The following is a 57,671-nucleotide window of genomic DNA, read 5'->3' as shown; positions in this document are numbered from 1 at the left end:
CGCAAGAGCTTGACGTCTACTGAGAGATCGCTTGGCCTTCAATGGGAACTGCTGGGGAGGCCCCGCCGCGTGGGTATCGTGAAGTTGTGCCGCTATCGCGGGCACGGCAAGACACGGATTACCACTAGTAGGAGGAATCATGGGTCTCATCGATAACGCCAAAGACGCAGGCGAAGCAACCGCCAAGAAGGTCGGCGAATTCGTCGACGACACTAAAGAGCGAGTGAGTGACGCCGCCGACCAGGCTCAGGCTGATGCCGAAGTGTCGAAGGCAGAAGCCGAGCTCAAGCGCGCAGAAGCTGAGCGTGAAGCGACGAAAGCAAAGAACGAATACAAGGAAGACTTGCGCTAATTAGGTGCCACCCCAGTATCCCGGCCGCGCTGGCTGAGATACTGGGGTTATGAGCCTCTGGCGCACGATTCGACGGTTGACCTTCCAGAACAGAGCGCCGCTCCTCAATATCGCAGGCGACGCCGGAGAAGGTCCCGTAATTATTCTTCTCCACGGAATCGCTTCGTCGGCAGCAACGTTCGCCCACGTCGTGCCTCAACTTTCGGATCACTACCGCTGTATCTCGCTCGACCTCCTCGGCTTCGGAGATTCGCCAAGCCCGGAGAAAGCAACATTCACCATTGAAGAGCATGTTGGAGCGATAGCCGCGACCATACGGTCACTCAAGCTCGATGCGCCGTTCATCCTCGTAGGGCACTCCTTGGGCAGTTTGCTCGCAGCACGCTTTGCGGCAACCCACCCGCGGCAAGTGAGCCGGCTCGTTTTAGTGAGCCCGCCCATCTACGTGCCGCCAAGCCAAATCGGTGATCCCCTCGTGAGGGCGCGCGTAGGAGCCTACTTGCGGGCCTATGAATTTCTTCGCACCAACAAAGACTTCACTATGGCGACTGCCATAACACTGCGTCGACTTTTCCAGCTCGATGACGTGCTGGAGGTATCTGAACGCAACTGGCGCGCATTCGTTTTGAGCTTGCAGAACTGCATCGAGACACAAACCACGGTCAGTGATATTGCCTCTGTTCGCGTGCCCATCGACGTCGTGTACGGCTCCCTCGATCAATTCATCGCGCCAGGTACCATGCAAATAATTGGGCAAATGCGCCAGGTCACGATGCACAAGGTGGACGCTAATGATCACCTCGTGCGCAAGCGCCTCGCGCGACGCCTTGTCCAGGTAATCACCGCCGACCGTGAAATTTCTGCCGGAGTAGCGTAGGCGTCACGGGACGGAGCTTTTCATGGACGAAAAACTTGTTACCACGGTATGCATTGCGGGCGGCGGCCCGGCGGGAATAGTGGCAGGGCTTGTCTTAGCCCGCGCCGGAATCGACGTCGTTGTACTGGAGAAACATGCTGATTTCTTGCGCGACTTCCGCGGCGACACCGTGCATCCATCAACGCTCAACCTGCTCGATCAGCTTGGCTTGCGCGACGAAGCCAAAGCGATTGACCACAGCGAACTTTCGACTCTAGACGCTGTGATCGACGGCATCCGAGTTCGGGCTGTTGATTTCACGACGCTTCCTGCCCCGCACCGCTACGTAACGCTCATGCCGCAATGGGATCTGTTGAACATGCTCGTCGCAGAAGCCAACAAACAGCCCAGTTTTCGACTCGTGATGGAAGCAACTGCGCACGATGTGATCCGCGACGACGGACGCGTAGTTGGGGTCGCGGCTTCAACGCCAAACGGCACACTTCAGGTACGGGCCGCACTAACTATTGCCGCTGACGGGCGCGATTCCACCGTGCGCCAGGCGCTCGGTCTCGTGCCCACCGACTACGGCGTCCCCATTGATGTGTTGTGGTTTCGGGTGCCAAAACCCACCAAAGCTGTGCGCGATACTCTGGCCCAGATTCGCAACGGCAGCGCCCTCGTTACCATTCCGCGCCCCGACTACTTTCAGTGCGGTCTCCTCATTCGCAAAGGTACATTCCCGGAACTGCAAGCGAATGGCATTGCAGCCTTCCGCCGTAAAATCGGCAGCATCGCGCCCCGGCTCACCGATGTCACGGCAGCAATTAGCAGCTTTGCTGAAGTGAAACTGCTCTCTGTGCAGATCAATCGAATTCACGAATGGTCAGTGCCGGGTGCGCTCTGCATTGGCGATTCCGCCCACGCGATGTCGCCAGCTTTCGGCGTTGGTATCAACTATGCGATCCAAGATGCGGTCGCGCTGGCGAACATCCTTGTTCCCGTGTTGCGAAAGCACGGGGCGGATGCCGCAGCGATCGACTCCGTGTGTGCTGCCGTTCAGCGTCGCCGTAGCCTGCCAACCGCACTCATGCAGCGCATGCAACGGGTAGCTCACCGGCTGATCGACAGGGCGACGAGTCGTACCGTCATCCACAACCCACCATGGTTGCGGGAACGATTGGTGATCGCGGTCGTCCTGCCGCGCATCCGCCCCGTGCTTGCCCGAATTGTGGGTTACGGTTTTCGGCCGGAGCGTATCGCGCGCGGGGTGCTTTTACCCTCGGCGAAACAGCGACACTAGCGTTGCGCGCTAGTACGTTTCGAGCACGGTCGTTACAGCCCAGATGACACTCGCACCAATAAGGACGGCGAAGAGCAATAACCACACCACCGAAGGGATGCCGGTGCGCTTAAAGAGCAGATAGGCGTCTGACGTGCTCAGTTGGTCGCGCCGACGAGTGTGTACACCGATCACGGTGGCGAGGCCGCGCACGCTTCCGACAAGAAGCGCGATGGCGATCACGAGCAGAACGTAGCTTTGCTGTTCCGGGGTGGCCCACACCCAGAGAGCGGCGCTCGCCGCGGCCGAAACGGCGACAACGAGAAACCCGAAGAGATTGCGAATCACAAGCAAGGTGAGAACAAGGATGATGCCACCCACGAACAGCGCCATCGCTGTGTAGCCCTGAGTAACGCACCACAACTGGATGGCGCCGACGATTGCGGGGGCGGGATAGCCGAGCGACCCGCTGATCGACGATCCAAGTTTGCCGCGGCCGCTGCTGACTGCCTCTCCCGAATGATTCATCCGAATCTTCATTCCGTGCACAAATCGACCGGTGAGAATAGCGCCAACCGCGTGCCCGAGTTCGTGCACAAGGGTGGTGAAGAGCCCGAACCACTTCCAGATCGGTTGCGGAATGCTCAGCACCGCGGCTGAGGCCACGATGATGATCAGAACTGTCGGCGAGATCGCGACCGGTGTCGTGCGGGCAAGGGAAGCGAGAAGGTCATCCATTCCCGAATTCTCTCACTAGCGCGCGAATTATTTGGCCAGTGCGCACACTCTCACGCGGCGTGAGGGCCATCACCGTCATGCACGCCGCGCATCCGCGACGCTGCCTGCCGAGAGTACATCGAAGATTCGCTGCAGGATGCTTCCGTCATCGGAATCGACACCGAAACTATGGCCACCATTCTCACCACCCGCTACACCAGAACCACGCTGTTCTTGCTGGGCTTTCAGCAAAGTGGCCGAGCAGCCGCTGGTCGCGAGTTTTCTGCCGTGTGCAGAATTGTCGCGGGGGAGGCGTAGCGTTAGCCCATGGACATCCGCACTCTTGGCCGCACAGGCCGCTCTGTCTCCGTAATTGGCCTCGGCACCTGGCAGCTTGGTGCCGATTGGGGTGATGTAAGCGAAGCGGATGCTCGCGGCGTGCTCGACGCTGCCGTCGATGGCGGAGTCACCTTTTTTGACACCGCAGACGTTTACGGTGATGGGCGCAGCGAGTCCCTCATCGGTCGCTATCTCGCCGATCGCCCAGAACTCGACATCACCGTCGCGACCAAGATGGGGCGCCGCGCAGAGCAAGACCCCGCACACTTCACCCTCACTAACTTTCGCGAATGGACCGATCGCTCGCGACGCAACCTCGGCACCGACACGCTCGACCTTGTTCAGCTGCACTGCCCGCCAACCGCCGTTTTCAGCATGGATGCCGTCTTCGACGATCTGGATACTCTCGTCTCCGAAGGGGCAATTGCCGCCTACGGTGTGAGCGTCGAAACTACGGATGAAGCACTCGCCGCAATCGCCCGCCCGCACGTGGCGAGCGTGCAGATTATCCTCAACGCCTTCCGCCTCAAACCCCTCGATGCGGTATTGCCGGCCGCTGCTGCCGCCGGCGTAGGAATTATCGCCCGTGTGCCGCTGGCATCCGGTTTGCTGAGTGGTAAGTACCGCGCAGACACGACTTTCGCCGAGAACGATCACCGCACCTACAACCGCAACGGCGAAGCCTTCGATGTCGGCGAGACGTTCTCGGGTGTCGACTTCGAGACCGGTGTTGCCGCCGCTCAAGAGTTCGCAGCGTTGCTGGCGGCGGAGCCTGCCGTTGCCGAGTTCTCGACCCCTCAGGTTGCTCTGGCATGGGTTGCGCAGCAGCACGGCGTGAGTGCCGTGATCCCGGGAGCGCGCAACATTGCTCAGGCGCAGTCGAATGCCGCAGCCGGTGATGTTCAGGCGCTGAGCGATGGCTTCATGGCTGGCGTGCGAGACATTTACGATCGCCACTTTCGCGCGGCCGTTCATCCCCGCTGGTAGCGGCGCGCTAGCTACGCGCTAGCTACTGGCGCAGCGTACTGATTGGTTCGGTGTCGGGGATGGGGCTCGCGTCTTTGCCGCGCAGGTCGGGGTGCCATCCTCGCAAAATTGTGGGGACGAGCACGCCGAGAGCGGCGATGACGGTGGCTGCCCAGAATCCACCGATGGGCCCGTAGGCGTCGATCAGGAACCCGGCGACAGCGGAACCGAGGGCTGCACCAATCAATTGACCGGTGCCGACCCATCCGTAAGCCTCGGCGGTATCGCTGAACTTCACGCTTGCCGACACGATGGCAAAGATGACGGCGAAGGCCGGGGCGATGCCAATACCGGCGATGAGCAGCATGATGGCAAGCCACCAAAAGTTGAGGCTAAACATCGCCAAAGCCATGCCGACAAAAACGATGAACATGCGGCGAGCAAGAGCCCACGGCCCAATCGGGAGGTGGCCAAGGAAAAGGCCGCCGAAGAGCGAACCGATGGCCCAGATGCCGAGTACGAAACCGGCCTGGGGTCCGTCGTGTCCAAAGACTGAGACGACGGATGCTTCGACCGCTGCGGCAGCACCGACAAGAAGGAAGCCGGTGATTGTTGCCAACATCACGGGTGGTCGACGCAGCACGGTGCCGAAGGATCGTTTGCTGCGCGGGATGCGCACCTGACCGACTTCCGGGCTGGCGATGAACCACGCGCCGCCGCCGAGAAGGAAGGCTCCAGCAACGACAATCGCTGTGGTCGTGGAAATCTGAATGGCAAGGAAGGTGGCAATTACTGGTCCGGCTACCCAGATAATTTCTTGGGCAGAGGCATCCAAAGAGAACAGCGGGGTCAGCTGCTTCGAGTTCACCATTTTGGGGTAGATCGTGCGTACTGCTGGTTGCACCGGCGGGTTACTGAGTCCGGCGATGAGACCGACGACCATGAACATGCCGACGCTGAGCGGAACGAGCGCGATGGTGAAGATTGCGGCTGCCGAGATGATGAGAGTCAGGATGAGCACTTTGCGCATTCCCCAAATGCCCATCCAACGGCTGGTGAGGGGACCGGCGACGCCTTGGCCGATACTCGTTGCCGCGAGCACTAGGCCGGCAGCGCCATAAGAATTGTGAATCTGTTCAACGTGAAGCAGGATCGCCAAAGAGAGCATGCCGCCAGGCAGTCGGGCGGTTAGTTGGGCCGCGATGATCCTAGCGATGCCCGGAGTTTTCAACAGGTCGATGTAAGCATTCACAAGAACTCCAGCTTAGCTGTCGAAGTGGGCCATTTTTCGGTCATTAGAGGCCGGCTCTCCGCGGATATCTGGGGTGTCAGTGGTTATCCATAGGCTGTGGAAAACCCCGCGAAGTTATCCACACCTGTGGAGGACACGCCCACTACATCTAGGGTTGGCGACAGGTGGCACCCACGATATATAGTGGTGGAACCGCTTGGCCGGGGGTCGCGGTTTTCGAGGTTTTATGGGGATTTTAGGGAGTTTTTGTGGCAATTACAGTCGTCAAGCGCAACGGTCAGCGAGAGCCGTATGACGCCAACAAGATCAACCTCGCAATTGAAGATGCCGCCACCGGTCTCGACGACAACATCACGTGGGTAACCCAGATCGCCTCCGAGCTCGAACTGACGCTGTTTGATGGCATCACGACCCAGCAACTCGACGAAGCCGTCATTCAGGTTGCTCTCCAAAACGTTAAAGATGACCCGGCCTTCGACACCGTTGCAGCCCGTCTTCTCCTCAAGACGATCTACAAGCGCGTTCTCGGTGACTACACCGACGCCGCTGACCTCAAGCGTCTGCACAAAGAGCACTTCGGCCCCAACGTCATCCGTGGCGTAGAAGAGGGACTCCTCGACCCTCGCCTCACCAGCATGTTCGACTTGGATGCTCTCGCCGAGCACCTTGAGCCTGCTCACGATGAACTGCTCAAGTACATCGGTGTTGTTACGCTCAACAACCGCTACGGCATCAAGGGTCGCAATGGCGATGCGCTTGAGGTTCCGCAGTACTTCTGGATGCGCATCGCGATGGGTCTTTCGCTCAACGAAGCGAACCCCAACGAGGCTGCCCTCAAGTTCTACGAGAAAATGTCTAGCCTCGAGTACTTGGCTGCCGGCTCCACTCTCGTTAACGCGGGAACGATCTACCCGCAGCTCGCCAACTGCTTCGTCATGGAAATGCAAGACGACATGGAGCACATCGCTAAGACGACACGCGATGTCATGTGGCTCACTAAGGGCACCGGCGGAATTGGCCTTTCGGTCACCAAGCTTCGTGCTCAGGGTTCGCCCATCCGCTCGAACAACACCACCTCAACCGGTCCCATCCCGTTCATGCACACGATCGACTCGATCCTGCGTGCGGTAAGCCGCGGTGGCAAGAAGTTCGGTGCGCTGTGCTTCTACATGGAGAACTGGCACATGGACTTCCCGGAGTTCCTCGAACTCCGCAGCAACTCGGGTGACCCCTACCGCCGCACTCGCACGGCCAATACGGCAGTGTGGATCAGCGACGAGTTCATGAAGCGCGTTCAGAACGACGACTCTTGGTACCTCTTCGACCCGCTCGAAGTCACCGACCTCAACGAGCTTTACGGCAAGGCTTTCTCGAAGCGCTACAACGAATATGTCGCGATGGCTGACGCCGGCGAAATGCACATGTTCAAGAAGATCGGTGCTCGCGAGCAGTTCAAGTCGATCCTCATCTCGTTGCAGACCTCGAGCCACCCGTGGTTGACCTGGAAAGACACCATCAACAACCGTGCGCTCAACAACAACACGGGCACGATCCACCTCTCCAACCTGTGCACCGAGATCACGCTCCCGCAAGACGAAGACAACGTCTCCGTCTGCAACTTGGCATCGATCAACCTCTCGCGTCACCTCCTGCCTGAAGGCGGAGTTGACTTCGCGAAGATTGCTGAGAGCGCTCGACTGGCGGTACGCCAGCTCGACAACCTCATCGACATCACCCGCTCCAGTGTGAAAGAAGCAGACTTCTCGAACGAACAGAACCGCGCCGTCGGCCTTGGTGTCATGGGCTTCACCGACATCATCGAGAAGCTCGGCTACAGCTACGAGAGCGAAGAGGCCTACGACCTCATCGACGAAATCATGGAGCACGTCTCCTACGCTGCGATCGATGCCAGCACCGAACTCGCCAAGGAGCGCGGTTCGTACACGAACTTCGAAGGCAGCCGTTGGTCGGAAGGCCTCGTGCCGCTCGACTCCATCGCGCTCACCGAAGAAGACCGTGGCATGGAGATCAAGGTCAACCGCAAGACGCGCCTTGACTGGGATGCCATGCGTGAAAAGGTCAAGGGTGGAATGCGTAACGCAACGCTCATGGCGATCGCGCCAACCGCATCCATTGGCCTCGTTGCCGGCACGACGCCCGGCCTCGACCCGCAGTTCTCGCAAATCTTCAGCCGCTCGACGTCAAACGGCAAGTTCCTTGAAGTGAACCGCAACCTCGTGGAGACGCTTCAGGAGCACGGACTGTGGGAGAAGAACCGCGAAGCTATTCTGCGCAGCCAGGGTGACATCCAGAACGTTGCCGGCATCCCCGACGACATCAAGGCCGTATTCAAGACGAGCTTCCAGCTCTCGCCGTATGCGTTCCTTGAGGTTGCCGCTCGTGCCCAGAAGTGGATCGACCAGGCCATCAGCCGCAACATGTACCTCGAGACGCGTGACCTCGGCGACATGATGGACATCTACTTCGACGCGTGGTCTCGTGGCGTCAAGACCACTTACTACCTCCACATGAAGCCCCGCCACCAGGCAGAGCAGTCGACCGTCAAGGTCAACAAGTCCGAGGAGATCTCGTCGACTAAGGCTGCATCGTCTGAGGCCGGAGCAACCGCAGCATCATCAACTCCCGCACGCCGAGGCTTCGGCGGATTTGCAAAGAAGGCAGAAGCATAATGAACCGCGACAACATCACAGACGACTACTTCGTTCCCGTCGATCCCATGGACGACCTTCAGTGCGATAGCTGCCAGTAATGGGAATTCTAGGAACAGGCCTGCAAGATGGCCTCCTACTGAAGCCGATCAAGTACCAGTGGGCAATGGACCTGTACGACCAGGCCGTCGCCAACACGTGGTTCCCTAACGAGATTCAGTTGGGCGAAGACATCGCCGACTTCAAGAAGATGACTGATGAAGAGCGTCACGCAGTGACCTTCCTCATGAGTTACTTCAACCCGAATGAGTTGCTCGTCAACAAGGCGCTCGCTTTCGGTGTGTACCCGTATGTTTCTGCTGCAGAATGCTCGCTGTACTTGGCGAAGCAAATGTGGGAAGAAGCGAACCACTGCATGAGCTTCGAGTACGTTCTCGAGACCTTCCCCATCGACCGTGAAGCTGCCTACAACTCTCACGTCGACGTGCCATCCATGGCGCGCAAAGAAGAGTTTGAGATGAAGTACATCCGTCGTATGACGGAGCAGACCCTCGACATCAACACCATCGAAGGTAAGCAAGACTTCATTCGCAACCTCGTTGCGTACAACGTGGTCCTTGAGGGCATCTGGTTCTACTCGGGATTCATGGTCGCTCTGTCATTCCGTCAGCGCAACCTGCTGCGCAACTTCGGTTCGCTCATGGACTGGGTCGTTCGCGACGAGAGCCTGCACCTCAAATTCGGTATCAACCTGATTCTCACGGTGCTCGAAGAGAACCCCGAGATTCAGACCGAAGAGTTCGCTGACGAAATTCGCCAGATGATTCTGGATGCTGTGGAAATGGAAGAGGCCTACAACCACGACCTTCTCCCCGGTGGCATCCTCGGGCTCAACGCCAACTACATCAACCAGTACGTCAAGTACCTGGCTGACCGACGCCTCGAGGAGCTTGGTTTCGAAGCCCACTACAAGGTCACGAACCCGGCCAAGTGGATGGCAACCGCCAACGACACTCTTGAACTCGTGAACTTCTTTGAGTCGACCAACACCTCGTATGAGGCAAACGCGTCGGCAACCACCAAGGTCAAAGCGGAGTGAGCCTGACCGTTGAGTGGGTCGATTGGCTTGATCCACGAGCGGTTGAGCAGCGAGCGGCGATGGATGTCGAGACGACGGCGATGTATGCCGACCGTCAGGCAGAGCTCGATGATGCTGGTCGCGCTGCGGTACATGCAGCGTTGACGATTGCGCCGTCGGAGATTACTCATACGGCGCTGGTGCTCGATGGCGATTCGGTCATCGGGCACGCAGCCTTGCGCCCGTTTGGGTCATCCCTTGAGGTCAAGAAGGTTTTCGTCGACTCGAACCATCGTGGCAAGGGTGCTGCGCGCCGACTCATGAACGCGCTTGAGGGCGTAGCGCGAGAAGCTCAGGCGCGCTCTTTGGTGCTTCAAACTGGCCACGTTCAAGTGCCGGCTATGGCTCTCTACGAGAGCTTGGGATACCAACGGATTGACGCTTTTGGGCACTACGCTGCGATTCCTTTCGGTGTCTGCTACGAGAAGACCTTGTAGCCCGTTCAGGTTGTCCATCTAAGCTGCACTGGACGGGGGATACCGTTCATCAATCAAAACCGGAACAATTGCACTGTGAGATTTATTCGGCGGCGCCCGCGCCTTAACTTGGGCAAATTTAGGGCGCCCGAGCCCGTCGAAGAGGCCCCGATCGAGAGGGTCGTCGAAGAGGGTGTGCTGATCGCCCGCAATGCTGTGCGCATGGCGGTAAAAAACCGAATCATTGTGGATGCCGCACGAGACCACCTTGATTACGATGACGGCGCATTGGCCGGTCTGGTTCACGTCGAGTTCGACCAGCTTGCTGAGCAAGCAGAGCACCTCCTCCGAGGATCGCACTCTGACCGTAACCGCGCGGTTCAAACGGGGCTCGCTGAAGGACTGCGCCAAGCATCCATGGATGGCGAACTGATTTCGAGCATCATCGATGAAGCGCGGGAGCTTGCCTGGAGCGAAATCGGCACCGCAATCATTGCCAAACTTCGCGTTGCCTACTTGCCGATGGAAGACCCCTCCTATGACGCTCAACGCAAGCGTCGGCTTCGTGAGTTGCGAACCATTAACTTTGCTGAACTTGAGGCTGCGGCGCAGGGCGAGTACTAGCCCACACCGGCGTAAAGTGGACCAAAAGCAGCATTTCGACGTGTGCAGCACATATCCGTCACATTGATCGCAGCCTCGCAGTCACGCGGCGCGGGTGGGCGAAAAATTGCGTGCACCCGAAGGTAGGCTGCCTAGGTCGACGTTTCAACGAGGTGCGTCCTGCGGGATTCCAGCCTCGTCAACGGCGACCACATTCACTTGGATAAAGAGAAGGTTGGACCATGAGAATCAATTTCGCGCTGCCAGTATTGGTCGTTGCTACGGCCCTGATGCTGTCGGGTTGTGTTGACAACAGCACACCAAGCACCGATACGGGTGGGGGCAACCTTGACGTTGGCACTGATGCTGCTGCCATTGCTCTGCTCCCGGCCGACATCAAAGACGCCGGCGTTCTCGTCATCGGTATCGACCCGACCTACGCCCCCAACGAGTACAAAGACGACGCCGGTAACCCCATCGGGTGGGAAGTTGACCTCGGCAACGCCATGGCGGCCAAGCTCGGTCTCGAGACCCAATACCAGCCATCGAGCTTCGACAAGATCATCCCCAGCGTCACGGGCGGCAGCTATGACATCGGGCTTTCCTCGTTCACCGACAACGAAGAGCGCGAGAAGGTCGTCGACTTCGTCAACTACTACGAAGCCGGCATCCAGTGGGCACAGTTGATCGGTGTAGACGTTGATCCCGCTAACGCCTGTGGCCTCACGGTAGCTGTGCAGACTGCGACTTACGAAGAGACCGATGAGCTTCCCGCAAAGTCGCAAGAGTGCACGGATGCTGGCAAAGAGCCCATCGACATCCTCAAGTTCGACACGCAAGACGAAGCGACCAACGCTCTCGCTTTGGGCCGTGCAGACGCAATGAGCGCCGACTCGCCCATCACGCAGTACGCAGTGAGCCAGGTCGAAGACAAGATCGAACTCGCGGGCGACTCCTTTGATACCGCACCGTACGGCATCGCCGTGCAGAAGGATTCAGAACTCTCTGCAGCACTCCAGGCTGCACTCCAGTCGATGATCGACGACGGAACCTACAAGACGATCCTCGAAGACTGGGGCGTCTTCAGCGGTGCTGTCTCGTCGATCACCATCAACGCGGCAACTACCAGCTAGGTATTGGCTGTGTCAGATTCTGGCCGTTCGGCGACACCCGTAAGCGTGTCGCCGAACGGCGCTGACCAAGCAGAGGCGATCAAAGCGATTCGCCTTCGCCACCCGTGGCGCAATGTTGTTGCGGTCATCCTCGTTGCCATGCTGGTTCTCTTTATCGTTGATGCTTCGCAGCGCGAAGCGTATGGCTGGGAGAACTTCGGCAAATACATTTTCGACAAGAGAATCTCGCAGGCCGCCGGCTACACGATCCTGCTAACGGTGTACTCGATGATCATCGCGATCATTTTGGGCGTCACCCTCGCGGTTATGCGACTCTCGGACAACCCTGTTGTTAAGGGCATTGCGTGGTTGTACCTCTGGGTATTCCGCGGAACTCCTGTCTACGTGCAACTCGTGTTCTGGGGTCTCTTCGCGACGATCTACTCAACGATCGACGTGGGCATCCCCTTCACCGAGCCGTGGCTCTCGGTGGAAACCAACGATCTCATCAGCGTGTTCTGGCTTGCCGTGATTGGGCTCGCGCTCAATGAGTCCGCCTATATGGCCGAGATCGTGCGTGCCGGAATCCTTTCGGTCGATAAGGGACAAGACGAGGCAGCAACTGCCCTCGGAATGTCGTGGCTACAGACGATGACGCGCGTCGTCATCCCGCAGGCCATGCGCATCATCATCCCTCCGACCGGCAACGAAGTAATTTCGATGCTGAAGACCACCTCACTGGTCACCGCTATTCCGTTCAGTTTGGAACTCTACGGACGCTCGCGCGACATCTCCGTAGTGATCTTTGATCCGATCCCGCTATTGCTCGTAGCCTCGGCCTGGTACCTGCTGTTCACCTCGATCCTGATGGTGGGCCAGTACTTCTTGGAGAAGCGTTTCTCGCGCGGAGTCGGCCAAGCACGCCCCGAAAAAGCGGGGATCGAGACCGGAGTGATCACGCTCAAGACCGGAGTCATCGAGACCCCTGGTGCAGCATCCGACACGGACGATTCCAGTACCGATCCGACAGGAAAGGAGCACCAATGACGAACGCAGCCGTAAGCGACGTGCCTATGGTGCACGCCGACCGTGTGTCGAAGAGTTTCGGCTCTAACGAGGTGCTGAAGAGCATCTCGCTGTCAGTTCCGCAGGGCGAAGTTATGTGCCTTGTCGGGCCAAGCGGATCGGGCAAGTCGACATTTTTGCGCTGCATCAACCACCTTGAGCGCGTCGATGCTGGCCGACTCAGTGTCGATGGCGTTCTGGTCGGATACGAAGAGCGCGGCGACAAGCTCTATGAGCTCAAGCCCCGCGAAGCGGCCCGTCAGCGCCGCGATATCGGCATGGTGTTTCAGCGGTTCAATCTGTTTCCGCATATGACAGCCCTCGAAAACATCATTGAGGCGCCCATCCGCGTCAACAAGGTGAAGAAAGAAGCCGCAATCGCGCACGGCAGAGAACTGCTGGCTCAGGTTGGTCTTGCGGAGAAAGAGGATGCCTATCCGGCCCACCTCTCCGGTGGCCAGCAGCAGAGAGTGGCTATCGCCCGCGCTCTCGCTATGGAGCCCAAGCTCATGCTGTTCGATGAGCCGACCTCCGCACTCGACCCCGAACTGGTCGGTGAAGTGCTCGATGTCATGAAGGGTCTCGCCGATTCCGGAATGACCATGATTGTTGTCACGCACGAGATGGGGTTCGCGCGCGAAGTCGCTGATCAGCTCGTCTTCATGGACGGCGGCGTTGTGGTGGAGTCGGGTGACCCCGACGAAGTGCTCGGCAACCCCCAGCACCAACGCACGAAAGCGTTCCTCTCAAAGGTTCTCTAGCGCTGTAGCCGTTAGTCGATCCGGGTGTCGCCGCTAGCGCGGTTGCATCCGGATCGCACCATCAAGGCGAATCACTTCGCCATTGAGCATCGGGTTTTCGACGATGTGCTGCACGAGTGCGGCATATTCGTCGGGGCGCCCCAGGCGCGACGGATGCGGCACTTGAGCGCCGAGCGAATCTTGCGCCTCTTGCGGCAGCCCAGCCATCATCGGTGTCTCAAAGATGCCCGGGGCGATGGTCATGACGCGCACAAACGATGACGCAAACTCGCGGGCGAGGGGAAGAGTCATGCCGGCAACTCCGGCCTTCGATGCTGCATAGGCTGGTTGTCCAATCTGCCCATCAAACGCAGCGACGGATGCCGTATTCACGATCACTCCACGCTCGCCGTCAACCGGGTCGGTTTCGACCATCGCGGCTGCCGCCAAACGGATGACGTTGAAGGTGCCCGTGAGGTTGATGCCGATCACCATCTCGAACGTTTCTAGCGGGAGCACCCCATTGCGGCCGAGAGTCTTGCCCGGTGTCGCGACGCCGGCACAGTTCACGACAATGCGCAGCGGTCCCGTCGAACTCGCAAGGGCGACCGCGGCTTGGACGTCGGCCTCCGAGCGCACATCGGTTGGCGCAAACCGGAAGTCATTCTCGGCGGCAATCTCGACTCCACGGGAGCTGGGAAGGTCGGCGATGGTGACGTGGGCACCTTGGGCGGCGAGAGCGCGAGCGGTGGCGAGCCCGAGTCCACTCGCACCACCGGTAATGAGTGCTGCGGCATCTTGAATTTTCATGCAAGCCTTTCAATAATGGTGGCGTTTGCCATGCCGCCGCCTTCGCACATGACGTGGAGTCCGTAGCGGCCGCCGGTGTGGTCGAGATGATTGACGAGGGTACTGAGGAGGCGTGTGCCCGAGGACCCGAGGGCGTGGCCCAGGGCAATCGCGCCACCCCGGGGGTTTACGATCGCGGGGTCAACGGCAAATTCTCTAAGCCAGGCGAGGGGCACTGAGGCGAACGCTTCGTTGACCTCAATGCTGTCGAGTTGATCGAGACGGATGCCGCTGCGCTCTAACACGCGATGGGTCGCCGGAATGATCCCGGTGAGCATCTCGATGGGGTCGGAGCCGACCACCGCGAAGGAATGGAAACGGGCTCGAGGCTTCAGTCCGAACGCGGCTGCTCGTTCTTCGCTCATGATGAGCACAGCGGAGGCACCATCGGTGAGTGGTGAGGAATTGCCTGCCGTTACCCGCCACTGGATTTCGGGAAAGCGTGCCGCGATCGCGGCGTCGTAGAACGCAGGGGAGAGGCCGGAGAGCGTGTCAGCGGTAGTACCGGGCCGCACAGTTTCGTCGCGTGCTAAATCTCCGATCGGAAGAATTTCACTGCTGAAATCCGCAAGCGAAGCGCGGGAGTGCGAGTCAGCGGCGAAGAGGTCGAGGTCGTCACGATCAAGGCCCCAGCGTGCGGCGATCAGTTCGGCGGAGATTCCCTGATTGACGAGGCCGTCAGGGTACCGTGCGCGCAGTAGCGGACTCATCGTGCTCTGACTAAGTGTTGCCTGACCGATGGGGTGTGAACTCATCAGTTCAACACCGCAGGCAATCACAACATCGTTGATCCCGGCCATCACCGATTGAGCAGCGAAGTGTGCGGCTTGCTGGCTGGACCCGCACTGGCGGTCGATCGTGGTTGCCGGAACTGTCTCCGGAAATCCAGCAGCGAGAACAGCGTTGCGGGTCACATTCACGGCCTGTTGGCCCGACTGCGTCACACAGCCGCCCATCACATCATCGATAATTGCCGGGTCGAGATCGTGGCGGCTGAGTAGCCCGTTCAGCACCGTTGCGAGGAGATCGATGGGGTTCTCTTGAGAGAGGGCTCCGCCGGGTTTGCCTCGGCCCGAAGGCGTGCGAATCGCATCAACGATGACTGCCGTTGTCATGCCTCAACACTAATCGTGGGCTCGCCATCATGCGAGCCTTATGAGAGCCCCGTTTAGGCGGGTTCAACACCGAAGGCGCGAGCGAGCTTGTCGATCTTTTGAGCTCGACCCAGGCGGGGCAGGTCACTGCCATCACGGATGACGCGGCCACGAGCCTCGAAGTCTTCCAAGAATTCGCGAGCCCACGCCACATCTGAGCGAGTGGGGCTGATGACTTCGTTGATGATGGGCAATTGCTCGAGGTCGAGGCAGAGCTTGCCCGTCATGCCGAGGGCAACAGCCATGCTGCCCTGTTCGCGCAGCACCGGGTGGTTAGTGCCGACGGTTGGGCCGTCGATCGGGCCGGGCAGGTTGCCGACGCGGCTCGCAATGACGAGACGCGAGCGTGGGTAGGCCATCGCAAGGTCGTCGGAGCTCGTGCCGGTGTCGCGGCGATAGTCGCCACTGCCGAACGCTAGACGATAGGCGCCACGGGCGCGAGCAATCGATGCTGCTTCTTCAATGCCGAGTGCAGACTCGACGAGGGCGATCACCGGTGTGACTCCCTTGAGACGGTCAAAAGTTTCTGAGACGTGAGCTGCTGCCTCAGCCTTGGCGAGCATGACGCCGCGCAGGCCTGGAAGTCCGGCGAGAGCATCCACATCGTCTGACCAGAAGTCAGAAGTGCGGTCATTGATGCGGACCCAACCACTGCCACCATTGCTCAGCCACTCGACGACCGAGTCACGAGCTGACGACTTGAGGCGCGGGTCAACAGCGTCTTCGACATCGAGAATGATTTGGTCGGCGCGAGACTGCTCAGCGCGATCAAATTCTTCGGGACGAGTTGCTGCGACCAGAAGCCACGACCGAGCAATCTCGGCGGAAACATCGTGGGTGGTCGGGTGATCGTTGGTGCTTTCAGACACGCGTCAGCTGCTTTCTTTCATTAGAGAGGCGACGTTCTCGTGCCACTCGCAGCCTTAAGGGTACCCGGTGATGGCTGTGTGCCGTCGAATACTCGGGCGCTACGAAGCGAGTACTTTGGCGATTCGTTGCACGCTCACCGATTCCGCGGTGCCCAAGTGTTGGGCGAAGAGGCTCAAGCGCAACTCTTCGAGCATCCACCGAGCGCGCGCGATCTGTGGTTCGGGATACTGCTCCAGCGGCAGAGTGCCACCGGCATCCTTATAGCGACGGGTCGCCAGCTCGACTTCTGACATCCACCCGCGGTCTTTGCCGGGGTTCTCGGTGAGCTTTGTCACACGATGTTCGATGCCCTTGAGGTACACCGGCAGGCGGCGCAGCTGCGTGAGCCCTGTCGCGGAAACGAAGCCGGGGTAGACCAAGGCATCGAGCTGTTCGCGTGCATCGCCGAGAGGGGTCAGCAAGTGCATGCTTGTTGCGGCACGTATCGCCTTGTCGGCGAGCCGAACTCCCGAAACAATAGATGCCACGAGCGAGACGGTCGCAAAGAGCGAGTCGACCAGCCCTGCCGAAATTTCATTGCGCAGCGCCTCGAACTCGGTCTGTGAAAAGACTTCGCGGTCGCCCATGACGGAGTCAACGCAGGCGCGCAAGCAATCGTCGAAGAGGGCATTCGTTGACCGATACGGGCTCTGGGCGAGTACGAGTTTTTCGGTGCCCGTGAGATGTTCGTTGATATAGCCGAGTGGCGAGGGAATCGCCAGCAGCAGGAGGCGACGCACACCGCTCTGGTGGGCGATGGCCTGATCGTAGGGGGTCGACATGAGGCGAATGGAGACTGAGCCGCCGTCGTCCACTAGCGCGGGGTAGGCGCGAATGGTGTTGCCGCCGTGCTTGGTGTCGCGGGAGCGGTCAAGTTCGCCAAAGTCCCAACTCGTAATCCCGGAACGTTCGAGGGTGTTGGTGTTGGTGTGGGGTTCAGCGGAGCCGCGCGTAGCACCTTGGACCGCACGCGCGACGCTTTCGCGGGCAACTGGTTTGAGGCTTGCCTGCAGGCTGCGCAACGATTTGTTCGCGCCGACCTTTTTGCCGTTTTCGTCGATAACCGCAAAAGTGACACGGAGGTGCGCGGGTACGCGATCGAGATCGAAGTCGGAGGTCGACACGGTGGCATATGTGAGCCGCGCGATTTCTTTCGCCAAGAATTCGGTCAACGATGGTCCGCCCTCAAACGCTGCGGTTGCAGGATCGTCGGGGGCAGCTTCGAGCAGGCGGCGGGCCCAGTCGGCGGCCGGAACAACGTTACGACGGATGGGTTTCGGCAGCGATTTAATGAGCGCGGTGACGAGGTCGTCGCGCAGCCCAGGCACTTGCCAGTCGAAGCCGTCGGGGCGAAGGCCAGCGAGGAGTGGCAGCGGAACGGCAATAGTCACACCGTCGTCGTCAGTTCCTGGCTCAAAGCGGTAGGTGAGGCTCAGCGTCTGGTCGCCACGAACCCATGTCGTCGGGAACGCGGTGTCATCGACTTCGGCGTCATCCGCGTTCTCAAGGAGATCGTTCGTGGTGAGCGTGAGCAGGTCGGGAGAGTCGTGACGAGCTTTCTTCCACCAGCCCTCGAAGTCACGCACGGACGCGACGGTGGCGGGCACACGCTTGTCGTAGAACTCAAAAATAGTTTCGTCATCGTGAAGGATGTCTCGGCGACGGCTGCGCTCTTCGAGCTGTTCGAGGTCACGGCGCAGGGCACGGTTCGAGGCATCGAAGCCCCACACGCGCTTGTCGCGCTTTGTCAGGTCGTCTTCGCCCTCGACAAGGGCGTGGCGAATGAAGAGTTCGCGGGCGGCAGGAAGATCCACCCGGGAGAACTGGATGCGGCGGCGAGCGGCCAGCGTGACGCCATAGAGCGTCACGCGCTCGAACGCGACTGCTGCACCCTGCTTCTTCTCCCAGTGCGGTTCCGAATAGCTGCGCTTCACGAGATCGCCCGCGAGCTTCTCCGCCCACACCGGATCGATCGACGCATTCATGCGCGCGAAGAGCCTGCTCGTTTCCACGAGCTCGGCGCTCATGATTGCATTGGGCTGTTTCTTGGCGAGGGCTGAGCCGGGAAAGATGACGAAGCGGGTTTGACGTGCGCCAATGTAGTCGCGCTTCGCGACATCCTTGAGCCCAATGTGGCTGAGCAAGCCAGCCAGTAGTGAGCGATGGATGCCGTCGGGGTTCGAGTGTGCGTCACCGATCACGAGGCCGAGCGGTTTGGCCATGCGGCTCAACTGGCGGTACACGTCGTGCCATTCGCGCACGCGCAAATAGTTGAGGTACTCGTTCTTGCACATCCGGCGGAACTGATTGCCCGAGAGTTCTTTTTGTTTCTCTTCGAGGTAGTTCCAGAGGTTGAGCATGGTGAGAAAGTCGCTTATGGGGTCGATGAAGCGCGCGTGCTGTTGGTCGGCCTGGGGTCGCTTATCGAGAGGGCGTTCTCGGGGATCTTGAATGCTGAGCCCAGCGACGATCGCCATGACTTCGCGCGTGGTGCTGTGCTGCTTCGACTCGAGCACCATGCGGGCGAGCCGGGGGTCGATCGGCAGTTGGCTGAGTTGTTTGCCGATGCGGGTGATGCGCGGGGTGGCATCTTTTGTGGCACCGGATTTGCTTCCGGCTTTCGTCTGCCCCACCATCGCGTTTTCGACGGCACCCAGTTCGGTGAGCAGGTCGAGCCCGTCTTTGATGCCGCGAGAATCTGGTGGCTGCAGGAACGGGAACTCGGCGATATTGCCTAGACCAAGCGAGATCATCTGCAGGATGACCGCCGCGAGGTTGGTGCGCAAAATCTCGGGTTCCATGAACTCGGGGCGCGAGTTGAAGTCTTCTTCGGAGTAGAGGCGGATCGCGATTCCGTCACTCGTTCGGCCCGAACGCCCGGAGCGTTGGTTGGCGCTGGCCTGGCTGATGGCCTCGATCGGCAGACGCTGAATCTTGGCGCGCGTGCTGTAGCGGCTGATGCGGGCCGTTCCCGCATCAATGACGTAGCGGATGCCCGGCACGGTCAGGCTGGTTTCGGCAACGTTGGTGGCGAGCACGATGCGACGTCGCGTGCCTGGGGTGCGGCGCGACTCGAAGACGCGGTGCTGCTCGGCGGAGCTCAGCCGACCGTAGAGGGGAAGCACTTCGGTGCCCTCGGAGAGCTTGCCGGCGCTGATGCGTCCGCGGATCGCTTCTTCGGCATCCCGAATTTCGGTTTCGCCCGAGAGGAATACGAGCACGTCGCCGTCGCTCTCGCGGGAGAGTTCGTCGAGGGCATCGTTGATGCCTTCGAGGTAGTCGCGGTCGGCACGGTTGGCGGCAGCTTCTTCGGCATCCTCTGATTCGAGGTCGTCACCAACTTTCTCTTCAGCGACGAGGGGGCGGTACCGAATTTCGACGGGGAAGGTGCGACCAGAGACTTCAATGATCGGGGCACCGTCGAAGTGTTTGGAGAAGCTTTCGGGGTCGATTGTTGCACTCGTGATGATGATGCTGAGATCGGGGCGGCGGGCGCGAAGCTGCTTGAGATAGCCGAGCAAGAAGTCGACGGTGAGGCTGCGTTCGTGGGCTTCGTCGATGATGATCGCGTCGTACTTTTTGAGGTCGCGGTCGCGGTGAATTTCGTTGAGCAAAATGCCGTCGGTCATGAGCTTCACGCGCGTGTTTTTGCCGACGCGATCGGTGAAGCGCACTTGGTAACCCACGAGATCGCCGAGCTCGGTGCCGAGTTCTTCGGCGATGCGCTCGGCGACGGTGCGGGCGGCAATCCGTCTGGGCTGCGTGTGCCCAATGGATGTCTTGCCCAGTTCGAGCAGAATTTTGGGCAGCTGGGTGGTCTTTCCGCTCCCGGTTGCTCCGGCAATGATCACGACTTGGTTCTCGCGGATTGCCTTCGCAATGTCGTCCCGGCGCTGGCTGACGGGCAGCTCAGGTGGGAACGTGATCGCTACCCCGGCAGGCAGCAGCGTTGCGGTGCTGGCGGAGTGAACTTCGGAGGCGGACATAGCCCTTCAGCTTACGCGCTGTGACTGCGGCGTGATCCGCTACCGTGTCGGCAGAAGCCAGCGTCGCAGCATCCGGGTCACTCCTGGCAGCAGCACGTAGGTCATGATCGGGGTGAGGCAGAGTGTGGTGAGCAGCACGCGTACCAGAATCGGCAACGTATCCCAGCCGGGCACGAGCAGCGTCACGAGGTAGGTGAACGCGAGGTTGAGGGGAAAGAAGCCGAGCCAAATGGTCACGGCTTGTTTCCAGCGCGGTGGCACTGTGGCGGCGGCTGGCCCGGCGTGTTCAACGGTCACTTCGGTTGGTTCGTCAAACCAGCCTTCGATGCCGGTGCGGCGTTCTGTTCGTTGGTCGTGCACGAATCCGCTTCCGCTCTGCAACCACCACGCACGTTCGGGGGATTGTTCCCAGTGCAGCAGTGCTGCGTCATCCGCGAATCGGTACAGCATGTGCCAGGTGGTGCTGTCGGTGCCGGCGCGCACCCAACCGGAGCCGAGGAAGCCGGGGTAGCTGGTGGCCAGATTGATTCCGGTTTGCATCCAGGCGGTGGCTTCGGCGATCCGGGCGGGATCGACGGTGCGTTCAATGGAAATTGTGATGGGGCTGGTGCTCATGGGTCTCAGCGCACTCCTTCTCTGTTGACCAGCGACAACAGTGACAGCCGGTGTGGGCTTCGCTCCGGCCAGTATAGGTCGGATGCCCGCAGCGCTGGTCCGCGCAGTGTCAGGTTGTTACGAAGCCCGTGCTCATCCGTGCACCACCCTCTCTGTGGGGTAGACACAGTTAATCGACGCAGGATTGTGTCGTTCTTGTTGCGAATTGTGCGAATCGTCAGTTTCTATTGCCCCAACGTTCAGGTTTGCGGTGTAATGGCGGCCATGGGATTGGTCTACGCCATCCCTTCGGCCACCTTTCTACTGGAGGAAAGATGAAGAACAAGCGCGTCGCAGCTGCCATAGCTGTCCTCGCGGCTGGAGCACTTGCCCTGACCGGGTGTACTCCGCCGTACGAATCAGAAGTAATTGCAGACACCGAGATCACGGTGGCGTGGAATGACCTGATTGATAACTTCAACGGAAGCAGTGCAGCAGGAAACAACACCGCAAACGCGGTCGTGCTGTACATGATGAACTCGACGTTCTTGTACTACAACAGCGACCCCGCTCTTGTACGTAACACAGACTTCGGTACGTTCGAGAAGACGAGCGACGACCCGCTCACCGTCAAGTACACGATCAACGACAACGTGACGTGGTCTGACGGAACTCCGATCGACTCCGCTGACCTTCTGCTCGCGTGGACCACGATCTTCGCTGGAGTAGAAGACGCAGAAGGCGCGCCTCTCTTCACTCACGCAAACCCCCGTGGCGACCTCGCGTCGACCATGCCGGAGATTGACGACAAGAGCATCACGATTGTGTACGACAAGGCTTACGTTGACTGGGAGATCCAGTTCGACCTCGGCGTTGCAGCCCACGGTGTAGTTGAGCTTGCATACCCAGACATCACCGACCCTGAAGAAGCTAAGTCGATGTTCGTCGAGGCAGTTCAGAACGACGACGTTGAGTGGCTTACCCCGGTAGCCAAGGCGTGGAACGACGAATACCAGGCAGCAAGCACACCAGACAACGAACTCGTTGCGCTGTCGAGCGGTGCCTATGTTCTCGACGAACTGGTCGAGAACGAGTACGTCGCGCTGAAGGCAAACCCGCTCTACACGTGGGGCCCTTCACCCAAGTACGAACGCATCATCGTTCGCCAGATCGAGGACTCAACCGCTCAGGTTCAGGCCATCGAAAACGGTGACGTTCAGATTGCTGCCGGCCAGCCGACGCCTGACGTGCTTGAGCTCGTCAAGGGACTCGACAACGCTGACTACGTGACCGCGGATGAAGCGACTTACGAGCACATTGACCTCACCTTCAACAATGGTGGTCCATTCGACCCCGCAACCTACGGCGGAGACGAAGACAAGGCAAAGGCTGTTCGTCAGGCGTTCCTGAAGGTCATCCCGCGTCAGGAGATCCTCGACAAGCTGATCAGCCCGCTGAACCCGAACGCTGGACTCCGCGACTCTGTTCTGCAGATTCCTGGCGCTCCCGGTTATGACGAAATCGCTTCGACTAACGGTTCAGCAGACTATGCCGAGGTCGACATCGACGGTGCCAAGAAGCTGCTGGCGGATGCTGGAGTAACCACTCCGGTCGAGGTCAAGTTCTGGTACCCCGAGGGCAACGTTCGTCGCGGTACTGAGTTCGAATTCATCCAGCAGTCGGCAGCTCTCGCTGGCTTCACGGTTGTTGATGACTCCGAGCCCGAGTGGGCATTCACCGACAAGGAAGCACTGCCGATCAACCCGCACGACGCGGTTATCTTCGCGTGGCAGTCAACGAGCCTCGCGCTCACAGGTTCAGATCAGTACCTCGGATCGGGTCAGCCGAGCAACTTCGGTGGCTACTCGAACACCAAGGTTGACGGACTCCTGAAGGATCTGGAAACCGAGCTGGACCCTGCGGCCCAGACGAAAATCCAGGTTGAGGTGGAGAAGGAAGTATGGGGCGACGGCTACGGCGTCACCATCTTCCAGTTCCCTGGAATCACTGTCTGGAACAAATCAGTAACGAACGTGGACCCGAGTCCGCTGTCTCCGACCTACTTCTGGAACTTCTGGGAGTGGGCACCGGCTGACGCCGAATAACTCGGTAGCGCTATAGCGGTGAGCCGGGCGTTATGCGCCCGGCTCACCTGCGCCACGTTTTCTGCCGCTTCGGCGGCACTGTCTCTGTTCCGCTCTGCTTTGCCCCGAAATGAGGATCACCGGTGTTGACCTTTGTCACCAGACGCCTCGTAGCCACCATTCTTGTGCTGCTTGTGGCTTCGTTCATTGTCTATCTACTCACTGCGAATTCCGGTGATCCGCTGCTTGAGCTTCGGGGAAGTCGAGACCCCAACGCTCAAGACAAGATCAAGTATCTGAGTGGACTCCTCAACCTCGATCAACCGCCTGTGCTCCGCTACTTCTCCTGGCTCGGGGGAGTCGGTGCCTGCTTCATTGGGCAGTGTGACCTCGGCATTTCGGTCGCTCGCGGCGAACAGCCCGTCATCGATGCCATCGGCGGAGCTCTCGGCTCCACCCTGCAACTTGTGCTCGCCGCTACGATTCTCGCAATCGTGATCGGTGTGGCAATCGGAATGACCACCGCCCTTCGTCAGTACAGCGGTTACGACTACGTCGTCACATTCCTCACATTCGTCTTCTATTCGCTCCCGATTTTCTGGGTGGCAGTACTGCTCAAAGAGTTCGGCGCCATCCGATTCAACGAATTCTTGGGTGATCCCGTCATACCGTGGTGGTCGATCGTCGTTGTCGGGCTCGTCATGGGCTTCATCGCCTCGTCCGTGGTCGGCGGTGAACTACGCACTCGCGCAATTTCTTTCGCCAGTGTCGCGATCGGTGTTGGCGGCCTCATTTTCGTGCTTGATGTGACCCGCTGGTTCGTGCAACCATCGATCGGCATCATCGGGGTGGCATTGCTCACGCTCGCGACCGCGGCGATCGTGGTGTTTACGTCCACAGGATTCCAACACCGCCGGGCGCTTATCGCGGTGGGCATTGTTGTCGCTCTGACACTCGGCCTCTGGTATCCGTTTCAGTTCCTTTTCTTCTATCTCAACTCGGCGTGGACGGTGCTCTTGGTCACCGTGCTGATGGCCGGCATCGGCATTGTCGTTGGGCTAGTGGTTGGCGGCGATGGCAAAGCGGTTGTCGCGCGAACCGCCGGCCTGGTTGGTGGTCTCACCGTCATCCCGCTCGTGCTCGATCAAATGTTCTTGCGCTGGGACGAATACGTTGCGCGCATCCCGCTGAGCAACGGCGTAATCGCGACGATCGGTGCATCGACCCCTGCTATCCGGCGAGTAGATGACACGTGGCTGAACCTGCTGGACTCGCTCACCCACATGCTGCTTCCGACGATCGCGCTCATGATCATCTCGCTTGCGGCCTACACGCGGTATGCGCGGGCCAGCCTGCTCGACGTTATGAACCAGGACTACGTACGCACTGCCCGTGCGAAGGGCCTTGGCGAGCGGACGGTGGTTATGCGCCACGCATTCCGCAACGCCATGATCCCCATTGCGACAATCATCGCGCTCGACTTCGGGGCGGTGATTGGTGGTGCGGTGATCACCGAAAGAGTCTTCGCCTGGCAGGCGATGGGCTCCCTCTTCAACGAGGGGCTCGCGCATACCGATGTGAATCTGGTGATGGGGTTCTTCCTCGTCACCGGAGTTCTCGCCGTGCTTTTCAACGTGTTTGCCGATCTGTTGTATTCGGCACTTGACCCCAGGATTCGGGTGAGCTGATCATGAGCGACAAAACTCCGGCAGTCGACGACCAGTCGACAGGTCAAGAACTCAGCATTGAACAGCGCGCAACCGTCGGTCTTAGCCAAGGCACGATTGTTCGTCGTCGGTTTTTCCGGCACCGTGGCGCCGTCATCTCGATGTACGTGTTGCTATTTCTTGTCTTACTCGCGTTCACGTCGGTTGGTACAGTCGTCGGCGGATCAGGAGCCCTCGTGCCCGACGCCAACTCGACGCGCCTCATTATCGACGGCGTGCGTATTCCTGGTTGGTGGACATCCACCTGGTGGGAACGCTATGACATCGTGCTCCCAGGCGGTGCTCCCACCTTCACGCTGTGGCCGTTCAGCATTGGCGAACACCCGTTCGGCCAAGACAACACCGGTAAGGATGTTTTTGCTCGCGTGATGCGCGGAATGCAGCAATCACTCAGTGTCGTCTTCATCGTTGGAGTGATCTCCACCGTCATCGGTGTCGTTTTCGGGGCCCTTGCTGGGTACTACCGGGGGTGGATCGACCAGGTCATCATGCGTCTCACCGACGTCATCATCATCATCCCGCTGCTCGTGTTGGGCGCTGTTCTTGGCCGCACGATCGGTGGAGACGCAATTCTTTTGGCCGTCATGCTTGGCCTCATTGCCTGGACAGGAATGGCGAGACTCGTGAGAGCCGAGTTCTTGAGCCTGCGCGAACGAGAGTTTGTCGATGCAGCCCGCGTGGCTGGTGCGAGCGACTTCCGCATTATCTTCCGCCATATTCTGCCAAACACTGTCGGCGTGATCGTGGTCAGCGCGACCCTCCTGATGAGCGCCGTGATCTTGCTCGAAACTTCTTTGAGCTTCCTGGGGTTCGGCATCAAATCGCCAGACATTTCGCTCGGCCAAATCATCAGCGAGTACAACGAAGCATTCAAGACTCGTCCGTGGTTGTTTTGGTGGCCGGGACTATTCATCGTCGTGATTGCGTTGTGTATCAACTTCATCGGTGACGGACTGCGCGATGCTTTCGACCCCCGGCAGAAGCGAGTACCGGCCCAGAACGGTTTCGGTTCGCAGGTCATCAGCTTCTTCAAGAGCTACGTTCCCGGTGCACGCCCCGGTGACGGGACCTCCAACAAATGAGGGCGATGAGGTCGATCGACCGGCACTCGTCGCCGAATGAACACGAGCTAGCTGACGGTGGTGAGCAGCACAGCCACGATCAGCGCGGCGACAGCCGCGATCGTGCGGAAGTGCCACGTTACACGCAGCTTCGTGAATTCACTCGTGGCGGCATCCAAATGTCCGCCGTCTCGCAACTGCTCCCAGTGCGTACGGATGATGTGGGCGGCTTGACCAGAGTCCGACGTGATCAGATCGCCGGGTCGCACTGTGCCAGCCAAGTAGCTCGACTCCGGAAGGTTCGCGCCATCCTGGCGCACCGCCGAGAAGACCGAGTGGCGGCCGGGAGCGGGCGCAGCCCACGCTGTGACGGTGCCGTGAACCGTTTCGAGCGCGAGCGCATATTTGGTATCGATGCGGCGAATCTCGGGCCACGCCACGTCGACGGTGCGCAGTACATTACGCAGCGTAACGCCGGCCGCCGTCACGAGCACAGCGGGGCGCCAGAACATGGCCCACGTGAGCAGCGAAACGAAGCCAAAGACGGGCAGCACTTGCAGGGCATCCAGCCAGCGGCCCTGAGCGGCCGTGACGATCAGTGCGGCAGCGCACGCGACAAAAACGACGATGGAAAGTACGCGCCCGAATCGCGAGTGCAGGGTGAAGTTTGGCGACACGGAACTATGTTCCCACGTGCGCACCGTATCCAGGGCGAAAGGCGAATCTCCTGATGACTGAGACAGCAAAGACTGAGACAGCAACGAAGACTCCCGCGATCGAGGTTACTGACCTTGGCGTCGAATTCTGGGTTGAGGGGGAGTGGGTCACGGCGGCAAAGAATGTCAGCTACACCCTCCAGGGTGGCGAAGTGCTTGCCATTGTTGGCGAATCTGGTTCTGGCAAGAGCACGAGCGCGATGGGCCTCCTCGGTTTGCTTCCTGAGAATGGTCGCATTTCGGGCAGCGTGAAGCTTGCCGGTGAAGAGATGGTTGGGGCGTCGCTGCACCGTCTTCGCCAATTGCGTGGTGCCGGCATTGCCGTGATCTTCCAAGAGCCGATGACGGCCCTCAACCCGGTCTACACAATTGGGTTCCAAATCGTTGAGGCGCTTCAAGTGCACAATCCGGGAATGATCCGGACGGATGCTCACAAGCGTGCCCTCGAATTGCTCGCGATGGTCGAGCTGCCTGACCCGCAAAAAGCGTTCGACTCGTACCCGCATCAGTTGTCTGGTGGTCAGCGTCAACGCGCCATGATTGCGCAGTCCATTTCCTGCAACCCGCGCGTGCTCATTGCTGACGAGCCAACGACAGCGCTCGACGTGACCGTGCAAGCCGAGATTCTTGAGTTGCTGCACCACTTGCGCTCCAAGCTCGACAGCGCGATCATCCTGATCACGCATGACATGGGGGTTGTCGCCGACCTCGCTGACCGCGTGATGGTCATGAAGGATGGCGAAGTTGTTGAGACGGGAACAGCGGAGTCGCTTTTCGCCGGAGCGACGCACCCCTACACTCAGGCACTCTTGGCTGCTGTTCCTCACTTGGGGGCTGCAGGCGAAGCATCCGCCTCGAAAGACAACCGCGATGTCGTTCTCACGATGAAGGGTGTCGCGATTGAGTATCCGAAGCGCGGCCGGGTGCCGGCCTTCCGTGCTGCCGACGACATCAATCTCACGATTCGCCAGGGTGAAGTGCTCGGCCTCGTTGGTGAGTCTGGCTCGGGCAAGACTACGATCGGTCGCGCCGTAGTCGGACTCCTTCCCGCTGTTGCGGGAACCCTCGATATTGTCGGAACGAATATGGTCGGCATCAGTAAAAGCGATTTGCGCGCTGTGCGTCGAGACATCGGCATCGTCTTTCAGGATCCCGGTTCGTCGCTCAACCCGCGGATGCCGATCGGCGAGAGCATCGGTGAGCCGCTTCGGCTCGTTGGCGGCTTCACTAGCAAAGATGAGGAAGCGCGAGTGAGCATGTTGCTCGACCGCGTGCAGCTCTCCGCTCACATGCGTAACCGATACCCGCATGAGCTATCTGGTGGTCAGCGCCAACGAGTGGGAATTGCTCGGGCGCTAGCGCTGAGCCCCAAATTGTTGGTCGCTGACGAACCTACTTCGGCTCTCGATGTGTCGGTTCAGGCAAAGGTGCTTGAACTCTTCCAAGAACTCCAAAAGGAACTCGGATTTGCGTGCCTCTTCGTTTCGCACGACTTGGCCGTGATTGACATTCTGGCTGACCGCATCGCTGTCATGCACCGCGGAAAGATTGTGGAGCAGGGGACGCGCGATGAAGTTCTGCGCAGCCCGAAGGACCCCTACACGCAGCGACTCATTGCCGCCGTTCCTCTTCCAGATCCTGAAGAACAGCGTCGCCGGAGAAGCGAACGCGAAGGGCTCGCTTCCTAGCCTTCGGTAGTGGCGGTGGCGAGGTTGGCTGGTTCGCCAGTCTCGCCGCCCGAAATCAGCGCTGTGACTTCTTCGGCCGTCAGCGGAACCCACGGGGTTCCGTCGGGGTCTGAAGAGAAGGCGGCGGGGCTGTCGCCCTGATTCCACCACTTTGCTTCGTAGGGCACTCCGCTGAACAGTACGCGGTCGCCTTCTTCGTAGACAGCGGTGCCATCCCAACCAGGGTAGGTTCCGCTCGGAACCGTAGGAACTTCAACGGGGGTTTCGCCCTCAAGCACTGGCCCTACGAGAGTCCACGGTGTTTCCCACGAGTTAAGCACGGGGTTGTCTGGCAACTCATCGCGCGTCCACCACTTGGCCTGGTACACATTGCGGTGCCAGACCACTTTTGTACCCGCGAGGTAGCTGGCGTCTTCTTGCCAGATTGCGTACGGGCTAGTCGCAGGATCGTCGATGAAATCATTGGGATCCGACGGCTCTTCGGTGGTGATGGTCTTTGCAGAACTCGCGACGTGACCGTCAAAACCGTCAGCCAAGACATCCGCAAAGAACAGGTCTCCCTGGGCTACACCACTGCAGGAGTCAGAGACGCGGGACGTGTCGGCGTAGTTCGGCCCACACGTAGTGTCGCGGTTCAGCGACCACATCGACATGCGACCAGTGCCCTTGTCGAGAGCAAACTCGTTGAGTGCTGCAGCGTCGGCCATCGTGAAAACTTCGGCTTCGATATCGTTCTGGCCGACCATCGGGGTCGCGCCGAGCTTTGTCCAGATCGTGGCATCCGTCAGTTCGATCCCGGCGTTGTCATAGAGGATGCCCAGTTGACGGTGAGTTTCTTGCAGCGAGCGAATGGAGGCGTCACCGCTGGTCTCTCCATCGGCCATACTCTGACCGAAGTTCATCGTCATGATGTTCACTCCGGCGAGATCGACACCGGCATCGAGCATCTGAGTGACCGCAGTGGTTCCCTCTTCCGTGAGTCCGAAGGTTGCTGCGGGAAGCGTCAGCCACACAGCGAGATCATCGCCTGCGGAGCGCCGTGCTGCTTGCAGGGTGGCCATTGCCGCCGCCCGACGTTCACCCGCAGCGGTGTCGCTGAGGTTTTCGCCCTCGATGTCGAGGTCGATCGTGGTTGACGCATAGCGGTCGAGCACCGAGTTGTAGGCGGAAACCAGATCTGCAGGATCGGTACACGTCGTGGAGAGCTCGTTATTCAGGAGCCCGCCGAACGAAACCGCGACGTCACCGCCCTGCTGTTGTAGCCGGGCAATCCGGCGGTCGAGGTCGAGTGAGATTGCTGCCTCATCCATTGTGTAGGCGGTGCCCCACGTTGGAGTGCAACCTTCATCGCTAGCGGCGACGATGAACGAAAGCATGACCTCTTTGCCGCTCTCCTTCGTCGCAGCTTCGAATTCATAACTCGGGGTGGCTGTGACGTCAACGTAGGCGGCGAACCACGGGTCTGGCGCGGGAGCCGCCTGAGTGGATGCCCACGCTTGGTAGGCGAAGAGACCACCGGCGGCGACAGCAATGGCGATAACAACCGCCATGACGAGTCGCCTGAAAGAGAGTCGGTGAGTCGCGGTGCTCATGCTCGCACCTCGCTTTCAGCCTCAGCGGGTGGCAGCATTTCAGCGAAGACGATGGAGTCTCGCACCTTGGTGTGAACTCCGCTGTCGTCGCCGTAATAGAGGATTGAACGCCAGTCGAGTTCAGTCGATTCTGGCACTGGTTCTTCCTTCGTCTTTTTTGGCTTTCGTTCGACAAAGAGCGGGCGTGTGACACCCAACCAGATGTCCACGATGGTGTTCCAGATGCCGATGCACGACACGACGGCGAGGCCGGCGAGAACCAGGTTGAAAGCCGCGAACGCGGCGTTACCCCAGTTGCCGGCGTTCAAGTCGCGCCAGAAAGTGAAGCCCGAGAACGTGATGATCACGAGCGGCGCCAGCACATACAGCAACGGAGTTGAGGTGCGGTTGCGAACCTTTGGGGTGCGAGCGAATGGGATCTTCTTGCTCGTGATGGCCTGCTCGAGTGATTTGAGAACTCCGGCAAGGTTGACGGGGAGCAAGATCAGGTTGAACCCATAAATGCGGAAGATGTCGGAGAACTTGTAGCCGCTATAGCGAAGGTCGCTGCCCATGGCCAAGAAATACGGCACCGCGGCGAGTAGCACCACGGGGCTCAAGAGTCTGCTGTCGTAGGGGTAGGCCAGCAGGAACACGAGACCGAAGCTCGCCCATGTGATCGATGTCATGTAGTTCACGCGCAGGAAGAACTCGGTCCACGGCACAGTTTCGCCGCGAGCGCGACGCTCACGCATTTGGCGCATCAGTTTGGGCATGATGAGTAGCCCACCGTTAGCCCAGCGACGACGTTGCACTACAAGCGAACCGAAGTCGGGCGGGGTTGCGCTGTAGCTGAGTCGTTCTGGGTAATTCACGAGCGTCCAGCCGTGGGCGCCCAAGTCGATGCTCGATTCGGTGTCTTCGATGACGGTGCGGTCCTGCACGTAGCGCTTGACCGTGAAGCCGCCCTCGGTCTCGGTCTCGACAATGTCATCCAGTGCAGCTTTGCGGATGACGGCGTTGGCCCCCACCCAGAAGGTTGCGCCGTAATACGACTTGCCCTGATGCAGGATGTGCTGCAGATCAGTCGTGGCGCCAGCGAGTCGTTCGATGCGTGTACCTGCTCCGCGGAATGAGGAGTACGGCGTTTGGGTGACGGCGACCCGGGAGTTGTCCGCCTGCTCAAGCAAGTAGACAAGTCGGAGGCAGTAGTCGCGCAGCAGCAGCGAGTCAGCGTCGAGAGTTAGCAGGTATTGCGAATCGGGGATCGACAGATCGCCAGCTTCTGCGTGGTTCACGCGGCGCAGTACCGTGCCGGTTGGTGTTTCCTCTGGGCGGTAATTGCCACCCATCAGGCCGATATAAGCGTTGAGGTTCATTGCCTTGTTCGCTTCGTGAGACACAGAAGCGTAAAGCTTGCGCTCGAAGGTCGAGAGGTCGGCCGTGAAGGTCCAAGCGAGACGACGGTACAGTTCGCGCATCCGTGCGGTGGGGGGAACCATATGCTCATCGTGAGCTGCGCCGAGCGCATCGGCGGTCAGTTGCAGCTCACCGGCCAGGCCCTGAATAACCTGCGTGACAAAGAACTCATCGACGTGGTCAATGCGCTGTTCGTTGGAAGCCTTGTTCTCTAGCCAGTCGGCAGCCCACTGGTAGTGCTCAGCGAGCTCCTCGAGCTCGAACAGGCCGACCGTGCGGCCCAGCTGCACTCGACGCTCAAACGTCGCAAGAGCGTCACCGAAGCGTTCACGGGGCTCAGCGAGTTCAGCCTGAATCTTCTCGGCAAGCAAACGAGAGTCCGCTAGCTGTGCTGCAGCATCCGGGTCAGAAGGAAACGGCGGGTCATCGAGCAAGAGCACGACACGCAAAGTCGGATACTCCTGAAGGCACGCCGACCACAGGGTGGCACGCACGACATCTGGTTCTTCGCTGTAGCTGGGAACCAAAACGGTGATCGAGCCCTGGTTCTCGGCGAAGTGGCGATCGAGTTCAGCGCGCGGCACGCGAGCGTGCGCCCGGAAGCGTTGATAGGCACCGTGTCTCGCGATCAAATACATGAGCGCAGAGAAGGTGAGGAAGGTAACAACGATTAAGTACGAAATAGCTTCGGTTGTGAACCGGAAACTTTCGGTGCCGTTGTTGATGAACTGGCGAACGATCGTATAGATCACATACGTCAGCCAGAACACAATCGTCGCAACAATCGCCAGACGCGCAAGCGCGATCGTGCGATCACTGGGTGCAGGGTGCACGGTGGGTAATGGATGGAGGCGTGTTTCTGAGCCCCATTGGCGGCGCCGGGCAGGCGCAACCGTACTGTCTTTAAGCATGGTTGGTTAATCCCCTATGCAAGATCCGGCGTCTTTCGGGTAGACGCCGTCGGGTGACCTTGCATCGCCCAGTATTGACAACTGGGCTTCTGTTCGCAAGAAAACAGTACGCGAACCGCAACTGGTCTACCTGCGAGATCCTGTCTAGTAAGCTGCGGAAACGCCCTGAATAGTGTTGTTCACCCCGGGAGGACTGGATGCCTCGTACCATCGCCATCATCGGTGCTGGACCTTCGGGGCTCGCAGCCGCTCGTGCCCTCGATAAGGCAGGCATCCGCTACGTCGGTTTCGAGTCAGCAGACGACGTTGGCGGCCTCTGGAATATTGATAATCCACGCAGCACTATGTACGAGTCAGCGCACCTCATTTCGTCGCGCACCACGACTCAATTCCGTGAGCTGCCTATGGCTACGACGGCGGATTATCCTGGCCACCGAGAGCTCCAGAAGTACTTTCGCGCCTTTAGTGATCGCTATGACCTGGGGCAGAAATTTCGTTTCTCCACGACGGTTGAGCGTGTTGAGCCCGCCGATGGTGGCGGGTGGAATGTAACGACGAGGCCGACAGATGCCGATAGCGGAATGCGCCAAGGCGGCGAGAGCGAGACTGAACACTTCGACGGCGTAATCTTGGCCAATGGCACGCTGGCGCACCCCAGCATCCCGAACTTTGATGGTGAATTTTCGGGGGAGATCATTCACTCGAGCGCGTACAAAAAGGCAACAATGTTTGCGGGCAAGCGCGTACTTGTCGTCGGCGCGGGAAACAGCGGTTGCGATATTGCCGTGGATGCTGTGCATCACGCTGACAGCGTCGACTTGAGTGTGCGCCGTGGCTACTACTTTGTTCCGCGCTATTTGTTTGGAAAGCCTGCTGACACCCTCAACCAGGGGCGACCGCTTCCGGCGCGGATAAAGCAGTTCATTGACACGAGAGTCTTGCGGGCGTTTACCGGTGATCCCGTCAACTTCGGCTTTCCTGCGCCCGATTACCGCATTTATGAGTCGCACCCGATTGTGAATACTCTTGTGCTTGGGCACCTCGGGCAGGGCGATTTGCGTGTCGTTCCCGCCCCAGAACGCTTCGAAGGCAACACGGTGCATTTTACCGATGGGACCCACGCCGACTATGACCTGATCGTATTGGCAACCGGTTACAGTCTCGATTATCCCTTCGTTGATCGAGATCACCTGAACTGGTCGGGGATGGCCCCCGATCTCTATCTCAATATGTTCCCGCCGAGCTTCAACGGTCTGTACGTTATGGGCATGATCGAGGCCAGTGGCATCGGCTGGCAGGGCCGCTACGAGCAAGCCGAACTTTTGGCGGCATATCTTGCCGCGCAAGAAGATGCTCCTCGTGCTGCCGCCCACTTCAGGGAGTCCGCCGAGCAACCGTGGCCAGACCTTACCGGTGGTTACAAGTACCTCGCACTCGAACGCATGTCGTATTACGTAAACAAAGATGCCTACCGACGCACCCTACGAAAACTGCGTGAGACCCTCACCCGAAAGGCCAACTCATGACCATCGATGATGCGATGCTCAACTTCAGCCCAGCATCGCTTATCGCTTTGAGCGTTGTGCTTGGTCTCATCATGTTCGGAATCGCGCTCGATACGAGCCTCGAAGACTTTCGGGCGGTACTCAAAGCCCCACGGGCCTTTGCGATCGCTTTGGTTGCTCAACTTGTATTGCTCCCCGCCGTGACCTTCGGTCTGACGCTGCTGTTGCAGGTCGGTCCGTCGATCGCACTCGGGATGATTTTGGTCGCGTGCTGCCCGCCAGGAAACATCTCCCAAGTGCTCACTTATCGTGCACGAGGCAACGTAGCGCTTTCCGTATCTATGACGGCAGTCACCAATGTGGTCTACATCGTCATGCTGCCCGTGAACCTGTCGCTGTGGGGTGGTTGGCACCCGACAGCGTCGACCATTCTCGAGAGCGTCAGCCTCAATGGTTGGCAGATGTTGCTGGAGATCGTTGTGATTATCGGTCTGCCATTCGCGGTCGGGTTTGCCATCAAGCATCGGTGGCCAGCGTTTGCCAAAAAAGTGCAGCCCACGGTGAAATGGGTGAGCCTCTTAGCGTTGCTCGGATTCATCATTGCGGCGCTCGCCGGTAACTTCCCATTCTTCATCGCCTACGTCGGTGTTGTGCTGTTGGCCGTCTTCCTGCACGATGCTGTCGCGCTCGGCCTCGGTTATGCGAGCGCGAGACTCGGTGGCCTCGCCCTCTATGAGGCCAAGGCGGTGACCTTCGAAGTGGGGATCCGCAACGCCGGTCTCGGGCTAGGACTGGTATTTGCCTTCTTCGGTGGGCTCGGCGGCATGGCGGTCGTCGCTGGCTGGTGGGGAATTTGGGACATCATCGCAGGGCTCGCCTTGGCCACCTGGTGGGGACGCCGCAAGGCGAAGGGTGCCGGTGACGGTTCTGGGCCGCATTCCGGTGTGCCCGAGAGTGGCACGGAGGCAGTCGCGTGACGCGGGTACTGGTTACGGGTGGCAGCGGATTCTTGGGCACCTCCGTGGTTGCCGGGTTGGCTGCATCCGAAGCCATTGAGCGTGTAGTGAGTGCGGACATTCGGGTTCCGAGCCCCGGCGTGCGGCTAGCGGGCGTGCACTATGAACGGGTTGATGTGACGGCTGCCGCTGACCTTCCCGAACTGCTGCGTGCTCACAACATTGACACCGTTGTCCACCTCGCCTCGATCGTGAACCCGGGCAGAACAACCACCGTGGCGCAAGAGTTTGCGGTCGACGTCGACGGGTCGCGCGCGGTCTTTGCCTCCTGCGTTGAGGCAGGTGTTTCGCGCATCGTCGTGTCGTCGAGCGGTGCGACGTATGGCTATCACGCTGACAACCCGGAGTGGATCACGGAGAGTGACCCGCTGCGAGGCAACGACGACTTTCCCTATAGCAAACACAAGCGAATGGTTGAGGAGATGCTGGCCGAGCTGCGCACAACCGCACCACAGCTGACTCAGACCATTTTTCGCATCGGAACAATCTTGGGTCCGGCAGTCGACAACCAGATCACTGCCCTGTGGGAGGGGCGTCGGTTGCTGAAGCTTGCCGGTTCTGACAGCCCCTTTGTGTTTATTTGGGTCGACGATGTTGTTGAAGTGATGGTGCGCGCGGCCACAGGCGGGCCTGCCGGAATTTTCAATGTTGCTGGCGACGGCAAGATGACGATCGGCGAGATTGCTCACGCGCTCGGCAAAAAGCTCCTCGTGCTGCCGCCGTGGGTATTCGCGGTCGCGCTCTGGGTAGGGCATGGGCTACGCCTCACCCCGCACAAACCGGCACAGGTCAAGTTTTTGCGCTATCGGCCGGTGCTCGACAACCGCGCCCTTCGCGAGTCATTTGGCTACCGACCGCGCAAGACTAGCCGAGAAGCTTTTGCCGCCTACCTTGAGGCGCGTGCTCTGCGCTCAAGCTGAATCGTTGGTGCTCAGATTCTCGGTGCCTCGGTGCTCGGTGGCGTCCACAGATACGGCGTCGTGGTGGTGAGTTCAACGAAACCGCGAAGTTTCAGGATGGGGCTGCTCTCGTCTGAGGCATCTACTTGCAGATAGGGCACTCCTCGTTGTTGTGCCCGTTGGGCGCGGGCTGCGCCGAGGGCACCGTAGATTCCTTTGCCCCGCCACTCGGATGCTGTTGAGCCTCCCCAGAGTCCCGCGAAGTCGCTGCCGGGGGTGAATTCGATTCTGGCACCGGAGACGATGCGGCCGCCGGCTTCAGCGACGAAGAGCACGGTGAGGTCAGGAGCTGAGGCGATTTGTGCTTCGAGTTCGTCGATAAACCAGACGAAGTCGTAGCCCCACACTTCAGAGAGCATGGCTGCCAGACCGACAATGTCGTTGTGGTCGTGGGTCTCGCGGATAGTGATCTCGGCAGGTAGCGGGCGTGCGCTCACTAGGTCAGCGGTGTGGCCGACGAGCACCGCTTCTCGTTCTTGAGCGATGAACCCTGCATGTTCGAGTCGCTGAGGGATGTCGGCGGGCACGTCATGGGCTCGCGTTTTCCATTCCACGGGTTCGTTTCGGGCAGCAAAGAAGTTGCGGTGATCGGCGATGAGGGCATCCAATTCGGCGCCGCTCATGTCGAGGCGCTGCGCAGTTTCGATCATTCCCTCGCTGCGCCCGGTTACTCGAAGCACGGAGTCTGTCAGTTCAAAATGAACTCCAACCGGCGGATGCTCGGGCACGATTAACCGCTGTTGGGCGTCGTAGAGCGCCAGCAGTTCGGTGGGGGAGATCATGCGATTCAGCATAGATCCGGATGCCGGTTCCGCGCCGCCAGAGAGCGTCATCTGTATACAGTTCACTCAGAATTTGGCTTGATTTCTCTTGAATCAGCTCTAGACTGAAGATCTTGTATACAAAGCCATCAGTGGGTAAACCGCAAGGTGGTCAAGTAACCAGTTTCGGGAGGTGCGTATGGCGACACCGGTAAGAGCCAGCGATCGCGCCTACCAAGCCCTCCGTGACGACATCGTGGAGTGGCGACTCTCGCCAGGCACCATTCTGGGCGAGGTCGAACAGGCTGCGCGGCTCGGGGTGTCCCGCACCCCGCTGCGAGAAGCACTGTCCCGACTGATAACTGATGGGCTGGTGGCAAGCCAATCCGGTCGGGGACTGGTCGTCACTGACGTTTCTGTTGACAACATCCGCGAACTTTTCGATGTGCGCAAGGCGCTCGAAGTGAAGGCGATGCGCCTCGCGGCCCTGCATCACACCGGCAGTATTTTTGCCGACCTTGAGCGCGAATTCGATGAAGTACCGGCATTGCTCGCTCGCGATGACAGCGACCGCAGTGCCTACTTTGACCTCGTTCGCCGGTTCGATGCGGCAGTCGATGACGCGGTCGAAAACGATTACCTCACCGGCGCCCTCAACTCGCTGCGCACCCACCTGGTTCGGGTGCGTCGCCTTGCCAAAGACAATCCAGAGCGGTTGACGGCTGCCGCCCGCGAACACCTCCTTATCGTGCAGGCCATTGTCGCGCGCGATCCCGAACTTGCTGCCCATGCCACCCACGTTCATCTCCATCACGCGCTCACGAGCGCTTTAGCTACGGCCGCGGAATCTCCCTTGCGCGCCGCCAATTGAAAGGCTCCACTGTGAAAGATCACGCCCTCCGCGTTTACCGCAGCGACGAGAACCTCGCTCGCGAAGACCAACTTGCCCACAAGATTGCCGCGATCGCTGCCGAACAGCTCGAACCAACGGATGCCGTGACCGACATGGTAATCAACCGTGTGATTGACAATGCTGCGGTTGCTACTGCGTCCCTCACGCGTGCGCCGGTGGTTGCTGCGCGTGCGCAGGCCGAGCGTCACCCCTACACGCCGGGAGCCACGGTGTTTGGCTCCGACGAGCGCGTGAGCCCGGAGTGGGCTGCGTGGGCTAACGGTGTTGCCGTTCGCGAGCTCGACTATCACGACACTTTTTTGGCCGCCGATTATTCGCATCCCGGCGACAACATCCCGCCGATCTTGGCGGTTGCTCAGCACACGGGCCGCACGGGTGCTGACCTGCTGCGCGGGATCGTCACGGGGTACGAAATCCAGATCGACCTCGTGAAGGCGATTTGCCTGCACAAGCACAAGATTGACCACGTTGCTCACCTCGGCCCGAGCGCCGCCGCCGGCATCGGAACCCTCCTGGGGCTCGACACCGAGACGATCTTCCAGGCTGTCGGCCAAGCACTCCACACGACCACTGCCACGCGTCAGTCGCGCAAGGGCGAGATCTCCACCTGGAAGGCACACGCTCCCGCTTTCGCCGGCAAGATGGCCGTCGAAGCAGTTGACCGTGCCATGCGCGGCCAGACCAGCCCCACCCCGATTTACGAGGGTGAAGACGGCGTGATCGCGTGGATGCTCGATGGTCCAGACGCGCACTACGAGGTTCCGCTGCCTGAGCTGGGGGAGCCGCGCACCGCGATCCTCGACTCGTACACGAAGGAACACTCGGCCGAATATCAGGCGCAGGCGTGGATCGACCTCGCCCGCAAACTGGGGCGCGAGCATCCGGAACTTGTGGAAGAGAACATCAACCGCATCGTGCTGCACACGAGCCACCACACGCACTACGTGATCGGTTCGGGTGCCAACGACCCGCAGAAGTACGACCCCAACGCGAGCCGCGAAACGCTCGACCACTCCATTCCGTACATTTTCACGGTTGCCCTGCAGGATCAGGAGTGGCACCACGTCAACAGCTACGCTCCCGAGCGAGCCAACCGCGCAGACACGGTTGCGCTGTGGAAGCGCGTCACGACTCAAGAAGACGCCGAATGGACGCGTCGCTACCACTCGATCGACCCCGCCGAGAAGGCGTTTGGTGGTCGCGTCGAGATCGAAATGACCGACGGCAGCCGCATCGTCGAAGAAATTGCCGTTGCTGACGCGCATCCGCTCGGTGCTCGACCCTTCGCCCGCGAGCAGTACATCACCAAGTTCCGCACCCTCGCGGATGGTGTGCTCGCGAGCGACGAAATTGAACGCTTCTTGGCCGCGGCCGTGCGACTGCCCGAACTGTCGGCATCCGAACTGGGAGAACTGACCGTACGCGGCAACTTCCCCGCCACCACCGCTAAAGGAATCTTCTAATGCTGTATGCCCAAACAGACCCAGCAACCAAGCGTGCGCAGTTCCGTGAGCGTCTGGCGAGCGGCGAACTGCTGCGCGTGCCGGGTGCGTTCAACCCGCTGAGTGCTCGCCTCATCCAAGACAAGGGTTTCGACGGCGTCTACATTTCGGGTGCGGTTATCAGTGCCGACCTCGGGTTGCCCGACATCGGCCTGACGACGCTCACCGAGGTGGCTGGTCGTTCGCAACAGATTTCGCGGATGACCGACCTCCCGACACTCGTCGATGCCGACACCGGTTTTGGCGAACCCATGAACGTGGCTCGCACCGTGCAGACGCTCGAAGATGCGGGTGTCTCGGGCCTCCACATCGAAGATCAGGTCAATCCGAAGCGTTGCGGACACCTCGACGGCAAAGCTGTTGTCGACACCGATACTGCGCTCAAGCGCATCCGAGCGGCTGCCGATGCACGCCGCGACCCCAACCTGCTGATCATGGCTCGCACCGACATCCGCGCCGTTGATGGTTTGGATGCCGCAATGGATCGCGCGAAGCAATTAGTTGATGCGGGTGCTGACGCAATCTTCCCCGAGGCCATGAAAGATCTCGGTGAGTTCGAGGCGATGCGTAAGGCCGTGGATGTTCCGATCCTCGCAAACATGACAGAGTTTGGTAAGAGCGAACTTTTCACGACAACGCAATTGAGCAATATCGGCGTAAACATTGTTATTTACCCCGTAACCCTGTTGCGTAGTGCAATGGGTGCTGCAGAGCGCACCCTCGATGCAATCAACGCCGACGGCACCCAGCAGTCTGCCGTGGCCGAAATGCAGACGAGGGCTCGCCTGTATGAACTGCTCGACTATGAGAGCTACAACTCGTTTGATTCGTCAGTGTTCAACTTCACACTCGATGGCCATTACTAACTTCAGAACCACAGCAATTACCGCCCACCCCTACTAACCACACTCACAACTTTGACTCGATACCACTACCGAGGAGCACCATGACTGACCTAACAGGAACCCCTGAAACCGAGATTCGTAAAGGTTTGGCCGGCGTCGTCGCCGACACGACTGCGATCTCGAAGGTGAACCCCGAGACCAACTCGTTGCTGTACCGCGGCTACCCCGTGCAAGAACTGGCCGAGAAGTGCACCTTTGAAGAGGTCGCCTACCTGCTGTGGCACGGAGAGCTGCCGACCGGTGAGCAGCTAGAGGAGTTCCAGAATGTGGAGCGTGCGCAGCGCCACCTCGACGCGCACACCAAGCGCGTCATTGACGAGTTGCCTCTTTCCGCGCATCCGATGGATGTCGTTCGCACCGCGGTCAGCGTGATCGGTGCCTTGGACGACACCCTCACTGACCCCGCGAGCATGGTTGATGAAGAACTCAATCTTCAGCGCTCGCTCACTCTGTTTGCCAAGCTGCCGGCGATCATCGCCTACGACCAGCGTCGTCGTCGCGATCAGGAACTTGTTGAGCCGCGGGATGACCTCAGCTATTCGGCCAACTTTTTGCACATGACGTTCGGCGAGGTTCCTGACCTCGTTATCGTCAACGCTTTTGATGTGTCGATGATTCTGTATGCCGAGCACTCCTTCAACGCGTCGACTTTCACCGGTCGTGTGGTGACGAGCACGCTCAGCGATCTCTACAGTGCCGTCACGGCAGCAATTGGTGCTCTCAAGGGTCAACTGCACGGTGGCGCGAACGAGGCTGTTATGCACGTTTTCGATGAGGTCGGCTCAGCAGAAAATGCGGAAGCGTGGCTCGAGAATGCCCTTGCTGAGAAGCGCAAGATTATGGGCTTCGGTCACCGGGTTTACAAGAACGGTGATTCGCGAGTTCCCACGATGAAGGCTGCGCTCGAAACTCTCGTCGCCGAATTCGATCGCCCCGACATGCTTGCCATGTATGACGCCCTCGAAACGGCAATGACGAGCCGCAAGAACATCAAGCCAAACCTCGACTACCCGAGTGGCCCCGCCTACAACCTCATCGGCTTCGATACCGACATGTTTACGCCGCTGTTCGTTGCTGCGCGAATCACCGGCTGGACCGCCCACATCATGGAGCAGGCGGCATCCAATGCGCTCATCCGCCCGCTTGCTGCCTACTCGGGAGTCGATGAGCGGCACATTAGCTAGGAGCTTGACGCGCGGGGATGGAACCGTCAGTCGTGAGTGGCAAGATGGGGATATGACTGTTCCCCAGATTGAACTGAACGACGGAAATTTCATCCCCCAGCTCGGCTTCGGTGTCTTCAAAGTGGACCCCGAGGAGACCGAGCGCATCGTCACCGACGCACTCGAGGTTGGCTACCGCCACCTCGACACCGCCATGATTTACGGCAACGAGCAGGGCGTCGGCAACGCCATTAAAGCGTCGGGAATCCCGCGCGAAGAACTCTTCATTACGACGAAACTGTGGAACAGCGACCAGGGCACAGACTCTGCTCGCGATGCCATGGATCTCAGCCTCGAGAAGTTGGGCCTCGACTATGCGGATCTGTACCTCATCCACTGGCCCCGCCCCGACCTTGACCGCTACCTTGACAGCTGGCTCACGCTTGAGCAGTTGAAAGAAGAGGGCAAGGCACGTTCGATCGGTGTCAGCAACTTCCACCGCCCTCACCTTGAGAAGATCATCGCGGGCAGCAACACTGTTCCTGCGGTTGACCAGATCGAGCTGCACCCTGCGTTCGCGCAGCGCGACCTGCGTGCGTATGGCGCAGAGCTGGGGATGCACATTGAGGCCTGGGGCCCTCTCGGCCAGGGCAAGTATGACCTGTTTGGCGAGACTGCTCTCCAGTCTGCTGCTGAAGCACACGGTGTTTCACCCGCTCAGGTTGCCATTCGTTGGCACCTGCAGAACGGCATCATCGTGTTCCCCAAGTCGAACTCGCGCGAGCGTATGGCTGAGAACTTCGATGTCTTCGGCTTCGAGCTTTCCGCGGATGAGATGGCATCGATTGATGCGATCGACCGCGACCAGCGTGTAGGTGCGAACCCCGACGAAGCTACCTTCTAGGGCGCACTTTTCGTTTCTGGCACAGGCCGGCATCCTCACTCGGTTCGGTGAGCGGGTGTCGGCCTGTGTTGTGGGTTGTGGCTGCTGAAGTACTGCCTCTTGCGCCGCGACGACGCCGAACGTCAGTATGGGCTAGATAGAGGAGGCAGCATGGATCGTTCTGCGATACTCGCGCTTCTGAAGGAGCTTGCTGCGTCAGCTGTGGGCGTGCACGCCGAGGTCGGTATTGGGGGAGTGCACCCCAACGATGAGACTTTTCTCCAGCTCACCTCGCTGTCGAACCGCGATGAGTACGCGATCGTTTCCGTGGATGCGGCCGGCTGGTTTCAGTTGGAGGTCTCGGGTGGTTTTTATCACGCGCAGGCGAATGATCTCGCCTCAGACGAAACCCTGCGGGAGTACCTGGCGCAATATTTCCAGGCCGCGCTGGCATACCTTGCTGGCCATTGGTCGACCCGCACGTCGAGGCTTTTCCGACTTCCGATTGTTGTGGTGGATAGCGCTGTGGATCTTTTCGGCCAGCCGCTCGCTCTCGGGCTCAGAGTTCGTGCTTCGTGGAGGATGCTGTCCCGGCGACCGCCGCGCGCTTCCTTCAGCGATGAACACTCGAATTTTGCTCCCGTGACTGATGAGGATCGAGCGAATTTCCCTATTCCGTTGCTGCCGACAGTGGGCTTCTGTCGTGCCGGTGAGTATCAGGGGCTGTACCTGTTTTCGGGTCTTCTTAATGTCTTTCCCGTCGCTGAGCGCATGTGGGACATAGTCATTGCCGGAGGCGGCCCCGGCGGCGACGACGAACTATTCTTTGCGGAAGACGGCCTCGGAGTCGCAACCGTACGCGATCTCGACATCGAGTGGGCTCCGGCGCACCTGCAGAATGTTGCCCGCCGCGAGTTGTTTCTCGGCCTCAGGATTGATGTACCCATTCAGCATCCCTCGGGGTGGGAAAGCGATGGCGACCAACCCCACATTGCCTCACGCGTCGCCGCGGACGGCCCGTGGGCTCGTTTCGAGCAGCCTGCATAAGTACGCCAGAGAGGGCGGCGGTGATTTTCACGCCTCCGGATGCTTCGCGCTGGACGCTGCTGCCGCTACATTAAGTGAGTGATCCGCGGAATCCGACGAACGCTCAACGTAGGCCCGTGGGTCGTTGCGCTCTACGGATCGCTGTTCGGTGCGGTCGTTGGGGCAGTTTTTGCGCTCGCCCTCATCAGCGAGTACTGGGGAACTGAGGCGTTCACGAGGTTCCTGCCTGCATCGCTATTCTTCGGGATCATCGGCGGAAGCATCGTAGGGCTGGTGTCGGTCGCTGTAGGGCTTGGCCTCCGTGCCATCCTCAGCACCGGCGACCGTCTCAACAGCACCACGGTGGCATTGGGCTCGAGCACCTTCCTGCTGGCAGTCGCAGTGCTCTTGACCTGGTTTATGGGAGAGTCCCTCGGCACCACGTTCCCCACGTGGCTGCCGATCACCTTCGCCGTTGTTGGTGTCGTGTGGTTCGGCTTCTGGTCGCGGATGCGGTCAGCTCGATCTACAAAACTCAGCCTAAGGAATTAGATGAGTGCCCCAAGTTCTCGCGCGCTGCGGTCGAGGGCCTCCGCTCGCGTCGAGTCATCTAGCGATTCCGCCTCGAAGCAGTCCGAGGACTGAGCGCGAAAATGTTGAGGATAACCTCGCCCCGCAACGGCGTGGAATATGCGGTTTTCGAATTCGGCCAGTTTCCTTCGCGGTCTGAAATTGCGACGATCAAGAGGGAGGGGCTGGGGTTACGCCTCGCTAGTGTTCCTCACGAGGTTGCTGCTCTCGATGGTCTCGTGAAGTTTGCTGATTCCCTTACTCATCTTGACGTGAGTGCGATTGGCCCCACGGATGCCCGTGCGATCGAGTCGTTGATCCGCTTGGAAGAATTGAGTTATTCGGGCAACCTCGTGTGTCCCGTCGATCTCAGCAGGTTGGAGAATCTCACAACCTACTTTGGGCCTCACAAAAATTTTGAAACGCTGGCCGCGCGCACTTCGTTGACTGAGCTCACGTTGTACCCGGCGCTTCCTCATCTGGTCGAAGAGATAGAGGGCCCGCTCACCACCTTGTCAATCGTTCACACCGGCAACCTTCGCGCGGTTCCGGTGATTCGCCATCCCCAGCACCTCGAAACACTCAGCATTGACGGCCCCAGTTCGCTCGACTTGGAGGCGCTGCCTAACTACACCTCGCTTCGGGGACTCGAACTTTCGAGCATCGGAAGCGTGACGTCGTTGGGGGTGATCCGCATGATGTCTGCCTTGCAGAGCATCCTGCTGACCAAAGTCCGTACAGTTGAGGAGGATGCGGATCTGTTGCAAATCGAAGATGTTTCGGTCGTGGTGCAAGGTCGCCATGGCTTCAGCCCAGAATTCGTGCGCGACGCACAAGCGACTGGCCAGTGGTTATTCGCCTGAGCGGGAATCCGTCGCTCAGCGCCTAGATCGACTGGCAAAAACTCGTGGAAGTGCGCGCGCTCGTGATGTGTGGCCGCTTCCCTCTGCAATACTCAGCACCATGATGGCGGAGGATCAGGAGCGGTTCACGAAGAATTGGTTGCGATCAAAGGTGACTTCTTCGCAGGGCTATTCGGTGATCCTCTCGGCGCGCACTCAGACCCGGTACTGCGATTCAGAGGGGGAACTGCGCATCTTTTCTGAACCGCTCGCGGCGCGAGGGATATCAGTGGTGGTTTATGCGAACACAATCCCGGATACCGCATCGCGGCCACGCTCGCTGGTTGTAGAACGGCTTGTGAAGGTTTTCGGTTTCGCAGGCTGGAAAGTCGAAATTGCATGGGAGTGAACTCTCAAGCAAGCCGGGACTGGAGAACGCAAGGTAGGGGTAACTGAGACCGATGACTTCGTGGTTTCAGTTCGCTCTTCCATATCGCGGCCCCCTACTTCTGCTTGGAGTGTTCCTGTTCCTAAATACCGAGGGCGCTGGGCTATTCGCAAACAAAGAGCTATCTAATGAATAAGCAACCACCAGACAATGGCGTGGACTACAGTTTCGCGCGGAGTATCGCGACCGACGTGGTGCAGCGGGTCGACGTGCGCTTTCCCCGTGTGCGCATTAATTTCCACGGTCCATCGGAGATGTTCCACGGAGTTGCCGTCGAATTCTGCCCCTCAAACCCTCGGGCTGCTTATGCCGAAGTATTCGTGGCCTACGACGGCTCCTATGTTCTCAATGTTGGCTCTCACTTTCACTTTGAGGGCGGCAGCGTGAGCGACGACTCAGGCGATACTGTCGATGAGATCGTCGAGCACCTAGAGGTAATCGGAACTAAAGGACTTGCCGGGGTTACAGGTTTTAGGCTGTGGGGTCTGTTCTCAGCTACGTGGTAACTCAGTCATGGCGGGCGCCAGCTAGGTTTCGGGCCCGAAGGCTCACTTGCCGTGGGCTGCCCACAACGGGGCATTTCGAGGTTGCCTCAGAAGCGGTATTTTTGGTGGCACAAAGTGGTGCCCGAGCCGCGGTAATTGGCGCGCCTAAGCATCCGGAAGGTTGGAGTCGAACTATGAGCACATCGTTGCGGGTTCCTCCGACGAGCCGAGAGCGTGAGGTGCTGATCGCAGTAGCGGCGGAGCAGCCCTTCGACGTGCCTTCGCGCGAGTGGGAACAATCGGCATTGCTCACTATTGCGGCTAGCTTCGCAGCTATCAACGACATTTGGACGGACGAGCAAAATGCTCATGTGATCGATGTGCTCTCGAAGCTTCTTTCTCACGACGACCCGGCGATCGTGGCCGGAGCGGCAACTCGCGCGGCGGTTTTGTCGGGCTGGTGGGATAGCTCGATGCTCGAAGACCCGAATGGGCGAGAAACCAAATGGGCTGAGCTCGCGGTCGAAGCTCGGCCAGATTGGGTGCTGAATTGGCTCAAGCTGTCAGACTGTTTCGACGCACAGCGGCGGTTTTTGGAAACAGTAGAGATCGCGCAGCATTTGGCGCAGTTGCCAACGTTGGCCCCACCCGGGGACCCGTTTGATGTGGCATTCGAGCTCATTTTCACAGGGCGCCTGGAATGGACGAAACGCAAAGCGAAAGAGTTTCTTGCCAGCTCGATAAAGAAAGCTCAGGCCGCCGATTCGGTCGATGAGACTTCTGGTGTCTCTCATGCAATACGGGGAGCAAAGTGCCACAGAATCGGAACCATGCGTTGGATGCTGTCTCACTTGGCGAGAGAGCGGTTCGGCGCACGGTCAGCAGTGTCTGGCCAACATGCCCTTGTCGAAAATGCGCTGCTTTCGCTGGAACTGACTTATCGATCCCCGACCGAGGCAGAACTGCGGCTTTTGCGTGCTTTGGTCAAACGAACCCCGCGGTTCTCGGGTTCGCTTGCCACCCTCTCAGCGCTGACCGTTGCGTTAATGAACGATGGCGGTATGGGCAGCTTGGCGATCGGCCCTCCTTCGCTCGAACGACGTTTCGAGGATCAAGTAGCGGAGGTAACTTTCTTTGATGTTGACGGCATGTGGGTTTCCGCCACGTTGAACGTGGATCAGTTCGATGAACTTTTTGAGCTCGACGTGTTCAAAGGTGATTTCTCACCGCTGCGAGAAATCCCGCAGACATTCCAGTGAAAGGCCAACGTTGGCAAGCAGTTTGAAGGTGCGAGCAAACTTGAATTCACCATTGAAACGTGACGGCAATTCGCTTAATTAGCTTCATAGGTTGATCGGACCCGGCGGCGGGGTGTCGCTTTTCCCATCGGCGAGTATCGCGGTCACCATCGATACCGCTCGGGGGTCGAGGCTGTCACCCGGGTAGAACTCCTCGTACAACTCGTCAGCGTCGTCGAGGGAGCTGATCTCGCACAAGCTCAGGAGTAGTCGGATGCCGCGGGTGTCGCGACCGGGGCGGTTGGCGCGCAATTTCATCGCCGAGAGTGGTTGCCACGACTACACGCTCTTGAACGTGTCGCGCCACGCAAGAACGCCGCGTTTAGCGAACTCGGTGGGGACTTCTGCGAGTGGAGCAACAGGGTCTGCGGGGTCCACTTCAAGGGTCCGGTGGCTGATGAGGAACCGGTTGGGGAGATCAACCCACTGCGGCAGAGGAATGCCCTCGTCGGAGAGACGCCACGCTACAAGCGCCGCTAGTGCGGCATCCCACACCGGGTCTCGAGTCGACTCGGGCTCGGCAAGCCCGAGGACTCCGCGAATCAGTCCGTGCTCGGCCACAAGATTGTCGTTGAGCTGCAGCAAGGCCCGTAGCGCTCTGTCTTTATCGCCGGCAGCGAGCTGGTGACGGATTTCGGTAGCGGCGGTTGCCGCGTCGTCCCGGCGAGTGGGTGCCGAATACAACCGGTGCCCTGCTCCAGCTAAAAGGCGATCGATGGTGTCGAAGCTTGCATCGCGCCCCCGTTCAGAGCGAGAAACGCTGCCCTGATCGATCGAGGAGCGGGAAGCGAGCTGCTCCTGGGTTAGGCGACGACTTTTTCGGGCAGCACGGATCAACGTGGATGCATTTGCCATAGTGATCACCGCTCTTCTTTCTCCCAAATATAGCTTGGAAAACATATTTTGGTTAGCTCATGTAATTCCGGATGCTCCCGCTCGCTGGACTGTCCACGATCACTGCCGAGATCGCTCCTCACTAGACTCGAGCGCGGGAGGCAACTTGAGCAAGCGCGGGCAGAAATCTCCACCTAAAGTGCGGATGATGGCTATGGCACTCGTCGACGAGAGTGGCCTTCGCTGGGAGTTCGATACCTCGTTGGGCTATAGCAATGGCCGCGCTCTCTCCGAATTCGTGGAGCGACCTGGCGTGAAGCGGGTGCTTCTCCAGCGCGATCGAGACGTGAGCGACATCACCGCGAACTCGACGAAGCGCCGAGAACTGCTGGAGCTCGAGGATGGCAAGCACATCAACCCTTCGGACGAGTACAACGCCGGAATCTATCGACGTGGACCGGACGAGATCGCAGTCATCTCACTCATTCACTGAAGACGCTCATCTGCTGGGGGGTTCTCGACGTGCGAATAGTGAGTATATTTCTCATCGGGGGTGTTTCCCAGGAATCGGATGGTCATGGAACTACTAGCGTCAGGTTCAGGGGCTCCCATTCCGGCAACTAATGCCCAAGGGTTTCTCTTTCTCGGCATGTTGTTGCTGTTTGCTGCCACATACACCTGGACCCAACGAGAAACTTACGCGCGTAAGAGTCGCAAGCGTTTCGAGAAATTGGGTTGGACTTGGTTTGCGCGCCGGATGCCCGACCGTAGGTGGCACCGGATATCAGTTGTCTTCGCGGTGGTCGGGGGAGCGTTGGGGATGCTGTCTCTCCTGGCCGGCGTTGTGTTTGTCTTCTTGGGCATCTAACACGGAGATGCCCCGTTTTATCGTCTTAGGTGCTTTGCTGATTCGCTGGTAGTAGTTTTAGCTTTGAAGCGCTTCGCTCCACCTTCGTGCGAATCGGGGGTGGCCCGATGGCGCACTATGCTGGCCCAAATCGCCCGACTTCGACACTGTTGGAGGTCGACGGTGCACCCCTGAACTGGGGCCAAGGAAAGCTGGGCTGTCCTCATTAATGCGGACAGCGGAGGAAATCTCATTAGCGATAGCTTCTCGATTGGCAACCATTCTCGTGGACTCGCCCCCATGTCCTCCCCGAGGGTCATGGGTACCGCCATCCGAAGGTGTTGCTTTGCTTCTCTCTGTTCGTTGGTCCCTATTCTTCGTCATGGCCATGACTACCTCTTTGATGTTAGTTGTGACTTTGATTCAGCCCGTTCAGCAGGCCGCCGCAGCCCCTGCCGCCCTTTCCGAATCGGTCGAGCTGATTCCGGCAATCGATTCGCCAACGGTGGTGCCAGACGCTACAGAGTTTCCCGCGGGCCGCTTCGATAAGGCGTCGAGTGGGCCGCTCAATGAAGCAACGAGCAGAGGGTTGGCTAAGTCGGCACCGAGGCCTACACAAGTTGACCTAGATGAATTTGACCCGGCAGCTACTGATGTTGTGTCACGGACCGAGTTTGAAACGACCTACCGCCTCGAAGACGGCACCAACGTGTCGGAGCTTTCGCTTGTTCCGCTGAACGTTCGCACGCCGGACGGAAACTGGGCCGAACTTTCGACTGATGTCACCGATTGGGAGGCTGGCCGCTGGGGCGCAGACGAGCATCCGCTAAAGCCAACTTTCGGCAACGAAGCCGATGATGATGCGGTGCTCGAAGTTGCGCGTGATGGCTACAGAGTTTCGTTTGCTCTCGAAGGTTCTGCTGACAGTCGGATGTCTCGTCCGATTGCGAACCGTCGGCTAGCGGACCCGAGCAGTGTCGAGTACCACGACGTGTTTGATGATGTTGATCTCCGATATGACGTCGAAGCTGGTTCAGTCAAAGAGACGCTCGTGTTGAACGAAATCCCGTCGAAGGCTGAATCGTCGTGGTCGTGGATAGTATCCGCACCTGGTCTCACCTTGGAAGTAAACGAGTTCCGCGAAATCGTATTCCTTGACAAGGAAGGCGTCACCAAATTTCACATCCCTGCGCCGATCGCTTGGGACTCATCAGGTATCGAAGAAGTCCGTGAGCCTTCACTGATCAACCTCGACATCGAGCTGAGCCACGTCGGCAACAAGTGGCGACTAGAACTCTCCGCTGACCCCAAGTGGCTCACGGCACCGGACCGCGAATACCCCGTGATGGTCGACCCCACGCTCAGCGTGGGGGTTTCTTCCCTGCGAGCTTACAAATCCGATGGCTACATTCGCACGGACGCTGTTCAGGTAGGAAATTCGCGCAGCAACGGGAACACCTTCTGGCGCACTGGTGCGACATATAGGTTCCCTACGCTGGCGGGGAAGCAGGTCTTAGCTGCGACGTTTGCTGGGGCATATGGCGGCTATGGCACAACAACGACACGTACCCAAAAAATCACCGTCAACCAGTGTTGGGGTTACAACTGCTATGGCCCAACTCTTGGGTCATTCTCAATAAGTTCTGGTTCGGGGAGCACTTCCGCCACTCCTATCGCACAGTTCTACTCGAACGTAGTTAATGCTGGAGGAACCAGTGGCGCGCTGAATATCCGTGGGGATGAAAGCTCGAACTACACCTACAAGCAGCTCAATACAGCACTAGCAATCGCTTGGAAGAACTACCCATCTGTGTCAGGGTTTGCTGCGCCGACACCGGCTAACGGGGCTGTTGGTGCACCGGTGATGCCCACTTTCAAGGCCATCGGTAGTGATCCGGGCGGGCAGGGTTTGGCGTACCAATACAGGGTCGGCACCACGAGCGACATCGGGGCGAGCGAGGTGTTCACTTCGCCGTGGTCGACTACGGCACAGCAGCAGGTGCCTCCGCAGGATCAGTTGGATGCGGGCACGACCTACTACTGGAAGGCTTACGTTAAGGACGGCTACAACGGCCACCTCGGCACTTCCACTATCCGGTCGACACCAACGCGATCATTCACCACTAACTCACCGGCTCCGACTCCGGACCGCGCTTCCGCGGCCCCCGTCGACGATGCTGTGCTGGTTTCGCTGACCCCGACGCTGAGCACAGGCGCCGTAGTTGATGCTGAGGGCGCAACGGTGGAGTACCAATTCCGCATTGCTACGGGTACCGATGGCAAGTCGGGCGCGATCATCTCTTCGGGATGGTTGAGTGAGCCGACCTGGACGGTGCCTGCGGGCACGCTCCAGGATGGTGGCACGTACACGTAGGTTGCCCTGACCAGTGATGGTATCGACGTTGATCTCGACGGGGCGTGGGTCAATTCGTTCAAGGTTGATCAGCGCATCGGCTCTGCGGGTCCTGCTCCGACCGATGCTGCGGGTCCCGTCTCGGTCAACCTCGCCAACGGTAATGTGAGCCTGGGCTTCACGTCGCCGATGGTGTCGACTGTTGGTGGGCCGATGGGTATGTCGTTTGCGTACAACTCGCTGCGGTCGCCTTCATCGAAGAAGGGTCTCATTGGCAGCTACTTCACTGCGAAAGCGTCACCAACATCCACCCCAGAGTTTGATTTCGACGACAAGCTACCAGTGCTTGTTCGCACGGATCCGGCGGTGTCTTTCGATTGGGCGGCTGAATCTCCGGCACCGGCTGTTCCCGTAGACAATTTCTTGGCTCGCTGGACGGGTTACATCACTCCGCCGACGGGAGGCACCGGCAGCTATGAATTCGTCATCAAGGCTGATGACGGGGTCACACTGCGAGTCGCCGACACCCAGCTGATCAACGCTTGGACGAATGGCTTTGCAGAAACAACGGGTACCGCAATTTCACTGACGGAGGGTGTGCCCGCACGATTCCAGCTCGACTACTACGAAGCTGTGGCCAATTCGAGCGTTCAGCTTCTCGTGAAGTTCAATGGTGCTACCGCTATCCCAGTGCCACCGGACTGGTTCACCACTGAGATCCCGCTGCTTCCCTTTGGTTGGAACGGTTCCGCTCCGGTGAATGGTAATTCTGGTGTTTACGCTTCGGCGACGGTCACCGAGTCATCGGTGACGCTCACTGACATCTCGGGTTCTGTGCATATTTATGCCAAGAAGTCGTCGGGCGGGTACACAACGCCGAAGGGTGAGTACGGTGTGCTCTCGGTGGATGGTGCGGGGTTGGTCATTCTCACTGAAGACGACGGCACGGTTTACGCCTTCACGGCGCAGGGCAAGGTGGGGTCGGTAACGAGTCCTGCAGATTCGCAGAAGCCTGCGACGCCGATTGTGCATTACCGGGAAGGTACTGGTCAGATTGATCGGATTTCTGACCCGCTTTCTGAGGTGCTGCCTGCTACGTCTCCGCCGACGTACTCTCGCGAGGTGCGCTTCGCCTATGCGGGTGATGTTGTTGGCGATGTTGGGTTAGGGATCACTGACTCGACTGATCTGTCAGGAAACGCCTGCCCGTTCGATTCGGGTCTCGACTATGCCGAGCCGCCAGCAAACATGCTGTGCCGCATTATTTACCCTGGCCATGTTGAGGACGCGGATGACACGACCCGTCTGTTCTACAACAGCAACGGGCAGTTGGCGGCGATTCTTGATCCCGGCAACGAGCTGTCGAGCTTCGGATACGACGCCGAGGGCCGCATGTCGGTCATCCGCGATTCGTTAGCTAACGACTGGCTCGCGGCGACGTCGAATGCTCCGGCAGCGGAGTCGACGGTCGAGATTGTCTACGATGCCGAAGGTAAGGCGACGTCGGTGACTTTGCCGGCACCGGATGGGACCACCGCGGGAGAGCGTCCTAAGAAGACGTTTACCTATGACGGAAGCAGCACCTATGTAGATGTTGACGGGCTTGTGCTGCCTTCGGGTGCCCACGCCAAGACGGTCACGTTCGATTCGGCGTGGCGTCAGCTGACGGCGACATCCGCGATGGGGCTCACCGCATCACAAGTGTGGAACACTGACGACCTGATTCTGTCGGCGACAGACGCCACGGGACTCATGACGACAACGATCTATGACGGCGAGGATCGTGCGACTGACAGCTATGGTCCAGCGCCAGATAGCTGCTTCGACGTTGACAGGTTGCCGTTGCCATCCTGTGCAATTGTTCCTGCGCATACCGAGACCGCGTTCGATGACTCACTCGAGGGTTTGCACGTCGCGTTCTACTCGAACCCGATTTTGTCGGGCGCCCCGAAGGCCTTCAACTTTGGGCTCGAGGGTGCTGGCGGCGCTCTGGTCAAGGACTGGGACGCAACAGCACCGGCAGGGCTGGGAGTCACCGATAATTGGTCACTTCGGGCTACTGGTTTGATCACGTTCCCGGATGCTGGGGTCTACAACTTCCGCACCGTCGCCGATGATGCGACGCAGTTGTGGATCGATGACATTTTGGTGATCGGCGACTGGGCGGGGGAGAACGCTCACACTTCTGCTGAGCGCGATATTCCTGCCGTCACGGCGGGTCAAACGAAGAGCATCCGTCTGGCGTATGCGGATCGCACGGGCAATGCCGAGCTGGATTTGCAGTGGAAGGTGCCAGGGTCGGAGACTTGGACAACGGTTCCTGGCTCTGCGTTCTCGCCCGATTATGGGCTGGCGAACCGCACCACCGTGCACGATTCAGCACCGGTATCGAGCGGGCTGTCTGATGCGCAGGTGCCCGACATCGTGACTTCGCTGCAGTATGAGCACCCGTGGTTGGGCGCGGCGACGAGCACAACGATTGACCCCGACGGGTTGGCGTTGACGACGGCGGAAAGTTACGAAGCTCCGGGCGGAAGCGGGTATCTGCGTCGTCTGACACGTCACCTTCCTGCTGCGGTTGCCGCGGCAGGGGCCTCCGCGCCGGCCGCGTCGGAGGGCAACTCCTCGGTTTACTACGGCGACACCGAGACTCTGGCCGAGGCCGGTTTCGCGGCTGAGGTGTGTGGGGTTCCGTTGAGTACACCGCAGCACGGCTTCATGAAGACTTCGACCGGCGCAACGCCCGCTGTGGGCAGTGCCGTGGTGACGGAATTCGTTTATGACTTGTGGGGTCGCACGGTCGGAACGAAGCGTTCCGGCGACACGAGTTGGAGCTGCTCAACATTTGATGTTCGGGGTCGCCCCCTCACGATTTCGTTCCCGGCTTTCGGCGAAGGTGCTGCGCGAGTAGCGACGAACAACTATGCCGTCGGCGGCGATCCTCGCGAAGTCTCCCAAAGCGACTCGGCAGGCACAATCTCCACCGGTTCAGACCTGCTTGGGCGAACAATTTCATACGAAGATGTATGGGGTACGAGCACCACGTTGAGCTATGCAGCAAAGACGGGGCAACTCCTATCGATGACGGTCGTAGTTAATGGGGGCCGACCATCGACCAAGTCGTTCGAGTACGACGTCGACGGGAAGGTTGAACTCGTCAAGCTAGACGGCGAAGTGATTGCCGATCCTAGCTACAACGCGGCAACCGGCTTGCTGGCCAGCGTGGACTATCCTGCCGGGGTTGGCAACGCAGGTAATGGCAGTTCTCTGGACAATTTGACACGCAATGAAGCCGGTGCGGGTACCGGTTTCACCTGGTTATTCCCGGATGGTGCCACAGTGTCGGACACGGTGGTTCGGTCTCAGTCTGGTCGGGTCATTCAGAACACGCTTACGGACACCTTTGCTGCAGATCCACATACCGAGACTTCGCATTACACCTTCGACGCTGTCGGCAGACTCATCGAGGCAGTGATCCCACGGAACGTGCTCACATATGGCTTCGGGGACACCGTGTGTGGTGCTGACACGAGTGATTTCGCTGGTCGCAACGGAAATCGCACTTTCTCGACCATTTCCAAGGATGGTGGCAGCCCAACTACGGTGAGTTACTGCTACGACGTGTCCGACCGGCTGGTGTCAACCACAGTGACTGGTGCCTCAGTGAGCGCGAACGCATTGTTGGCGAGCAATCTTGATGCAACTTCGCTGAGCTATGACGCTCACGGTAACACCTCCAAGTTGGCGGACCAGATCCTTGAATATGACGTGACCGATGCTCATATCAAAACCACGCTCGCGGACGCCACCGTGATCTCGTATCTACGAGATGTCTCGGGGCGGATCGTGCAGCGGACTTCGACCACTTCGGATGGCACTGCGGAAGTTTTGCGCTACACCTTCACCGCTGATGGCTTGTTCGGGGTCTTGGATAGCTCAGGAGCATTGATCGAGCAGTCGCTGTCGTTGCCTGGCGGCGTAAGTGTGTCTCTTCGCGTGGCTACGGATGCAAAATGGTCGTATCCGAACCTGCGCGGGGACTCGATCATCCTGACGGACCACCTGGGTATCCGGATCGGGGCGCGAGCCGCGTTCGACCCGTTTGGGCAGCCCATCGACCGTGCCACCGGCGATATCGGAACGGTGACGGCGGACGACGCAGTGACTGATACTGCCCCTGGCGACGCGGACTATGCGTTTGTGGGTGCGCACCGAAAACTCTACGAGCACCAGGGATCGATCGCGACAATCGAAATGGGGGCGAGACAGTATGTTCCGGCCCTGGGTAGATTCCTGGAGGTTGACCCGGTTGAGGGCGGAGTCTCGAACGACTACGATTACCCGGCCGATCCGATAAACAGACTCGACCTCAGCGGCATGTACACAGCGGACTCTGTCGATCGTGTTTCCAGAAGCAGCGGCAAATCTGCCGCGGCGCTATGGCGCGCAAATAAGCCCAACTCGGCATCGGCGACACGATGTGTCATTTACCGCAGCAGTAGCTGTCGGGATCAAAGGCCAGGAGCGAATCTCAGCCCTGTGAAGCCGATGACTAGGGACGACTGGAGCGCTTGGAGCATCGGATTAGGCATCACCGCAGGAATCCTAGGGGTTGCGGCCCTTATGCTTGCGGCTACTGGAATTGGCGCACCGGTCGCCGCTGTTCTTGGCGTGGCGGCGGTTGGGCTAGGAGCTATTTCCACGGCAATCGAGTGTTCAGCGAATGGGTGGGGTGTGCCTTGTGGACTGGGTATAGTTTCAGTCGCGGTGGGAGGTGCGGGTCCGATAGTGAAGCTGTTTGCACCGGCCAGTAGGCAGGTGAGCTGGGTCTCGAATTGGAGCGGAGTTCACGGTGCCGCGTTCGGCGGCGGCGCCTTAATCCCACAGAAATGAGGTTGCGATGCACTCACATGTAAAGTTTGGCAGACGTGTTTCAGGACCCTCCCAGAAATTCTGCGTCATGTTTGCCCTAGTCAGCGCTATCATTTTACTGATTTCTGGCTCAATCAGTGGGTTGATGGTTACGTTCGGGCTGAACGAGCATTTCTTAGTGCTCACTATCGGTGGCCTTGTGATTGCCGGATCTGCGCTTATCTCGATGATTGTTGCTCTTGTGATGTGGACGGTGCAACGGGATCGAGAAGCCGCGCTTGGATATACGACAGTGTTTTCTCTCGCGTACGTCGACCTCGCTACGGTGGATGATAGGACCGGGTACTTGTTGCGTTCAGCGGGAGAACCGTTGCTTACTCGCGAGGAATACGAGAATAGAGTCGCGGCCGCGCGCGCGGCTTACTCGAAAGAGAATGGGTTGATATGATCCGCGTGTTGTTGTCATTGGGCTTGCTCGGGATCGTTCTTTTTGTGCTCGGTAGATTCTGGCCACAGGTAGATATAGCGCCAGGTTCGGGGCGACCGGGGCTATTCGAACCGGCAGCAATCGGACCTTCGCTCATTGGTGCTGGTGCTGGCCTAGTGTTGGTGTCCGCTATCCTCGCGCTGTATGTTGTGCCAGCGCAGGTGAGGCTGAGAAGAGTTGTCGCCCTGAACCCTGACGGCCCCAACTTTATCGCGAGAGCGGATGCGAGTCTCGCGCACGCGTTGAATCGACGCTTGAATAGCCAACCAACTCTCGCAAGAGACGTACCCGCACTTGTGGTATTGAGCGTGGATTCAACGGGGGTGTCCTTCTGGGGGCGAGATAAGGTCGTGCCATTGGCACGATTCGAATGGTCAGAGATATCGAAACTGACAGCCGTCCCGATACACATGGGGAGAGACACGATCGGCATCGAGCTGCGCTCGCCTGTCGCAGGCGGGCCCGCACTAACCGCGACAGTTGTGCCCGCGAATGCGACGTTACTTGCCTACGCCAAGCCTGCGGAAACGAGTGCTTTAGTCCACCAGATGATTCAGCAAGGTGCAGCATTGCGGTAGCTATTTTGTTTCTCCCCTGCGACGAATCACTCTTTGTTGAGGACGAGTTTCAAGAATTGTCTAGCTGAACCGACTTGGTTGACTATTCAGTCGCAACCAGACGGTAGAAATGACTCACGAATATGGGGGCATGTGCTAGCGGGACTCGCTCGGTGCCTTAGTTAGCTCGACTCCCGCGACATTCCCTCAGTGACGGCGGCCCATAGGCACAGCATCCCACTGGCATATGCGTATCGCGCGGCCAACGTCAACGTAGATTTGCGACGAGAGAGGACGGAGTCGTTGGTGTTGGCAGTGGTGAATGGTTCTGCGTAACCTTCCTGGTGCTGTTGAGGCGGCAGGAGCTTCCGCGCCGGCCGCATCTGAGGGCAACTCTTCGGTTTACTACGGTGACACCGAGACGCTGGCCGAGGCCGGTTTCACTGCGGATGTCTGTGGTGTTCCGTTGAGCACACCGCAGCACGGCTTCATGAAGACGTCGACCGGTGCAACGCCCGCGGTGGGCAGTGCCGTGGTGACGGAGTTCGTTTATGACTTGTGGGGGCGCACGGTCGGAACGAAGCGTTCCGGCGACACGAGTTGGAGCTGCAACTACTTCGACGATCGCGGTCGGGCAACCTCGAGTGTGCTGTCCGCATTCGGTTCGTCTCCGGCCCGTACGACCACGACAACCTACGGGTTCGTTGGAGATGAAATGGTTGTGACGACGACAGATTCGGCTGGCATCATCACCGCAACCAGTGACCTTCTCGGCCGCACGGTGACCTACACGGATGTGTGGGGCACGGTGACGACCCCTGAGTACGCGTTGAAGACGGGTCGTGTGACTTCGGTCACCACGGTCGGTGGCGGTGTGACCGGTAAGCAGTCATTTGAGTATGACGCTGACGGCAAGGTCACTGTGGTCAAACACAACGACGTCGCCATTGCGACGCCCTCGTACGTGTCGGCGACGCAGCTTCTGGAGTCGGTCGCGTATGCCAACGGCAGCAGCCTGGGTAGTATCACCCGTAATGAGGCTGGTGCGGGTACTGGTTTCAGTTGGGGTTTCCCGGATTCAACGGTGGTGTCGGATTCGGTGGTGCGGTCGCAGTCGGGTCGGATTATTCAGAACACGTTGTCGGATTCGTGGGTGGCTGATCCGCGTACGGAAACCTCGACTTACACCTTCGACGCGGCAGGCCGTTTGACCCAGGCGGTCATCCCGAGGCATGTGCTCACCTATGGTTTCGGTGACACTACGTGTGG

At 59.3% G+C, this 57,671-nt stretch carries 49 protein-coding genes; 36 read left to right on the top strand and 13 right to left on the bottom strand.

Features of this window, described 5'->3' with window-relative positions:
• Nucleotides 1-139: 139 nt before the first annotated feature.
• Genes ACOH1Z_RS09575 through ACOH1Z_RS09565 form a run of 3 tightly spaced genes read left to right on the top strand, consistent with a single transcriptional unit; the run spans nucleotide 140 to nucleotide 2,511 of the window.
• The gene (locus ACOH1Z_RS09575; RefSeq protein ID WP_449648270.1) at nucleotides 140-352 is read left to right on the top strand and encodes a hypothetical protein; all 213 of its coding nucleotides are present in this window, start codon (nucleotides 140-142) and stop codon (nucleotides 350-352) included.
• Nucleotides 353-401: 49 nt separating this feature from the next.
• Complete coding sequence (locus ACOH1Z_RS09570; protein WP_449648269.1) at nucleotides 402-1,229, top strand: alpha/beta fold hydrolase; 828 nt, start codon at nucleotides 402-404, stop codon at nucleotides 1,227-1,229.
• Between the two features lie 22 nt (nucleotides 1,230-1,251).
• The gene (locus ACOH1Z_RS09565) at nucleotides 1,252-2,511 is read left to right on the top strand and encodes an FAD-dependent oxidoreductase (RefSeq protein ID WP_449648268.1); all 1,260 of its coding nucleotides are present in this window, start codon (nucleotides 1,252-1,254) and stop codon (nucleotides 2,509-2,511) included.
• Between the two features lie 9 nt (nucleotides 2,512-2,520).
• Here the strand turns inward: ACOH1Z_RS09565 and ACOH1Z_RS09560 are convergent, their stop codons facing one another.
• On the bottom strand, nucleotides 2,521-3,228 hold the full coding sequence (locus ACOH1Z_RS09560) for a M50 family metallopeptidase (RefSeq protein ID WP_449648267.1): 708 nt from the start codon (nucleotides 3,226-3,228) through the stop codon (nucleotides 2,521-2,523).
• Nucleotides 3,229-3,396: 168 nt separating this feature from the next.
• Here ACOH1Z_RS09560 and ACOH1Z_RS09555 point away from each other — a divergent pair, with 168 nt between their 5' ends.
• Nucleotides 3,397-3,525 (top strand): hypothetical protein, encoded by a 129-nt coding sequence (locus tag ACOH1Z_RS09555; protein WP_449648266.1) that lies wholly within the window; start codon nucleotides 3,397-3,399, stop codon nucleotides 3,523-3,525.
• 9 nt (nucleotides 3,526-3,534) lie between these two features.
• Complete coding sequence (locus ACOH1Z_RS09550) at nucleotides 3,535-4,533, top strand: aldo/keto reductase (RefSeq protein WP_449648265.1); 999 nt, start codon at nucleotides 3,535-3,537, stop codon at nucleotides 4,531-4,533.
• A 22-nt stretch (nucleotides 4,534-4,555) separates the two neighbouring features.
• Here ACOH1Z_RS09550 and ACOH1Z_RS09545 read toward each other — a convergent pair whose 3' ends face one another.
• Nucleotides 4,556-5,764, bottom strand: a complete 1,209-nt coding sequence (locus ACOH1Z_RS09545) for an MFS transporter (RefSeq protein ID WP_449648264.1) — start codon at nucleotides 5,762-5,764, stop codon at nucleotides 4,556-4,558.
• A gap of 248 nt (nucleotides 5,765-6,012) precedes the next feature.
• Here ACOH1Z_RS09545 and ACOH1Z_RS09540 point away from each other — a divergent pair, with 248 nt between their 5' ends.
• From ACOH1Z_RS09540 to ACOH1Z_RS09510, 7 genes are all read left to right on the top strand, one after another.
• A complete protein-coding gene (locus ACOH1Z_RS09540) occupies nucleotides 6,013-8,454 on the top strand; it encodes a ribonucleoside-diphosphate reductase subunit alpha (protein ID WP_449648263.1) in 2,442 nt (813 codons plus the stop codon).
• 79 nt (nucleotides 8,455-8,533) lie between these two features.
• A complete protein-coding gene (locus tag ACOH1Z_RS09535) occupies nucleotides 8,534-9,532 on the top strand; it encodes a ribonucleotide-diphosphate reductase subunit beta (RefSeq protein ID WP_449648262.1) in 999 nt (332 codons plus the stop codon).
• Nucleotides 9,529-10,008, top strand: a complete 480-nt coding sequence (locus ACOH1Z_RS09530; protein ID WP_449648261.1) for a GNAT family N-acetyltransferase — start codon at nucleotides 9,529-9,531, stop codon at nucleotides 10,006-10,008. Before ACOH1Z_RS09535 ends, ACOH1Z_RS09530 begins: the two co-directional genes overlap by 4 nt.
• Before the next feature lie 75 nt (nucleotides 10,009-10,083).
• Nucleotides 10,084-10,611 (top strand): hypothetical protein, encoded by a 528-nt coding sequence (locus ACOH1Z_RS09525; RefSeq protein WP_449648260.1) that lies wholly within the window; start codon nucleotides 10,084-10,086, stop codon nucleotides 10,609-10,611.
• Between the two features lie 221 nt (nucleotides 10,612-10,832).
• On the top strand, nucleotides 10,833-11,723 hold the full coding sequence (locus ACOH1Z_RS09520; RefSeq protein WP_449648259.1) for an ABC transporter substrate-binding protein: 891 nt from the start codon (nucleotides 10,833-10,835) through the stop codon (nucleotides 11,721-11,723).
• A 9-nt stretch (nucleotides 11,724-11,732) separates the two neighbouring features.
• Nucleotides 11,733-12,749 (top strand): amino acid ABC transporter permease, encoded by a 1,017-nt coding sequence (locus ACOH1Z_RS09515; RefSeq protein ID WP_449648258.1) that lies wholly within the window; start codon nucleotides 11,733-11,735, stop codon nucleotides 12,747-12,749.
• Nucleotides 12,746-13,528 carry an amino acid ABC transporter ATP-binding protein gene (locus ACOH1Z_RS09510; RefSeq protein ID WP_304612869.1) on the top strand — a complete coding sequence of 261 codons (783 nt, stop codon included), beginning with the start codon at nucleotides 12,746-12,748 and terminating at the stop codon, nucleotides 13,526-13,528. Before ACOH1Z_RS09515 ends, ACOH1Z_RS09510 begins: the two co-directional genes overlap by 4 nt.
• Before the next feature lie 33 nt (nucleotides 13,529-13,561).
• Here ACOH1Z_RS09510 and ACOH1Z_RS09505 read toward each other — a convergent pair whose 3' ends face one another.
• The 5 genes from ACOH1Z_RS09505 to ACOH1Z_RS09485 all read right to left on the bottom strand — a co-directional run bounded on the left by ACOH1Z_RS09505 (nucleotide 13,562) and on the right by ACOH1Z_RS09485 (nucleotide 21,020).
• A complete protein-coding gene (locus tag ACOH1Z_RS09505) occupies nucleotides 13,562-14,317 on the bottom strand; it encodes a 3-hydroxyacyl-CoA dehydrogenase (protein ID WP_449648257.1) in 756 nt (251 codons plus the stop codon).
• Nucleotides 14,314-15,471, bottom strand: coding sequence for a thiolase family protein (locus ACOH1Z_RS09500; RefSeq protein WP_449648256.1), 1,158 nt, complete (start codon nucleotides 15,469-15,471; stop codon nucleotides 14,314-14,316). Before ACOH1Z_RS09500 ends, ACOH1Z_RS09505 begins: the two co-directional genes overlap by 4 nt.
• A gap of 53 nt (nucleotides 15,472-15,524) precedes the next feature.
• Nucleotides 15,525-16,379 (bottom strand): HpcH/HpaI aldolase/citrate lyase family protein, encoded by an 855-nt coding sequence (locus ACOH1Z_RS09495; RefSeq protein ID WP_449648255.1) that lies wholly within the window; start codon nucleotides 16,377-16,379, stop codon nucleotides 15,525-15,527.
• A gap of 99 nt (nucleotides 16,380-16,478) precedes the next feature.
• Nucleotides 16,479-20,405: an ATP-dependent RNA helicase HrpA gene (hrpA, locus tag ACOH1Z_RS09490; protein WP_449648254.1), complete on the bottom strand. Its 3,927-nt coding sequence runs from the start codon at nucleotides 20,403-20,405 to the stop codon at nucleotides 16,479-16,481.
• A 39-nt stretch (nucleotides 20,406-20,444) separates the two neighbouring features.
• Nucleotides 20,445-21,020 (bottom strand): antibiotic biosynthesis monooxygenase, encoded by a 576-nt coding sequence (locus ACOH1Z_RS09485; protein ID WP_449648253.1) that lies wholly within the window; start codon nucleotides 21,018-21,020, stop codon nucleotides 20,445-20,447.
• A 314-nt stretch (nucleotides 21,021-21,334) separates the two neighbouring features.
• Between ACOH1Z_RS09485 and ACOH1Z_RS09480 the strand changes: the two genes are divergently transcribed.
• The 3 genes from ACOH1Z_RS09480 (at nucleotide 21,335) to ACOH1Z_RS09470 (ending at nucleotide 25,892) form a co-directional block, all read left to right on the top strand.
• Nucleotides 21,335-23,104 (top strand): ABC transporter family substrate-binding protein, encoded by a 1,770-nt coding sequence (locus tag ACOH1Z_RS09480; protein ID WP_449648252.1) that lies wholly within the window; start codon nucleotides 21,335-21,337, stop codon nucleotides 23,102-23,104.
• Between the two features lie 122 nt (nucleotides 23,105-23,226).
• Nucleotides 23,227-24,771, top strand: coding sequence for an ABC transporter permease (locus ACOH1Z_RS09475; RefSeq protein WP_449648251.1), 1,545 nt, complete (start codon nucleotides 23,227-23,229; stop codon nucleotides 24,769-24,771).
• 2 nt (nucleotides 24,772-24,773) lie between these two features.
• Nucleotides 24,774-25,892, top strand: a complete 1,119-nt coding sequence (locus ACOH1Z_RS09470; protein ID WP_449648250.1) for an ABC transporter permease — start codon at nucleotides 24,774-24,776, stop codon at nucleotides 25,890-25,892.
• Between the two features lie 47 nt (nucleotides 25,893-25,939).
• On the opposite strand, the gene ACOH1Z_RS09465 is transcribed toward ACOH1Z_RS09470, so the two are convergent.
• Nucleotides 25,940-26,548 (bottom strand): PH domain-containing protein, encoded by a 609-nt coding sequence (locus ACOH1Z_RS09465; protein ID WP_449648249.1) that lies wholly within the window; start codon nucleotides 26,546-26,548, stop codon nucleotides 25,940-25,942.
• 53 nt (nucleotides 26,549-26,601) lie between these two features.
• Between ACOH1Z_RS09465 and ACOH1Z_RS09460 the strand changes: the two genes are divergently transcribed.
• Entirely contained in the window at nucleotides 26,602-28,275 is a 1,674-nt protein-coding gene (locus ACOH1Z_RS09460; RefSeq protein WP_449648248.1) for an ABC transporter ATP-binding protein, read from the top strand.
• On the opposite strand, the gene ACOH1Z_RS09455 is transcribed toward ACOH1Z_RS09460, so the two are convergent.
• Together ACOH1Z_RS09455 and ACOH1Z_RS09450 are read right to left on the bottom strand one after the other, a co-directional pair.
• Nucleotides 28,272-29,867 (bottom strand): chitinase, encoded by a 1,596-nt coding sequence (locus tag ACOH1Z_RS09455; RefSeq protein WP_449648247.1) that lies wholly within the window; start codon nucleotides 29,865-29,867, stop codon nucleotides 28,272-28,274. The genes ACOH1Z_RS09460 and ACOH1Z_RS09455 overlap by 4 nt on opposite strands.
• Nucleotides 29,864-32,176 (bottom strand): glycosyltransferase family 2 protein, encoded by a 2,313-nt coding sequence (locus tag ACOH1Z_RS09450; protein ID WP_449648246.1) that lies wholly within the window; start codon nucleotides 32,174-32,176, stop codon nucleotides 29,864-29,866. The genes ACOH1Z_RS09455 and ACOH1Z_RS09450 overlap by 4 nt, the downstream gene beginning before the upstream one ends.
• Nucleotides 32,177-32,373: 197 nt before the next feature.
• On the opposite strand from ACOH1Z_RS09450, the gene ACOH1Z_RS09445 reads away from it, so the two are divergent.
• Genes ACOH1Z_RS09445 through ACOH1Z_RS09435 form a run of 3 tightly spaced genes read left to right on the top strand, consistent with a single transcriptional unit; the run spans nucleotide 32,374 to nucleotide 35,617 of the window.
• The gene (locus tag ACOH1Z_RS09445; RefSeq protein WP_449648245.1) at nucleotides 32,374-33,702 is read left to right on the top strand and encodes a flavin-containing monooxygenase; all 1,329 of its coding nucleotides are present in this window, start codon (nucleotides 32,374-32,376) and stop codon (nucleotides 33,700-33,702) included.
• On the top strand, nucleotides 33,699-34,658 hold the full coding sequence (locus ACOH1Z_RS09440; RefSeq protein WP_449648244.1) for a bile acid:sodium symporter family protein: 960 nt from the start codon (nucleotides 33,699-33,701) through the stop codon (nucleotides 34,656-34,658). The genes ACOH1Z_RS09445 and ACOH1Z_RS09440 overlap by 4 nt, the downstream gene beginning before the upstream one ends.
• Nucleotides 34,655-35,617 carry an SDR family oxidoreductase gene (locus ACOH1Z_RS09435; protein ID WP_449648243.1) on the top strand — a complete coding sequence of 321 codons (963 nt, stop codon included), beginning with the start codon at nucleotides 34,655-34,657 and terminating at the stop codon, nucleotides 35,615-35,617. The genes ACOH1Z_RS09440 and ACOH1Z_RS09435 overlap by 4 nt, the downstream gene beginning before the upstream one ends.
• A gap of 11 nt (nucleotides 35,618-35,628) precedes the next feature.
• Here ACOH1Z_RS09435 and ACOH1Z_RS09430 read toward each other — a convergent pair whose 3' ends face one another.
• The gene (locus ACOH1Z_RS09430; protein ID WP_449648242.1) at nucleotides 35,629-36,438 is read right to left on the bottom strand and encodes a GNAT family N-acetyltransferase; all 810 of its coding nucleotides are present in this window, start codon (nucleotides 36,436-36,438) and stop codon (nucleotides 35,629-35,631) included.
• 178 nt (nucleotides 36,439-36,616) lie between these two features.
• On the opposite strand from ACOH1Z_RS09430, the gene ACOH1Z_RS09425 reads away from it, so the two are divergent.
• From ACOH1Z_RS09425 to ACOH1Z_RS09375, 11 genes are all read left to right on the top strand, one after another.
• Nucleotides 36,617-37,288, top strand: a complete 672-nt coding sequence (locus ACOH1Z_RS09425; protein WP_449648241.1) for a GntR family transcriptional regulator — start codon at nucleotides 36,617-36,619, stop codon at nucleotides 37,286-37,288.
• Between the two features lie 11 nt (nucleotides 37,289-37,299).
• The gene (locus ACOH1Z_RS09420) at nucleotides 37,300-38,793 is read left to right on the top strand and encodes an MmgE/PrpD family protein (RefSeq protein ID WP_449648240.1); all 1,494 of its coding nucleotides are present in this window, start codon (nucleotides 37,300-37,302) and stop codon (nucleotides 38,791-38,793) included.
• Nucleotides 38,793-39,698, top strand: a complete 906-nt coding sequence (prpB, locus tag ACOH1Z_RS09415) for a methylisocitrate lyase (RefSeq protein WP_449648239.1) — start codon at nucleotides 38,793-38,795, stop codon at nucleotides 39,696-39,698. The genes ACOH1Z_RS09420 and prpB overlap by 1 nt, the downstream gene beginning before the upstream one ends.
• An 80-nt stretch (nucleotides 39,699-39,778) precedes the next feature.
• Nucleotides 39,779-40,921, top strand: a complete 1,143-nt coding sequence (locus tag ACOH1Z_RS09410) for a bifunctional 2-methylcitrate synthase/citrate synthase (RefSeq protein ID WP_449648238.1) — start codon at nucleotides 39,779-39,781, stop codon at nucleotides 40,919-40,921.
• 52 nt (nucleotides 40,922-40,973) lie between these two features.
• Complete coding sequence (locus ACOH1Z_RS09405) at nucleotides 40,974-41,804, top strand: aldo/keto reductase (protein WP_449648237.1); 831 nt, start codon at nucleotides 40,974-40,976, stop codon at nucleotides 41,802-41,804.
• 150 nt (nucleotides 41,805-41,954) lie between these two features.
• Nucleotides 41,955-42,830 carry a hypothetical protein gene (locus tag ACOH1Z_RS09400; RefSeq protein ID WP_449648236.1) on the top strand — a complete coding sequence of 292 codons (876 nt, stop codon included), beginning with the start codon at nucleotides 41,955-41,957 and terminating at the stop codon, nucleotides 42,828-42,830.
• A 78-nt stretch (nucleotides 42,831-42,908) separates the two neighbouring features.
• Nucleotides 42,909-43,361 (top strand): hypothetical protein, encoded by a 453-nt coding sequence (locus tag ACOH1Z_RS09395; RefSeq protein ID WP_449648235.1) that lies wholly within the window; start codon nucleotides 42,909-42,911, stop codon nucleotides 43,359-43,361.
• Between the two features lie 101 nt (nucleotides 43,362-43,462).
• A complete protein-coding gene (locus ACOH1Z_RS09390; RefSeq protein WP_449648234.1) occupies nucleotides 43,463-44,242 on the top strand; it encodes a hypothetical protein in 780 nt (259 codons plus the stop codon).
• A 100-nt stretch (nucleotides 44,243-44,342) separates the two neighbouring features.
• The gene (locus ACOH1Z_RS09385; RefSeq protein ID WP_449648233.1) at nucleotides 44,343-44,630 is read left to right on the top strand and encodes a hypothetical protein; all 288 of its coding nucleotides are present in this window, start codon (nucleotides 44,343-44,345) and stop codon (nucleotides 44,628-44,630) included.
• Between the two features lie 167 nt (nucleotides 44,631-44,797).
• Nucleotides 44,798-45,175 (top strand): hypothetical protein, encoded by a 378-nt coding sequence (locus ACOH1Z_RS09380; RefSeq protein ID WP_449648232.1) that lies wholly within the window; start codon nucleotides 44,798-44,800, stop codon nucleotides 45,173-45,175.
• A gap of 173 nt (nucleotides 45,176-45,348) precedes the next feature.
• A complete protein-coding gene (locus ACOH1Z_RS09375) occupies nucleotides 45,349-46,413 on the top strand; it encodes a DUF6984 family protein (protein ID WP_449648231.1) in 1,065 nt (354 codons plus the stop codon).
• A gap of 84 nt (nucleotides 46,414-46,497) precedes the next feature.
• Here the strand turns inward: ACOH1Z_RS09375 and ACOH1Z_RS09370 are convergent, their stop codons facing one another.
• Together ACOH1Z_RS09370 and ACOH1Z_RS09365 are read right to left on the bottom strand one after the other, a co-directional pair.
• A complete protein-coding gene (locus ACOH1Z_RS09370; protein ID WP_449648230.1) occupies nucleotides 46,498-46,710 on the bottom strand; it encodes a hypothetical protein in 213 nt (70 codons plus the stop codon).
• Between the two features lie 21 nt (nucleotides 46,711-46,731).
• On the bottom strand, nucleotides 46,732-47,307 hold the full coding sequence (locus ACOH1Z_RS09365) for a helix-turn-helix domain-containing protein (RefSeq protein ID WP_449648229.1): 576 nt from the start codon (nucleotides 47,305-47,307) through the stop codon (nucleotides 46,732-46,734).
• A gap of 187 nt (nucleotides 47,308-47,494) precedes the next feature.
• Between ACOH1Z_RS09365 and ACOH1Z_RS09360 the strand changes: the two genes are divergently transcribed.
• The 6 genes from ACOH1Z_RS09360 to ACOH1Z_RS09335 form a co-directional block, all read left to right on the top strand.
• Nucleotides 47,495-47,779 (top strand): hypothetical protein, encoded by a 285-nt coding sequence (locus ACOH1Z_RS09360; RefSeq protein WP_449648228.1) that lies wholly within the window; start codon nucleotides 47,495-47,497, stop codon nucleotides 47,777-47,779.
• Between the two features lie 84 nt (nucleotides 47,780-47,863).
• Nucleotides 47,864-48,154 (top strand): hypothetical protein, encoded by a 291-nt coding sequence (locus ACOH1Z_RS09355; RefSeq protein WP_449648227.1) that lies wholly within the window; start codon nucleotides 47,864-47,866, stop codon nucleotides 48,152-48,154.
• Nucleotides 48,155-48,545: 391 nt separating this feature from the next.
• Nucleotides 48,546-50,507 (top strand): hypothetical protein, encoded by a 1,962-nt coding sequence (locus ACOH1Z_RS09350; protein WP_449648226.1) that lies wholly within the window; start codon nucleotides 48,546-48,548, stop codon nucleotides 50,505-50,507.
• Between the two features lie 192 nt (nucleotides 50,508-50,699).
• A complete protein-coding gene (locus ACOH1Z_RS09345) occupies nucleotides 50,700-55,379 on the top strand; it encodes a PA14 domain-containing protein (RefSeq protein WP_449648225.1) in 4,680 nt (1,559 codons plus the stop codon).
• A gap of 67 nt (nucleotides 55,380-55,446) precedes the next feature.
• Nucleotides 55,447-55,806 carry a hypothetical protein gene (locus tag ACOH1Z_RS09340; RefSeq protein ID WP_449648224.1) on the top strand — a complete coding sequence of 120 codons (360 nt, stop codon included), beginning with the start codon at nucleotides 55,447-55,449 and terminating at the stop codon, nucleotides 55,804-55,806.
• Between the two features lie 918 nt (nucleotides 55,807-56,724).
• On the top strand, nucleotides 56,725-57,671 hold a 947-nt coding region (locus ACOH1Z_RS09335; RefSeq protein WP_449648223.1), incomplete at its 3' end, for a hypothetical protein.

The organism is Rhodoglobus sp. (genome assembly GCF_053580035.1).
The sequence above is the reverse complement of the archived record's forward strand: the minus strand, read 5'-3'. Positions and strand labels throughout refer to the sequence as shown.

Excerpts from the sequence above, each read along its gene's own strand:
- ACOH1Z_RS09575 (WP_449648270.1), top strand. The coding sequence starts at position 140 with ATGGGTCTCATCGATAACGCCAAAGACGCAGGCGAAGCAACCGCCAAG.
- ACOH1Z_RS09570 (WP_449648269.1), top strand. The coding sequence starts at position 402 with ATGAGCCTCTGGCGCACGATTCGACGGTTGACCTTCCAGAACAGAGCG.
- ACOH1Z_RS09565 (WP_449648268.1), top strand. The coding sequence starts at position 1,252 with ATGGACGAAAAACTTGTTACCACGGTATGCATTGCGGGCGGCGGCCCG.
- ACOH1Z_RS09560 (WP_449648267.1), bottom strand. The coding sequence starts at position 3,228 with ATGGATGACCTTCTCGCTTCCCTTGCCCGCACGACACCGGTCGCGATC.
- ACOH1Z_RS09555 (WP_449648266.1), top strand. The coding sequence starts at position 3,397 with ATGGCCACCATTCTCACCACCCGCTACACCAGAACCACGCTGTTCTTG.
- ACOH1Z_RS09550 (WP_449648265.1), top strand. The coding sequence starts at position 3,535 with ATGGACATCCGCACTCTTGGCCGCACAGGCCGCTCTGTCTCCGTAATT.
- ACOH1Z_RS09535 (WP_449648262.1), top strand. The coding sequence starts at position 8,534 with ATGGGAATTCTAGGAACAGGCCTGCAAGATGGCCTCCTACTGAAGCCG.
- ACOH1Z_RS09520 (WP_449648259.1), top strand. The coding sequence starts at position 10,833 with ATGAGAATCAATTTCGCGCTGCCAGTATTGGTCGTTGCTACGGCCCTG.
- ACOH1Z_RS09510 (WP_304612869.1), top strand. The coding sequence starts at position 12,746 with ATGACGAACGCAGCCGTAAGCGACGTGCCTATGGTGCACGCCGACCGT.
- ACOH1Z_RS09505 (WP_449648257.1), bottom strand. The coding sequence starts at position 14,317 with ATGAAAATTCAAGATGCCGCAGCACTCATTACCGGTGGTGCGAGTGGA.
- ACOH1Z_RS09500 (WP_449648256.1), bottom strand. The coding sequence starts at position 15,471 with ATGACAACGGCAGTCATCGTTGATGCGATTCGCACGCCTTCGGGCCGA.
- hrpA (WP_449648254.1), bottom strand. The coding sequence starts at position 20,405 with ATGTCCGCCTCCGAAGTTCACTCCGCCAGCACCGCAACGCTGCTGCCT.
- ACOH1Z_RS09485 (WP_449648253.1), bottom strand. The coding sequence starts at position 21,020 with ATGAGCACCAGCCCCATCACAATTTCCATTGAACGCACCGTCGATCCC.
- ACOH1Z_RS09480 (WP_449648252.1), top strand. The coding sequence starts at position 21,335 with ATGAAGAACAAGCGCGTCGCAGCTGCCATAGCTGTCCTCGCGGCTGGA.
- ACOH1Z_RS09470 (WP_449648250.1), top strand. The coding sequence starts at position 24,774 with ATGAGCGACAAAACTCCGGCAGTCGACGACCAGTCGACAGGTCAAGAA.
- ACOH1Z_RS09460 (WP_449648248.1), top strand. The coding sequence starts at position 26,602 with ATGACTGAGACAGCAAAGACTGAGACAGCAACGAAGACTCCCGCGATC.
- ACOH1Z_RS09455 (WP_449648247.1), bottom strand. The coding sequence starts at position 29,867 with ATGAGCACCGCGACTCACCGACTCTCTTTCAGGCGACTCGTCATGGCG.
- ACOH1Z_RS09450 (WP_449648246.1), bottom strand. The coding sequence starts at position 32,176 with ATGCTTAAAGACAGTACGGTTGCGCCTGCCCGGCGCCGCCAATGGGGC.
- ACOH1Z_RS09445 (WP_449648245.1), top strand. The coding sequence starts at position 32,374 with ATGCCTCGTACCATCGCCATCATCGGTGCTGGACCTTCGGGGCTCGCA.
- ACOH1Z_RS09440 (WP_449648244.1), top strand. The coding sequence starts at position 33,699 with ATGACCATCGATGATGCGATGCTCAACTTCAGCCCAGCATCGCTTATC.
- ACOH1Z_RS09430 (WP_449648242.1), bottom strand. The coding sequence starts at position 36,438 with ATGATCTCCCCCACCGAACTGCTGGCGCTCTACGACGCCCAACAGCGG.
- ACOH1Z_RS09425 (WP_449648241.1), top strand. The coding sequence starts at position 36,617 with ATGGCGACACCGGTAAGAGCCAGCGATCGCGCCTACCAAGCCCTCCGT.
- prpB (WP_449648239.1), top strand. The coding sequence starts at position 38,793 with ATGCTGTATGCCCAAACAGACCCAGCAACCAAGCGTGCGCAGTTCCGT.
- ACOH1Z_RS09410 (WP_449648238.1), top strand. The coding sequence starts at position 39,779 with ATGACTGACCTAACAGGAACCCCTGAAACCGAGATTCGTAAAGGTTTG.
- ACOH1Z_RS09405 (WP_449648237.1), top strand. The coding sequence starts at position 40,974 with ATGACTGTTCCCCAGATTGAACTGAACGACGGAAATTTCATCCCCCAG.
- ACOH1Z_RS09400 (WP_449648236.1), top strand. The coding sequence starts at position 41,955 with ATGGATCGTTCTGCGATACTCGCGCTTCTGAAGGAGCTTGCTGCGTCA.
- ACOH1Z_RS09390 (WP_449648234.1), top strand. The coding sequence starts at position 43,463 with ATGTTGAGGATAACCTCGCCCCGCAACGGCGTGGAATATGCGGTTTTC.
- ACOH1Z_RS09385 (WP_449648233.1), top strand. The coding sequence starts at position 44,343 with ATGATGGCGGAGGATCAGGAGCGGTTCACGAAGAATTGGTTGCGATCA.
- ACOH1Z_RS09380 (WP_449648232.1), top strand. The coding sequence starts at position 44,798 with ATGAATAAGCAACCACCAGACAATGGCGTGGACTACAGTTTCGCGCGG.
- ACOH1Z_RS09375 (WP_449648231.1), top strand. The coding sequence starts at position 45,349 with ATGAGCACATCGTTGCGGGTTCCTCCGACGAGCCGAGAGCGTGAGGTG.
- ACOH1Z_RS09370 (WP_449648230.1), bottom strand. The coding sequence starts at position 46,710 with ATGAAATTGCGCGCCAACCGCCCCGGTCGCGACACCCGCGGCATCCGA.
- ACOH1Z_RS09365 (WP_449648229.1), bottom strand. The coding sequence starts at position 47,307 with ATGGCAAATGCATCCACGTTGATCCGTGCTGCCCGAAAAAGTCGTCGC.
- ACOH1Z_RS09360 (WP_449648228.1), top strand. The coding sequence starts at position 47,495 with ATGGCTATGGCACTCGTCGACGAGAGTGGCCTTCGCTGGGAGTTCGAT.
- ACOH1Z_RS09355 (WP_449648227.1), top strand. The coding sequence starts at position 47,864 with ATGGAACTACTAGCGTCAGGTTCAGGGGCTCCCATTCCGGCAACTAAT.
- ACOH1Z_RS09345 (WP_449648225.1), top strand. The coding sequence starts at position 50,700 with ATGGGTATGTCGTTTGCGTACAACTCGCTGCGGTCGCCTTCATCGAAG.
- ACOH1Z_RS09340 (WP_449648224.1), top strand. The coding sequence starts at position 55,447 with ATGTTTGCCCTAGTCAGCGCTATCATTTTACTGATTTCTGGCTCAATC.